This window comes from Streptomyces sp. NPDC060184 (assembly GCF_042728795.1).
GTDB lineage: Bacteria > Actinomycetota > Actinomycetes > Streptomycetales > Streptomycetaceae > Streptomyces.
In genome coordinates, this window is the sequence record NZ_JBHWYX010000005.1 from 1 (window position 1) to 57,409 (window position 57,409).

46 protein-coding genes (1 of these 46 cut by a window edge) are annotated in these 57,409 nt (G+C 72.2%); 15 read left to right on the plus strand and 31 right to left on the minus strand.

Annotation, left to right across the window (positions count from 1 at the left end):
• The first annotated feature begins 602 nt into the window (after positions 1–602).
• Positions 603–2,993 (plus strand): Helicase associated domain protein, encoded by a 2,391-nt coding sequence (locus ACFWEE_RS05120; protein WP_386886488.1) that lies wholly within the window; start codon positions 603–605, stop codon positions 2,991–2,993.
• Complete coding sequence (locus tag ACFWEE_RS05125) at positions 2,990–3,409, plus strand: hypothetical protein (RefSeq protein WP_386886489.1); 420 nt, start codon at positions 2,990–2,992, stop codon at positions 3,407–3,409. The genes ACFWEE_RS05120 and ACFWEE_RS05125 overlap by 4 nt, the downstream gene beginning before the upstream one ends.
• A 356-nt stretch (positions 3,410–3,765) precedes the next feature.
• On the opposite strand, the gene ACFWEE_RS05130 is transcribed toward ACFWEE_RS05125, so the two are convergent.
• Positions 3,766–4,638, minus strand: coding sequence for a hypothetical protein (locus tag ACFWEE_RS05130; protein ID WP_386886490.1), 873 nt, complete (start codon positions 4,636–4,638; stop codon positions 3,766–3,768).
• Between the two features lie 1,070 nt (positions 4,639–5,708).
• Between ACFWEE_RS05130 and ACFWEE_RS05135 the strand changes: the two genes are divergently transcribed.
• Complete coding sequence (locus ACFWEE_RS05135; protein WP_386886491.1) at positions 5,709–5,870, plus strand: hypothetical protein; 162 nt, start codon at positions 5,709–5,711, stop codon at positions 5,868–5,870.
• Between the two features lie 507 nt (positions 5,871–6,377).
• Here ACFWEE_RS05135 and ACFWEE_RS05140 read toward each other — a convergent pair.
• Entirely contained in the window at positions 6,378–6,734 is a 357-nt protein-coding gene (locus ACFWEE_RS05140; RefSeq protein ID WP_386886493.1) for a VOC family protein, read from the minus strand.
• A gap of 92 nt (positions 6,735–6,826) precedes the next feature.
• Entirely contained in the window at positions 6,827–7,885 is a 1,059-nt protein-coding gene (locus ACFWEE_RS05145) for an aldo/keto reductase (protein ID WP_386886495.1), read from the minus strand.
• A 67-nt stretch (positions 7,886–7,952) separates the two neighbouring features.
• Here ACFWEE_RS05145 and ACFWEE_RS05150 point away from each other — a divergent pair, with 67 nt between their 5' ends.
• A complete protein-coding gene (locus ACFWEE_RS05150; RefSeq protein WP_386886497.1) occupies positions 7,953–8,495 on the plus strand; it encodes a TetR/AcrR family transcriptional regulator in 543 nt (180 codons plus the stop codon).
• 161 nt (positions 8,496–8,656) lie between these two features.
• Here ACFWEE_RS05150 and ACFWEE_RS05155 read toward each other — a convergent pair whose 3' ends face one another.
• Entirely contained in the window at positions 8,657–8,857 is a 201-nt protein-coding gene (locus ACFWEE_RS05155; protein WP_386886498.1) for a hypothetical protein, read from the minus strand.
• Between the two features lie 100 nt (positions 8,858–8,957).
• A complete protein-coding gene (locus ACFWEE_RS05160; protein WP_386886500.1) occupies positions 8,958–9,416 on the minus strand; it encodes an NAD-dependent epimerase/dehydratase family protein in 459 nt (152 codons plus the stop codon).
• A gap of 467 nt (positions 9,417–9,883) precedes the next feature.
• Here ACFWEE_RS05160 and ACFWEE_RS05165 point away from each other — a divergent pair, with 467 nt between their 5' ends.
• The gene (locus tag ACFWEE_RS05165; protein ID WP_386886502.1) at positions 9,884–10,846 is read left to right on the plus strand and encodes a class I SAM-dependent methyltransferase; all 963 of its coding nucleotides are present in this window, start codon (positions 9,884–9,886) and stop codon (positions 10,844–10,846) included.
• Between the two features lie 633 nt (positions 10,847–11,479).
• Here the strand turns inward: ACFWEE_RS05165 and ACFWEE_RS05170 are convergent.
• Complete coding sequence (locus ACFWEE_RS05170; RefSeq protein ID WP_386886503.1) at positions 11,480–12,166, minus strand: class E sortase; 687 nt, start codon at positions 12,164–12,166, stop codon at positions 11,480–11,482.
• A 172-nt stretch (positions 12,167–12,338) separates the two neighbouring features.
• Between ACFWEE_RS05170 and ACFWEE_RS05175 the strand changes: the two genes are divergently transcribed.
• Together ACFWEE_RS05175 and ACFWEE_RS05180 are read left to right on the plus strand one after the other, a co-directional pair.
• Positions 12,339–12,566 (plus strand): hypothetical protein, encoded by a 228-nt coding sequence (locus ACFWEE_RS05175; protein ID WP_386886504.1) that lies wholly within the window; start codon positions 12,339–12,341, stop codon positions 12,564–12,566.
• Positions 12,567–12,610: 44 nt separating this feature from the next.
• A complete protein-coding gene (locus ACFWEE_RS05180) occupies positions 12,611–13,516 on the plus strand; it encodes an NAD-dependent protein deacetylase (protein ID WP_386886506.1) in 906 nt (301 codons plus the stop codon).
• Between the two features lie 45 nt (positions 13,517–13,561).
• On the opposite strand, the gene ACFWEE_RS05185 is transcribed toward ACFWEE_RS05180, so the two are convergent.
• From ACFWEE_RS05185 to ACFWEE_RS05255, 15 genes are all read right to left on the minus strand, one after another.
• Complete coding sequence (locus ACFWEE_RS05185) at positions 13,562–14,962, minus strand: alkaline phosphatase family protein (RefSeq protein WP_386886508.1); 1,401 nt, start codon at positions 14,960–14,962, stop codon at positions 13,562–13,564.
• Entirely contained in the window at positions 14,959–16,143 is a 1,185-nt protein-coding gene (gene eboE, locus ACFWEE_RS05190) for a metabolite traffic protein EboE (protein ID WP_386886510.1), read from the minus strand. The genes ACFWEE_RS05185 and eboE overlap by 4 nt, the downstream gene beginning before the upstream one ends.
• Before the next feature lie 3 nt (positions 16,144–16,146).
• Positions 16,147–16,995 carry a TatD family hydrolase gene (locus tag ACFWEE_RS05195; RefSeq protein WP_386886512.1) on the minus strand — a complete coding sequence of 283 codons (849 nt, stop codon included), beginning with the start codon at positions 16,993–16,995 and terminating at the stop codon, positions 16,147–16,149.
• Positions 16,995–17,717 (minus strand): EboA domain-containing protein, encoded by a 723-nt coding sequence (locus tag ACFWEE_RS05200; RefSeq protein ID WP_386886514.1) that lies wholly within the window; start codon positions 17,715–17,717, stop codon positions 16,995–16,997. The genes ACFWEE_RS05195 and ACFWEE_RS05200 overlap by 1 nt, the downstream gene beginning before the upstream one ends.
• Positions 17,714–18,781: a sugar phosphate isomerase/epimerase family protein gene (locus ACFWEE_RS05205; RefSeq protein WP_386886515.1), complete on the minus strand. Its 1,068-nt coding sequence runs from the start codon at positions 18,779–18,781 to the stop codon at positions 17,714–17,716. Before ACFWEE_RS05205 ends, ACFWEE_RS05200 begins: the two co-directional genes overlap by 4 nt.
• On the minus strand, positions 18,778–19,674 hold the full coding sequence (locus ACFWEE_RS05210) for an SCO3242 family prenyltransferase (protein WP_386886768.1): 897 nt from the start codon (positions 19,672–19,674) through the stop codon (positions 18,778–18,780). Before ACFWEE_RS05210 ends, ACFWEE_RS05205 begins: the two co-directional genes overlap by 4 nt.
• Before the next feature lie 176 nt (positions 19,675–19,850).
• Positions 19,851–21,041, minus strand: coding sequence for an inositol-3-phosphate synthase (locus tag ACFWEE_RS05215; protein ID WP_386886517.1), 1,191 nt, complete (start codon positions 21,039–21,041; stop codon positions 19,851–19,853).
• Between the two features lie 203 nt (positions 21,042–21,244).
• Positions 21,245–22,561, minus strand: coding sequence for a ThuA domain-containing protein (locus tag ACFWEE_RS05220; protein ID WP_386886518.1), 1,317 nt, complete (start codon positions 22,559–22,561; stop codon positions 21,245–21,247).
• A gap of 254 nt (positions 22,562–22,815) precedes the next feature.
• Complete coding sequence (locus ACFWEE_RS05225) at positions 22,816–23,823, minus strand: sugar phosphate isomerase/epimerase family protein (protein WP_386886519.1); 1,008 nt, start codon at positions 23,821–23,823, stop codon at positions 22,816–22,818.
• 10 nt (positions 23,824–23,833) lie between these two features.
• Positions 23,834–25,042, minus strand: coding sequence for a Gfo/Idh/MocA family protein (locus tag ACFWEE_RS05230; protein WP_386886520.1), 1,209 nt, complete (start codon positions 25,040–25,042; stop codon positions 23,834–23,836).
• Between the two features lie 124 nt (positions 25,043–25,166).
• A complete protein-coding gene (locus ACFWEE_RS05235; RefSeq protein ID WP_266713863.1) occupies positions 25,167–26,207 on the minus strand; it encodes a substrate-binding domain-containing protein in 1,041 nt (346 codons plus the stop codon).
• 17 nt (positions 26,208–26,224) lie between these two features.
• Positions 26,225–27,244 (minus strand): ABC transporter permease, encoded by a 1,020-nt coding sequence (locus ACFWEE_RS05240; RefSeq protein WP_386886522.1) that lies wholly within the window; start codon positions 27,242–27,244, stop codon positions 26,225–26,227.
• The gene (locus tag ACFWEE_RS05245) at positions 27,241–28,758 is read right to left on the minus strand and encodes a sugar ABC transporter ATP-binding protein (RefSeq protein WP_386886523.1); all 1,518 of its coding nucleotides are present in this window, start codon (positions 28,756–28,758) and stop codon (positions 27,241–27,243) included. The genes ACFWEE_RS05240 and ACFWEE_RS05245 overlap by 4 nt, the downstream gene beginning before the upstream one ends.
• 385 nt (positions 28,759–29,143) lie before the next feature.
• Complete coding sequence (locus tag ACFWEE_RS05250) at positions 29,144–30,325, minus strand: ROK family protein (protein ID WP_386886770.1); 1,182 nt, start codon at positions 30,323–30,325, stop codon at positions 29,144–29,146.
• A 524-nt stretch (positions 30,326–30,849) separates the two neighbouring features.
• Positions 30,850–32,007 carry an ROK family protein gene (locus tag ACFWEE_RS05255; protein ID WP_386886524.1) on the minus strand — a complete coding sequence of 386 codons (1,158 nt, stop codon included), beginning with the start codon at positions 32,005–32,007 and terminating at the stop codon, positions 30,850–30,852.
• Positions 32,008–32,380: 373 nt separating this feature from the next.
• Here ACFWEE_RS05255 and ACFWEE_RS05260 point away from each other — a divergent pair, with 373 nt between their 5' ends.
• Entirely contained in the window at positions 32,381–34,006 is a 1,626-nt protein-coding gene (locus ACFWEE_RS05260) for a CehA/McbA family metallohydrolase (RefSeq protein ID WP_386886526.1), read from the plus strand.
• 117 nt (positions 34,007–34,123) lie between these two features.
• Here ACFWEE_RS05260 and ACFWEE_RS05265 read toward each other — a convergent pair whose 3' ends face one another.
• The 6 genes from ACFWEE_RS05265 to ACFWEE_RS05290 form a co-directional block, all read right to left on the minus strand.
• Positions 34,124–37,153, minus strand: a complete 3,030-nt coding sequence (locus ACFWEE_RS05265) for an alpha-mannosidase (protein ID WP_386886528.1) — start codon at positions 37,151–37,153, stop codon at positions 34,124–34,126.
• Positions 37,154–37,272: 119 nt separating this feature from the next.
• Complete coding sequence (locus ACFWEE_RS05270) at positions 37,273–39,360, minus strand: endo-beta-N-acetylglucosaminidase (RefSeq protein WP_386886772.1); 2,088 nt, start codon at positions 39,358–39,360, stop codon at positions 37,273–37,275.
• Positions 39,361–39,602: 242 nt separating this feature from the next.
• A complete protein-coding gene (locus ACFWEE_RS05275; RefSeq protein WP_386886529.1) occupies positions 39,603–40,856 on the minus strand; it encodes a glycosyl hydrolase in 1,254 nt (417 codons plus the stop codon).
• Positions 40,857–40,933: 77 nt separating this feature from the next.
• Positions 40,934–41,794, minus strand: coding sequence for a carbohydrate ABC transporter permease (locus ACFWEE_RS05280; RefSeq protein WP_386886530.1), 861 nt, complete (start codon positions 41,792–41,794; stop codon positions 40,934–40,936).
• Positions 41,791–42,783 carry a carbohydrate ABC transporter permease gene (locus tag ACFWEE_RS05285; RefSeq protein ID WP_386886531.1) on the minus strand — a complete coding sequence of 331 codons (993 nt, stop codon included), beginning with the start codon at positions 42,781–42,783 and terminating at the stop codon, positions 41,791–41,793. The genes ACFWEE_RS05280 and ACFWEE_RS05285 overlap by 4 nt, the downstream gene beginning before the upstream one ends.
• Before the next feature lie 6 nt (positions 42,784–42,789).
• Positions 42,790–44,076: an ABC transporter substrate-binding protein gene (locus ACFWEE_RS05290; protein ID WP_386886533.1), complete on the minus strand. Its 1,287-nt coding sequence runs from the start codon at positions 44,074–44,076 to the stop codon at positions 42,790–42,792.
• Positions 44,077–44,470: 394 nt separating this feature from the next.
• On the opposite strand from ACFWEE_RS05290, the gene ACFWEE_RS05295 reads away from it, so the two are divergent.
• Positions 44,471–45,520, plus strand: coding sequence for a LacI family DNA-binding transcriptional regulator (locus ACFWEE_RS05295; protein ID WP_386886534.1), 1,050 nt, complete (start codon positions 44,471–44,473; stop codon positions 45,518–45,520).
• Between the two features lie 27 nt (positions 45,521–45,547).
• On the opposite strand, the gene ACFWEE_RS05300 is transcribed toward ACFWEE_RS05295, so the two are convergent.
• Positions 45,548–46,414 (minus strand): glycoside hydrolase family 25 protein, encoded by an 867-nt coding sequence (locus ACFWEE_RS05300; RefSeq protein ID WP_386886536.1) that lies wholly within the window; start codon positions 46,412–46,414, stop codon positions 45,548–45,550.
• A gap of 387 nt (positions 46,415–46,801) precedes the next feature.
• Between ACFWEE_RS05300 and ACFWEE_RS05305 the strand changes: the two genes are divergently transcribed.
• Positions 46,802–47,875 carry a peptidoglycan-binding protein gene (locus ACFWEE_RS05305; protein ID WP_386886538.1) on the plus strand — a complete coding sequence of 358 codons (1,074 nt, stop codon included), beginning with the start codon at positions 46,802–46,804 and terminating at the stop codon, positions 47,873–47,875.
• A gap of 27 nt (positions 47,876–47,902) precedes the next feature.
• Here the strand turns inward: ACFWEE_RS05305 and ACFWEE_RS05310 are convergent, their stop codons facing one another.
• Positions 47,903–49,531 carry a family 43 glycosylhydrolase gene (locus tag ACFWEE_RS05310; RefSeq protein ID WP_386886540.1) on the minus strand — a complete coding sequence of 543 codons (1,629 nt, stop codon included), beginning with the start codon at positions 49,529–49,531 and terminating at the stop codon, positions 47,903–47,905.
• A 271-nt stretch (positions 49,532–49,802) separates the two neighbouring features.
• Here ACFWEE_RS05310 and ACFWEE_RS05315 point away from each other — a divergent pair, with 271 nt between their 5' ends.
• Positions 49,803–51,068 (plus strand): amidohydrolase family protein, encoded by a 1,266-nt coding sequence (locus tag ACFWEE_RS05315; protein WP_386886541.1) that lies wholly within the window; start codon positions 49,803–49,805, stop codon positions 51,066–51,068.
• Positions 51,069–51,090: 22 nt separating this feature from the next.
• Here the strand turns inward: ACFWEE_RS05315 and ACFWEE_RS05320 are convergent, their stop codons facing one another.
• Positions 51,091–51,966, minus strand: coding sequence for an acyl-CoA thioester hydrolase/BAAT C-terminal domain-containing protein (locus tag ACFWEE_RS05320; RefSeq protein ID WP_386886542.1), 876 nt, complete (start codon positions 51,964–51,966; stop codon positions 51,091–51,093).
• Between the two features lie 184 nt (positions 51,967–52,150).
• Between ACFWEE_RS05320 and ACFWEE_RS05325 the strand changes: the two genes are divergently transcribed.
• Together ACFWEE_RS05325 and ACFWEE_RS05330 are read left to right on the plus strand one after the other, a co-directional pair.
• The gene (locus ACFWEE_RS05325; RefSeq protein WP_386886544.1) at positions 52,151–52,978 is read left to right on the plus strand and encodes a PP2C family protein-serine/threonine phosphatase; all 828 of its coding nucleotides are present in this window, start codon (positions 52,151–52,153) and stop codon (positions 52,976–52,978) included.
• Between the two features lie 59 nt (positions 52,979–53,037).
• Entirely contained in the window at positions 53,038–54,045 is a 1,008-nt protein-coding gene (locus ACFWEE_RS05330) for an MASE1 domain-containing protein (RefSeq protein ID WP_386886774.1), read from the plus strand.
• 22 nt (positions 54,046–54,067) lie between these two features.
• On the opposite strand, the gene ACFWEE_RS05335 is transcribed toward ACFWEE_RS05330, so the two are convergent.
• The gene (locus ACFWEE_RS05335; RefSeq protein ID WP_386886546.1) at positions 54,068–55,336 is read right to left on the minus strand and encodes a D-arabinono-1,4-lactone oxidase; all 1,269 of its coding nucleotides are present in this window, start codon (positions 55,334–55,336) and stop codon (positions 54,068–54,070) included.
• 453 nt (positions 55,337–55,789) lie between these two features.
• Here ACFWEE_RS05335 and ACFWEE_RS05340 point away from each other — a divergent pair, with 453 nt between their 5' ends.
• Together ACFWEE_RS05340 and ACFWEE_RS05345 are read left to right on the plus strand one after the other, a co-directional pair.
• Positions 55,790–55,990: an antitoxin gene (locus ACFWEE_RS05340; RefSeq protein WP_386886547.1), complete on the plus strand. Its 201-nt coding sequence runs from the start codon at positions 55,790–55,792 to the stop codon at positions 55,988–55,990.
• Positions 55,991–56,369: 379 nt separating this feature from the next.
• Positions 56,370–57,409 carry the 5' portion of an FUSC family protein gene (locus ACFWEE_RS05345; RefSeq protein ID WP_386886776.1) on the plus strand. It continues 781 nt past the right edge of the window, so 1,040 of the gene's 1,821 nt are visible here — the first part of the coding sequence; it begins with the start codon at positions 56,370–56,372; its stop codon lies beyond the right edge, outside the window.

The following is a 57,409-nucleotide window of genomic DNA, read 5'->3' on the forward strand; positions in this document are numbered from 1 at the left end:
GGCGGGATATGCAGCGGCAAGCCGCTGCATAGAGCGCGAATTGCGCAAGCGCAATTCGAATTCCCGCGCAAGCGCGGGAATGGAATTCCGTAAACGGAATTCTTGACGGAATACAATTCGCGCAAGTGCGAATTGACGGTGCCCGCTTGCGCGGGCACCTGAAGGGCGTCCGCTTACGCTCCCGCCCACCGGCTCCGCCGGGCTGGCTGCGGGGTGGGGCTGTCGGTGCATCAGGCTTGGCCTTGTGTAGGGTTTGGGTTTCTGGCCAGTACTCTCCCGGCGGGATGACGGTTAGTCGGCTCGGTCGGGCGCCGGCCTCTTTGCGGTGACGGGTTCCGCTGCGCTCCACCCAAACCCCTCCTTCGCGTGTGACCGTTCACCTTCACCAATGCTTTGCTGCCAGCGTACTCCATGAGCCGTGAGTGTGAGGTTGGATTCAGCCAAGTGTCAGCCTACGGGGCGAAGATGTAACAGGGGTGATGCATCGCAGGTTCTTGCTGTGTAGCATCTGGGTACAGACAGCATCTTCCCGGCCCCTCGCTTCGCGGCCGGACTTTCATTTCTGATTACGCGCCAATTTCGCGAATAGGAGAATCCAGGAAATGGCCGTGAAGCTACGTGACCACCAGGTTGAGGCGGTGGCCGCCATTGTGCGCGGCCTCGATATTCCGCCCGGTGGTATTCCCGTTAATGGTTTGCGAGGGCAGGTGCACGCCGCGTGCGGAACGGGAAAGACCATCATTGCGGCGGCTTCGGCAAAGCGCATTGTGCCAAACGGCCGCGTTCTCGTTCTGGTGCCGACCCTGGATCTCCTGACCCAGACCGTCCAGGCGTGGGGCGAGGTGGGGCACACCGGGCCGGCGGTCGCCGTGTGCAGCCTCACTGACGACCCGGACCTGTGGAACCTCAAGGTGCGCTCGACCACGAATCCCGTGCAGCTGGCGCTGTGGCACGGCGAGGGGCCCGTCACCATCTTCGGGACGTACGCCTCGCTGGGGGTGCTCGCGGAGGCATTTGAGGGCGTCTACGGGCAGCAGCTCGCCCCGCTGGACCTGGCCGTGGTCGACGAGGCCCACCGGACGTCCGGCTCGATGGGCAAGGCATGGGCCGACATCCACAGCCAGCACGTCATCCCGGCACACCGCCGCCTGTACCTGACGGCCACGCCGCGGATCTGGGAGGAGCGCTTGAACCGCGAGGTCGCGGAGGGGGCGCGGGACCCGCTGCCGCGCGAGATGGCGGCCTCCATGGACGACGAGCGCGTCTTCGGGCCGGTCCTCTACAAGCTCTCCTTGGCATCGGCCGTGTCCCGGAAGCTGCTGGCGCGGTATCAGATCATCGTCCTGGAGCTGAAGGACCCAGTCGTCACGCCCGAGCGGCTGACGGGCGAGGAGCGGCACAGTGAGAAGGTCCGCGGGCAGCGCCTGGGCGCCCTCCAGGCGGCGTTGCTGCACACCATGGCGCAGCATGATCTGCAGACGTGCATCACGTTCCATCACCGGACGATAGAGGCGGCGGCGTATGCGGAGGGTCTGGAGCGCGTCGCGGCGAAGCTGCACGCCGATCGGCCCGAGAAGTACCCGGCGACGGTGTGGGCGGACTGGCTGATGGGTGAGCATGCCCCGGAGCGCCGGCGTGATGTCCTGGGGCAGTTCGGGTCGACGACTCGGCGTGCGGTCCTCTCGAACTGCCGGGTCCTCGGGGAGGGCGTCGATATTCGAAGCGTGGACTCGGTGGCCCTGCTGGACCCGAAGGGTGCCCCGCACGACATCGTCCAGGCCATCGGCCGGGCGCTGCGTCAGAAGCCCGGAGAGGGCAAGCTCGCCTCTTTGATCGTGCCGGTATTTCTCCAGCCCGGTGAACAGCCGGAGGATATGTTCACGTCCGGATCGTACCGGCCCTTGGTGAAGGTATTGGAAGGTCTGCGCGCGCACGACGAAGAGGCCGTCGAACTTCTCGCTATTCCACAGGAACCGCAGAAGAACGTGGCGCAGCCGTCCGCTTTCATCGGTGCGAAGCCCGGGGATGGAGAAGAGGAAACTCGTCTGCTGCTGCGTTTCGCGGCTCCGCGTGACCCGGTGATGGTCGCGGACTGGGTTTCGTTCAACGTGATCGACACCGAGCGGCAGGACTGGGCGCGTGGCTGGGCGGCACTCAAGACGTACGTCGATCGGGAACAGCATGCCCGGGTCCCGTACGGACACCGGGAAGGGGCGACTCCCCTTGGCCAATGGGTCGCGGAGCAGCGACGGGCGTACGGCGCGGGGCAGATGACCGGGCAGCGCGCGGCACGGCTGGAGAAGCTCGGCATGGTCTGGTCCCTGACGGACGAGCGGTTCCGGGAGAACCTCGAGGCCGCCAAGGCGTACTACGAGCAGCACTGGACCCTCTGCGCTCCGCGGCCCGCCGTAGCCCTGGACCGGCCGGTAGGACAGTGGCTGAGCAATTTGCGCCGCCCGGGCGCCCTGGAGGGCCACCCGGAGTGGAAGGCGGCGCTGGAGACCGTGGACGAGCACTGGAACCCGTCGTGGCCGGCCGACTGGCAGCGCCACTACGCCGCACTCCGCGAACTCGTGCGCGACGAAGAGGACCACCACGTGCTGCCCGGCTTCACAGTCCACGGCATGGACATCGGGAAATGGCTGGCGAAACAGCGTCAGCACACCGTCTGGACGGGGCTGATGGACGAGCAGCGCGCGCTCTTGGAGGCGGTCGGCGTGGTACCGCTGCCCCCCGAACGGACGGAGCCTGCCAAGGCCCCAGGGAAGGCCGTGGGCGCCTTCGAGAAGGGCGTCGCGGCCCTCGCGCAGTACAAGGCCCGCACGGGCTCCTTGACCGTCCCCAGGGCCCACGAGGAACGGATCGTCATCGACGGCCAGGAGCATCTCGTGAAGCTCGGTGTGTTTCTCAGCAACAGCAAGAGCAGGCGGGCCAAGCTCACCGCCGACAGGCTTCGGGCGCTGGCCGGCCTCGGACTGGAGTGGGCGGCATGAGTACCGAGCAGTGCCATGTGGACGCGTTCGCGCGAGACGTCCTGGCGGCCGTCGAACGCTTCCCGTGGGCCGTGGCCGCGCCCGGCGAGCGTCACTGGCCAGACGGTGAGTTCCTGAACGTCGCGCTGTACGCGGTGCGTGCCGAGGAACGCCAGGGGTACGTCGAGCACCTGGAGGCGTTCATGGTGGAGCACCGGGGTCGTCTGGAGGAGCTGCTGCGGGCGTACGGGCCGGGTACTCGTCCGGCGTCGCACGGCCGGTACGCGCTGATCGGACAACCCGAGACGCCGGTCATCCTGGAGCGAATGGAAGCCGCGCCGTTCCTCCTGCGGGGCCAGTGGGGGAAGGAACTGGAGGCCGGTTTCCTGGACGACCTGGCGGATGCGTGGGGGCCGCGCATCCGCCTCTGCAGGTGAGCAGTCGGAAACGAGTGGGGCCCGGCAGGGTGATCTTGCCCGGCTCGGCCCCTTTGCTGTGTGGCAGCCGCGGCCGAACCGGCCTTCTCCTGACCGGCGCCGGACGGGTTCGTTCACGCTCCAGTCACGTCCGGGGGATGACAGAGCCACCGCGGGGCGCGCGCCGGGACGGTCGGTCACTCCTGCCGGCCGCCGGGCGGGAGAACAGGGATCACGGCGCGGCGACCGCCAGCTCGACGGCTTCCGCCCGCAGCACCCGGCAGCCCTGCCGCAGAGCCACCGGGTGTTGTCGTCCAGACCCCTCGACCAAATAGAGAGGGCCCCGGGGTGTGGGCTCAGCCTCTGGACGTCGGAGGTCAGGGCATCTCCCAGTCCGCCTGGTAGAAGCTGGGCTCGCTGATGCAGTTGTCACCGGTCCGGGCGGTGCCGATGGACAGCTGAACGTCGGAGGGGGCCGCGGCGCCGCTGGAGGAGAACGTCAACCAGGCATCCGAGGTGTCCTCGGCGTACTGGATGATCGCGGCGTCCAGGGCGGTCGGTTGGATGCCTGTAAGCGGGATCCCCCAGTGGTGGAGCTGAGGCCCGGTCCGCCCGTGGACGGTGACGCCGCCAAGCCGGGGCACCGGCCCTGCGTAGTGGGCACTGACCCCGACCCCCGGAAAATGATCCACCCTCAGGTCCCATACACCGGACTTCTTCCAGAACCAGAACGGGAACGCGCCTTCCCGGTGGGCAGGCTGCTCGCCCAAGACGGCAGCGACCTCGTACGGGCTCATCCCGAAGATGAGCGGCCCGACCTGCTGCATCGGCGTCCACTGCCACTGTGGCCGCTCCTCGTCGGGAACGACCGGCCACACGCCGGGACTGCGAGGCGGGATCCTGCTGTCGACGTCGCGCCAGTGAATGACCGGCTCTGACTCGTAGGGGTCGTCGGCGATACCCGGCCCACACAGCAGTGCCGACGTCACCAGCCCGTCCCTGCGGGTACCGTCCAGGCCGCAATCAGCCGCAGTCCCCATCGACACCCCCCACGCCGCAACCTCCGGGTCGCCGCTGAAATTCACCCGGACCTCCACACCCTGCTCGCAGGCAAGACCGTGGATATCACCCCGCACCTCGGATGGCACCCGGTCGACCAACTCAACGTCGTCGACCCGTACGAGCGGACCACGCAGGGCATCCACCGCGACCGCGGCCAGCAGCCCGTCATGGCCGTGGATGAACGTCATCCCCTCCCACTCGCCCCGGTACCGCGTCCAGAACCCGCCACTGCCCGACCCCCGCCTATCGCTCCGCTCCGGCAAGACAAGCGCGCCCTCCACCTCCGTCTGGCTCATCCCGAACCGGACCGGCCCTACACCCACCAACGGATCCAGCACCCACCGCGGACGTTCCTGCAGCTCCCTGCGCCCCCACTCCACCCTGACACCCTCCATACGGCCGCCGTCACGGACGCCTCCGCCCGTCGATCATGGAATGACCCTACGAACTTCCTCTGACATTCAAGTCACCACCAAACATGTGAGGGTCGCCCGCAGCCGCCCACTGACACCGGCGCCGCCGACTCCGCCCCTCTCGGAGGGACTGCCCGACGGCCGGCACTTCGCGCCGCGCACTGCCCAAGCGCCAACGAAGGCCTCTTCGCCCGCAACGCCGACGTCGCACTCCTCGACACGGGCGCCCAGTAGATTCGGCGGGCCGCCGGCGAACTCGGCGCCGCAGCCCGGTACCCGACCCGTTGATGACGTCGGGGCCCCCGCCTCGGCAGGCGCGGGACCGCCGAGGCCGCCTTCGCCGAGAACCTGGCCGCCGCGCAGGCGCACTACGAGCTCCACAGCACCCTGGCGGCCTCGCGGCACTGCGTCGCCCTCGACCGCGCGGTCGCAGTGGCTCACCAACATCCGCCGCCTCCGCGGACTGGGCAAGAACCCGGGCCGCGCCCGCCGACGGGCCGAAGCGCTCGCCGCGATCGACGAGCGCTGAAACCCCGCGTGGGCGCCCGACCGGCAGGCACTGCGGGAACTGCTGATGGACGAGATCGACCACTCCCTGTACTGCCCGGCGTCCGTCCACGGCATGGACGTGGACAAGTAGCTGGCGAAACAGCGTCAGCACACCGCCTGGACGGGGCTGATGGACGAGCAGCGCGAGCTCCTGGAGAAGGTCGGCGTCGCACCGCTCACCGCGGCGACGGCCCCGGTGGAGACGGACGTGCCCGCGGAGGCGTCCACGGCGCCCGTGAGCGCCTTCGAGCGGGGTGTTGCGGTCTGGCCGCAGTACCAGGGCCCGCACGGGCTCCTTGACCGTCCCCAGGGCCCACGAGGAACGGATCGTCATCGACGGCCAGGAGCATCTCGTGAAGCTCGGTGTGTTTCTCAGCAACAGCAAGAGCAGGCGGGCCAAGCTCACCGCCGACAGGCTTCGGGCGCTGGCCGGCCTCGGACTGGAATGGGCCGCATGAGCACCGAGCAGCAGCCGGGCGCCGACGGATACGGACAAGAACCGGCCCCCATTAACCAGCGTGTGTACCGAGGAGCCCGCAGTTCAGCGATGCCGTGTTCCGCGGCGATACTGACGACTTTGAGGGCGCACAATTCCGAAGCGGCTTGGTCGACTTCAGTGATGTAGCGAGTCCGGCACCGCGTGGGCTTCTGGCGGCTGTCAACCCTACCGAGTCTGCAGCGGTCACGCGGTCGTGTCGAGCAAGGACGGGACTTGGCCGGGCGCGTACGTACGGATCACGACGTCTGTGCGGGTGTTGGTCACTCCGGTCTTCCTTCGGTGGCCGTGGTGGCGCGGTCCTCCTCGGTCCAGGGCGCGACCGCGCGGAGGCGGCGGCGCTGGAGTGCGCCGGCGACGATGCGCAGGGATGCAGCAGCCGGTCAGAGCGTCACTTCGGGGAGGAACGCGAGGAGCCGTACCGCGGACCGAAGGCTGCCCCGGGGCTTCCGTTCCGCCGGCCGGGGTTTCAGGAACGCAGGCAGAAGGGGTGGCCGGCCGGGTCCCGCAGGACACGGGAGCGTTCCGGGGCGGGCTGAAGGCGTTCCTTCGTGGCGCCGAGGCGGACCGCCTCGTGCTCGGCGGTGTCGAGGTCCTCGACGGTCAGATCGAGGTGCATCTGCTGTGGGCATTCGCCAGAGGGCCAGGTCGGCTGCCGGTAGTCCGCCACGCGGACGGCACCGAGGTGGAGCGTTCCGGCCCTGACGGCGCAGAAGCCCGGTGTCTCGACTGCCACCTCTCCACCGAGCAGATGAGCCCAGAAGCGGGCCAGCGAGACGGGATCGGAGCATTCGAGGTTGATGGCGGCGAGGCGGGCGAGGGGCATGCGCACTCCGGGCGGAATGGGTGGGTGGACAAGGAGGCAGGCCCGGGCCGGGCAGGAGCAGGATCGGTCCGGCGGGCGGTGGGGCCGGTGTCTCAGCTGACCGGGACGAGCGGGTCGTCGAGGAGACTCCGGTCCCCGTCGACGCCGTGCGTCAGTGCGCCGGCCACGTCCTCGTACGGTGCGCCTAGCCTGATCGCGCTGACCTCGTCCAGCATCCGGTAGTGGTGCGGGGCGAGTTCGACGTTCAGCGCGTCGAGGTATCCCGCCAGGTGAGCCGGGGTACGAGGCCCCACGATGGGGATCATCGAGGTCCGGGCGCGTGCGGCGCGTTGGCGCAGCCAGGCCAGCGCGACCTGGACGGGGCCGGTGCCCAGTTCCTCGGCCACGGCGAGGACGGCGTCCAGCACGGCGGTTCGCCGCGCGCCGTCCTCGCCGGCCGTACCCTCGCCCGCGGCCCGTGCGCTGAGTCGCCCCCGCTCGCCGCGACGGTACTTCCCGGTCAGCAGGCCACCGGCCAGCGGGGAGTAGAGGATGACGCCGAGACCATGGGCCTGGGCCATCGGCAGATACTCTCGTTCCGCGGAGCGTTCGGCGAGGCTGTACTCGGTCTGGAGGCCGACCAGCGGCATGCGCCCGCCCAGTTCCGACCTGACGGCGGCGCCCGCCACCCGCCAGGCCGGGAAGTTCGACAGTCCGCCGTAGCGGATCTTGCCCGCCCGGACCAGGTCCTCGAAGCCGGCCAGGATCTCCGGCATCGGGGTCACACCGTCGGGGAAGTGCGGCATGAAAACGTCGACGTAGTCCGTCCCGAGCCGCCGCAGGCTCTCCTCCAGGGACCGGATCATGGTCTTGCGGCTGTTGCCCGTGGTGCCGGGGCGGACCTGGGCGCTCCTGCTTCCGCTGTACTTGGTGATCACGACGTAATCGTCGCGGTCCCGTCCCAGCAGACCGCCCAGAATGGTCTCGGCCTCGCCGTCCTGGTAGATGTTCGAGACGTCGACGGTGGTCCCGCCGGCGGCCACGAACGACTCGAAGATCGCCTTGGACCCCTCCGGCCCAGCCGCGGTCGGAGCCGAGCCGAAATTGGCCGTGCCCAGCACGTACTCCGAGACCCGCAAGCCGCTGTTTCGTCCAAAGGTCTGGTAGCGCACGACAGTCTCCTCAGGATGTGGGGTACGGTCGACGACGCTAACACATAAAACGAATGGTCATTCTCTTATGCCGAAGGTCAGCCAGGCCCACCTCGACGCCCGCCGTCAGCAGATCATCGATGCCTCCCGCGCCCGCTTCGCCGCTCACGGTTTCGCACGGACGTCCATGACCGACCTCGTCGAAGCCTCCGGGCTCTCCATCGGGGCGATTTACCGGTATTTCAAGGGCAAGGACGAGATCGTCGCCGCCATTTGTGAACAGGCCGGCCAGGCGTTCCCCGTGGAGTTGACCGCCGAGTCCGTCCACGGCTTCCTCCAGCACATCCGCACCTTGGCGCGCGAGGAGCACCACGCCCGGCTGGTCGCCCAGATCTACGCCGAGGCCGCCGTCACTCCGAGCCTCGCCGCCTTGGTCGACCGCCAGCTCCAGGAGACCCGCAAGGCCGTCGTCGCGCTCCTGCCCGATCATGAGCCCGCACACTCGGCCCGGATCGCCGAAGCATTCGTGGCCCTCTGCCACGGCTACACCCAGCAACTCGCCGTACGGGGCGACCTCGACCCCGCCCCCTTCGCCGCGGCTCTCCTCGCGATCGTGACCCCCGAGTCGTGACCGGACCCCCGCCGCCGAAGTCCCTGGCAGCTCCGCCACAGGGACTCCCTCCCCGCCGGGTCGCGGAGGCGGGCGCGGGGACCGAGCGGGCCGGTCGCTGACGCGGAGACGACACGTCCGGTCGCTGACGCGGGGTCAAGGCGGTCCGGGCTGTCGACTCGCTACGCCGCGCCGGCGCGATCACCGCGGGACAGGGCCGCCGTCTCCCGCAGTCCGGCATCGAGGCTGACGCCCGGCCGGTGGCCGAGGACGGCGCGGGCGGCACTGATGTCGTAGCTGCGGTCACGGCCCAGGAAGGCGACCAGCCAATTGGTGAGCGGTGGCGGAGTGCCCCTGCCGAGCAGGCGGGCACCGAGATCCATGACGGCCGCGACCGGCGCGGCGACCGCCAGCGGGACGCTTCGGGCAGCGGAGGCATCGACCCCTGGGTTGCCGGCACCGTGGTGAACAGGTCGCGGACCGTCATGGCGCCCCGTCGGTGACGTAGTAGGAAACCACGTGAAAACCCCGGGTGAGGGAGTGCGCGACAGCGTCGGCCAGATTGTCGACATGGACGAAGTCCGCGATGTGGCGGCCGTCGTCGATCCATACGAACCTCCCCCTGGCGGCGTCGGCGGCCGTCTCGGCGATGTCCATCCCCGCACCCCGGACGGGCGGTGGCCGCAGGATCACCAGAGTCGTCCCTTGCGACGCGGCACTGCGCAACGCATGCTCGATGGCCAGCTTGACCCGGCGACCACGGGGGCGCGCGGCGGACCGGTGGACACACCCGCAGCGCCGATGAGCACGGAACCCCGCAACGTCACCCCAGAACTCCGTACGGGCCGCAGCGTGGACCACAGCATCGACACCCCGCAGGCACTCCGCCCAAACCGGGGGCACGCCCGAATCGGCCCCACCCGGCAAAGTCCGCCAACTCATCCCGCACCGGTAAAGCTCCCGCGCCGAACACCCTTCCGCCCACTCGAAGTGGAGCGGGCCAGGGCGAGGACCGTGTGCCCCTCGGTGCGCAGCCGGCACATCAGGCTCGGCCGACGAAGCCGCTTCCACCGGTTACGGACCGCCGGGGCACCCTTCAAGAACGAACGTTCTAGCCTGGAGACTTGAAGGAGCCCTTACCATCTGTCAAGACCGAACGTTCTCACCCCTGTTGGATTCTTGCCGGAGACTCACGGAACGAGGGGGATGTTTCGGACGTAGTCGCGAGGATCGCGCAGCTGAGGAAACGTCAAGCGCGAGGGAACCGCGGGTCGGTAGCAGCCGTTATGGGCTCACGAGGAACGGGGCGACCTCGACGAGCGCACGGTGCGAACCCGCGCGCTCGGCCCAACCCCCTCAGGGATCCAGCCCCCAGAGATTCAAGCCCCTCAGCCAGGAAGGCTCAGCACATGTCCGCGTCACCTTCGCCCACGGTCCCCTCCTTGGACCTGAACGACGACCCGTCCACCACCCTTGAGTCCGCCACCTGGGCGCTGGCGGCGTTGATCGCCACCCTGAACGATGTCGCAACGAAGCCGCCGGCCGAGGTCCTGGCGGCCAACCCGCAGCGCACCGCCGTACTGGAAGCCGTCGGGCTGATACATCGGGACGGGGGCGTACCGGCGCTGCACCCGTCGTATCGGTACCCCGACGGCCCGACGAACCACAGCGCGGCGCAAGCACGCTTGAGTTCGCTCCGGCAGGCGGTGGAGGCAGCTGCGGGCGACCAGGGCAGAACCGGCGGCTGGGCGGACCAGGACGACGAAGTGCTGCGCAACCAGGGCCGCGCGTCGGCAGGCACCGGCCGCGCCATCGCCGGCAAGGTGATTCCGGCCCTGCCCGGTCTCGCGGAGAGGCTGGACGTACAGGGCAGCCGCGTCCTGGATGTCGGCACCGGCATCGCTGCTCTCGCTTTGGCCCTGGCAGAGGCGCTGCCCCGCGCCAAGATCGTCGGCGTCGACGTCATGGAACGCGTGCTGGCCATGGCGCGCGAGGAACTGGCCGACGCCGGCACCGAGGCCGTCGGCCGCGTCACCCTGCGCCACGCCGACGTCGCGGACCTGGAGGAGCCGGGCGCCTACGACATGATCTGGCTGCCCGCCCCCTTCCTTGCCGAGGCCGCCCTGACCCAGGCCCTGCCGCGGCTGATCGAGGCCCTGAAGCCGGGCGCCTGGATCATCGTGGGCACCAACCCGGCGGCCTCCGACCCCTTGCGCCAGGCCGTCGCGGGCTGGCACGCCGTACGCAACGGTGGAAACGCCTACGACGCCGACCGCATGACGAACGCTCTCCTCGCACACGGCCTGCAGGACGAACGGAAGTTCCCCACCGTGCCGGGCGGGCCCGTGCTGGTCGCGGCGCGCCGCCCCTGACAGAAGCCACTACGGAGGAGCGGCACGCGCGACAGCCGGCCCGGCCCCGGTCAAGACGGGCCGAGCCGACCCGGATGGTCGATGCACGGGGCCCGGGGGCCACCGTTCTCCCAGGAGCCGATGGCTCGCCGAGGAGGTGTGCCGGGCCTGTCCGCACTCCGGCGCCGTACGCGGCAACACTCCGGACGGAGCGAAGCCTCCGGACACCACCCGGCCCCGGTCTGCCGGAATCGGTTCCGGCACCCACACCGGCCATGCCGTCGGTGGCGGAGGCCGGGTCACCGGCTCCCGTCGTGGAAGGGGCGCGGCTCCGGGCGTCGCGGGGCTCGTACGTGGCGTTTCGGAGGGCTCGTGGTGGTCGCGGGCTCGTCCGCGCACCGGGGACAGCCGGGGTTGTGGCAGGGGCCCGGAACCCAGCGGGGTACGAAGATGCCTAGGGTCTTGCGCCGTGCGACCACGCTCTCGACGGGCCGCTCACATGCCGGGCATACGGTGTCGGCCTGCCGATCGCTCTGACGCTCGGTTCTGGCCATACCTTTACGGTAGCCGGGTGCTCGCCCCTGCGACACCTGTCGCCCGGGTGCCGAGCGCGGTGTCCCCGGCGGGGAACACCGGGCGCGTGTCGCTCCTGGTTCACGCCGGGCGAGCGGACACCAGTACGCCGATCCTGTCGATGCGGTGCTCCGGGTTGTCGTGGGCGTCGCGCCAGTGGTTTCCGGCCGCGTCGTCCTCCGGTGTGGCGCAGGTGGACAGGGTGATCATGGCCCGGGCCGGCTTCTCGCCGGGTTTGCCCGGCACCTCGGCCCGCTGTTCGGCGAGCGAGCGGGCGGAGCGGAACGAGGTCTCCCGGGTCCCGGTGATCCGGTACTCGTACACCGTGCCGTCCTCCGTCACGAGGACCCGGTCGCCCCGGTCGAGCGACGGGAGGTCGCGCAGCGGTCCTCCGGCGGACAGCCGGTGGGCCGTCACCAGGTAGTTCCCGGTCTCGCCCGGCCCGACGCCGCCCTCCTCGCCGTACGGGCTCGCGGCCACTCCCCTGTCCTGTATGCGGGTACCGGCCGTGTCGTCCGTCGTGCCCTCGTAAGGGACCACACGGAGGTCCGCGACGCCGATCGCCGGGATCGCGAGGGTGGCGACCTCGGTGCGCGGATCCGTCCGGTCGGCCGGTGCGTCAAAGGACGCGGCGAACGCGACCGCGGCGGAAACGCCCGGGGAGGGCGTGGTCGCGACCGCCGCGGGAGAGCAGACGGACAGTACGGCCGCGACGGCGACGACGGCGCGGGGAACTCGTCTCACGACAGCTCCACGGCAAGGGTGCATGGCAGGCCCCGGGGTGGCGGGAGGAGGGGGATGGCAGGGTGCCTCCGGGACGTTTCCGGGGCGCGTCCCGCACCCCCAGTAGACCACCGGTCGTCCGGCCCCGCCCTGCCGGGGAGGCGGGGCCGGCGCCGCGACGGCCGTACCGAGCCCGCCGGCCGGCTGCTTGGTTCTCATGATCCACGCCGATCCTGCCCGCACCCGCACCGTCGTCCCGGCGCAGCGGGGCGTCACCCGTAACGATCTCGTCCGCGTCGTTCTGTGGGCGGTCGCGGTCGCCGCCGCGGTGGTCAACACGGTGGCTTCGTACCGTGGTGCCTCCCTGGGCACCCATCTGGTGTGCGGGCTGATCACCGCGGCGGGGGTCGGCGTCCTGGTCGTGGACGGGCGGCGGCGCCGGTGACGGTGTCCGGGACCCGTCGGGCGGGGCCGCCGTAATCTGGTGGCATGCGCATGCGTCCCACTCTGACCTGGACCCCGCCCGAAGACCTGCCGCCCGGGACCACGGATCCCTCTCCCGTCGCCGAGGCGCTGGCCTCCGGCGGTGTGCTGGTGCTGAGCGGGGCGGGCATTTCCACGGAGTCGGGCATTCCCGACTACCGGGGGGACGGCGGGAGCCTGAGCCGGCACACCCCGATGACGTACCAGGAGTTCACCTCCGACGCCGCTGCCCGGCGGCGCTACTGGGCGCGCAGTCACCTCGGGTGGCGTACGTTCGGCCGGGCCCGCCCCAACGCGGGGCACCGGGCCGTGGCCGCGTTCGCGCGGCACGGCCTGGTCTCGGGTGTGATCACCCAGAACGTCGACGGTCTGCACCAGGCGGCCGGCAGCCGGGACGCGGTGGAGCTCCACGGGAGCCTGGACCGGGTCGTCTGTCTCACCTGTGGTGCCTTCAGCGCGCGCCGCGAGCTCGCCGTCCGGCTGGAGGAGGTCAACGAGGGCTTCGCGCCGGTGGCGGCAGGCCTCAATCCGGACGGTGACGCCGACCTCACCGACGAGCAGGTCGGGGATTTCCGGGTGGTGCCCTGCGCGGTCTGCGGCGGGGTCCTCAAGCCGGACGTGGTGTTCTTCGGCGAGGCGGTGCCCCCGGAGCGGGTGGCGCGCTGCCGCGCCATGGTCCGTGAGGCGGCGACGCTGCTGGTCCTCGGGTCCTCCCTGACGGTGATGTCGGGTCTGCGGTTCGTGCGCCAGGCTGCCGAGGAGCAAAAGCCGGTGCTGATCGTCAACCGGGACGCGACGCGGGGCGACACGCATGCCGTCACCCGCGTCGCGCTCCCGCTGGGGCCGGCGCTCACCACCGTGGCGGACCGGCTGGGGATCTCCGTCGCCGACGGGGCCGCCGGGGCTCCCTGACACCCGGGGCCGGGGAGCCGTGCGGCGCCGGTCCGGTGCGGGGGGTCACCGGGGCAGTCCGGCCAGGGCGAGCAGCAGGGATTTCACGTCGGTGGCCGCGACGCGGTCGCCGACCGCGTGGGGGGTGGAGCAGATGAGGAGCGGTCCGTCCTCGTCGCGTTCCGGGAGGCGGCCGTGGCTGCCGCGTACGGGTGAGGCGTCGAGGGGGACGACCGCCATGCGGTAGCGCATGCCGAGCTTCTTGCGGGCGAGCGCGGTGGCCGCCTTGACCTTGACGTAGGGGTCGAGCGGATCCACGAACAGCTCGACCGGGTCGTATCCGGGTTTGCGGTGGATCTCGACGAGGGGCGCGAAGTCGGGGGCGCGGGCGTCGTCGAGCCAGTAGTAGTACGTGAACCAGGCGTCCGGTTCGGCCAGGGCGACGAGTTCGCCGGAGCGGGGATGGTCCAGGTGGTGGGCTTTCTTCCCCTCGTCGTCGAGGAGCACGTCGATGCCCGGCAGGCCGGTGAGGGCGGCGCGGGTGGCCTCCAGGTCCTCGGGGCGGCGGACGTAGATGTGGGCGATCTGGTGGTCGGCGACCGCGAAGGCGCGGGAGGCCATCGGGTCCAGGTACTCCATGCCGTCCTGGGTGTGCACCTCCAGCAGTCCGGCGCGGCGCAGGGCGCGGTTGATGTGGACGGGGCGGTCGACGGAGGTGATGCCGTACTCGGACAGGACCACGACGGTGCGGTTCCCGGCGCGGGCGTCGTCCAGCAGCGGTGCGATCACGGCGTCCAGTTCGGCGGCGGCGCGGTGGGAGCGCGGGTCGTCGGGTCCGTAGCGCTGGAGGTCGTAGTCGAGGTGCGGGAGGTAGCACAGGGCGAGGTCGGGGGTGCGGGTGCGCAGGATGTGCCGGGTGGCGTCGGCGATCCACCGGCTGGAGACGAGGTCGGCGCCGGGGCCCCAGAAGTGGAACAGGGGGAACGTGCCGAATTCGGCGGTGAGTTCGTCGTGGAGCTCGGGGGGCCGGGTGTAGCAGTCGGGTTCCTTGCGGCCGTCCGCGTAGTACACGGGGCGGGGGGTGACGGTGATGTCGGTGTCGGCGCCCATCGCGTACCACCAGCAGATGTTGGCGACGGTGTAGCCGGGGTGGGTGCGGCGGGCCGCGTCCCACAGCTTGTCGCCCGCGACGAGGCCGTTGTGCTGGCGCCACAGGAGGATGTCGCCGAGTTCGCGGAAGTACCAGCCGTTGCCCACGATGCCGTGCCCGGCGGGTGTGGTGCCGGTGAGGAAGGTGGACTGGGCGGTGCAGGTGACGGCGGGCAGCACGGTGTCGAGGCCGGCCTTCGAGCCGGAGCGGGCGAGCGCCGCGAGGTGCGGCATGTGCTCCAGCAGGCGCGGGGTGAGGCCGACGACGTCCAGGACGAGCAGGGGGGTGGGGTTCGGGCCGGCGGGTTCGGCGTTCACGGCAGCTCCTTCAGGCCGAGGTCGCTCAGCAGGTCGCGGACGAGGTCGAGTTCGGCGGCGATGCCGTCGGCGAGCCGGACCCGGTCGCGGGGGCGCAGTTCGGGCGGCAGCGCCTGCCAGGTGTAGGTCTCGACCTCCAGGTGGCGGGTGAGCGGGTGGGGGCCGCCGACCAGGCGGGCGAGGGCCGACTTCATGACGGGGAGGGTGGAGGTGAGGGGCGCGGCGGGGGCGGCGTGCAGGGGGACGTGGAAGTGGACGCGCCAGGGGTCCGTGTCGGGCAGGGTGGTGCCGTTCAGCGCTTCGGCAAGGTCGTCGGTGCCGCGCGGGCCGGTGGCCGCCGCACCCGGGTGCGGCCGGCTGCGGGTCTGGTGGAGGAAGCGGGGCTCGTCGAACGCGGCGAGGGCCTGGCGGACCTCGGGGAGCCGGGGGCGGCCGGCGTCGAGGGCGGCCGAGAGCTGGGACTTGACGACGGTGACACCGGCCCGGGTGAGCGTGTCCAGGGCGGTGCCGGGGTCCTCGAAGGAGGTGGCGAGGTGGCAGGTGTCGACGCAGACGCCGATGCGGTCGTGGGCGATCTCGGTGAGCGGGGCGATGGCGTCCGCGGTGGTCTCCACGATGCAGCCGGGTTCGGGTTCCAGGCCGATCCGGATGGAGCGCCCGGTCACTTCTTCGAGGGCGTCGAGGCGTTCGGCGAGGGTGCGCAGGGCGGTGCGGGCGGCGTCCGCGCGCCGGTCGTCCCAGGGGGTGCGCCAGGCGAGCGGCAGGGTGGAGATGGACCCTTCGGTGATGTCGTCGGGCAGCAGCGCCGCGAGGACGCGGGCGAGCGCGTGGGTGTGGCGGAGCCGTTCGGGGTCGGTCCAGTCCGGCTGGTAGACCCGGTACTTGACCTCCTGGTCGCCGAATCCCTGGTACGGGAATCCGTTGAGGGTGACGACTTCGAGGCCGCGCCGGGCGAGTTCGAGGCGCAGCGCGCGCAGCGCGGCGGGGTCGGTCACGAGGGCGTCCGCGGCGTCCTTCGCGAGCCACAGGCCGATGCCGAGCCGGTCGAGGCCCAGGCGGCGGCGTACGGGTTCGCAGTGGTCGCGGAGCTGGGCGAGGACTCCGTCGAGCGTCTCGGCGGGGTGGACGTTGGTGCAGTACGCGAGGTGGACGACGGTGCCGTCGGGGTGCCGGAAGCGCATGGGTCACTCCCCTCCGCGCTGGAGGCTGTTGCCCTCGTGGGTGGGTCCGGTGGCGGACGCGTCCAGGTTCAGGCGCCCGCTGAGTCCGTAGAAGGCGACGGGGTTGCGCCACAGCACCCGGTCGACGTCGTCGTCGGTGAAGCCCTCGGCGAGCATGAGGTCGGCGACCTTGCGGACCTTCAGGGGGTCGCTGTGGCCCCAGTCGGCGGCTGAGTTGACCAGGACGCGTTCGAGGCCGTGGGTACGGAGGATCGCGACCATCCGCTTCTCGTCCATCTTGGTGTCGGGGTAGACGGAGAAGCCGAGCCAGCAGCCGCTGTCGGCGGCCAGGCCGACGGTGGTCTCGTTGAGGTGGTCGACGAGGACCCGTTCGGCCTGCAGCGCGGACTCGCGGACGAGGTCGAGCGTGCGGCGCAGTCCGGTGAGCTTGTCCCGGTGCGGGGTGTGCACCAGGGCGGGCAGCCCGTGGTCGGCGGCCAGCTGGAGCTGGGTGGCGAGAGCGGTGTCCTCGGCCGGGGTCATGGAGTCGTAGCCGATCTCGCCCACCGCGACGACCTGGTCCTTGACGAGGTAGCGGGGCAGTTCGTCGAGTACCGGGGCGCAGCGGGGGTCGTTGGCCTCTTTCGGGTTGAGGGCGAGGGTGCAGTGGTGGGCGATGCCGTACTGCGCGGCGCGGAAGGGTTCCCAGCCGAGCAAGGAGTCGAAGTAGTCCAGGAAGGAGGCGGGCGAGGTACGGGGCTGCCCGAGCCAGAAGGAGGGTTCGACGACGGCGCGTACGCCTGCGGCGCTCATGGCCCGGTAGTCGTCGGTGGTGCGGGAGGTCATGTGGATGTGGGGATCGAAAAGGCGCATCAGGATTCCTCTCCGTGGCGGTCGTCCGACGGCTCGGGCGGGGCCGAGGTCCCGGTCAGGGACAGCACCCGTCGGAGATCCTCGGGCACGGGGCGGCCGGCGGCGGTGCGCTCGGCGGCGAAGTCGCGGAGCATGCGGGCGAGTTCGGTGTCGCCGTGGGCGCGCCGGGCGAGGTCGGCCGCCGTGTCGACGGGGACGCCCGTGAACAGGCACTTGAGGAGGGCGTGCCGCCAGGCGTGGGCGCCCAGGTGACGGGCGGCGTAGGGACCGACCGCGGCTGCCAGCAGCCGGGTGTCGTTGGTGCGCAGCGCGTCCTCCACGAGGGGAAGCGCGTCCGGGCCCGGTACGAGGGCGGGCAGCGCGTGCAGGACGGCGCGGCGCTCGTCGGCGGTGCCCTGACGGTAGACACGGGTGAGGGTGTCGTGGCCGGCGCGGGCCGCGCGCAGCAGCAGGACACGGGTGGCGTCCGCGTGCGCGGGGCCGCAGCGGCGGCCGGCTTCGGCGAGGCGCGCCTCCCATGCGGGCGGGGAGCCGTGGTCGCGCGGGGACGCGGTGGCATCGGCGAGGGCACGGTCCAGCCAGGTACGGGCGGCGGGGTGGAGCCGGGCGCGCAGCAGCGCGAGCAGCGCGTCGGGGGAGGTGGCGGCGAGGGTGGTGCGGGCCGGCCCGGTGGTGTCCGGGGAGGGGGTGGCTGCTTCCGGGGAGGTGGTCCGGGGTGTCATGCGGTTCTCCCTTCTGGGGTGGCGGTGGGCGTGCCGGGCGGAGGGGATGCGCGGTCCGGGCGATGTGGGCCGTCGGGGCGATGTGCACTGTCCGGAGGGGGTGCACCGCCGGAAGGGGGTGCGCCGTCGGGGCGGGGTGCGTCGGCCGGTGGCTTCCGCCGGTCCGTGGCGGCGGTGGCGGCCCGGCGCAGGAACGGGAGGGACCGGGCGGCCTGCTCGGGCCCCGCGTGCGAGTGCCGGGGCAGTTCGACGACGGTCAGGCCCCGGTAGCCGGTGGCGGCGAGGGCCGCCAGGACCGGCGGGAAGTCGATGTCGCCGTCGCCGAAGGGCAGGTGCTCGTGCACGCCGCGCCGCATGTCGTCGATCTGGACGTGCCGCAGCCACGGGGCTGCGGCGCGGACGCAGTCGGCGGGAGGGAGGGGTTCGAGGCACTGGCAGTGACCGATGTCGAGGGTGAGGCCGAGGTGCCCCGGATCGCCGAGCGTGTGGCGCAGCCGGTGGAAGTCCGCGAGGGTGGCGAGGAGGTGGCCGGGCTCGGGTTCGACGGCGAGGGGGACCCCGGCGGTCGCGGCGGCGTCCACGACGGGGGCCATGGACTCGGTCAGCCGCTGCCAGGCGGTGTCCGGGTCCGTGCCGTCGGGGGCGATCCCGCTGAAGCAGTGCACGGCGTGGGCCCCGAGGTCCGCGCCGACCCTGACCGCGCGGACCAGCAGGTCGGTGCGGCGGGCCCGGTCGGCCGGGTCGGCGTCGAGAAGGGTGGGCCCGTGCTTGCGCCGGGGGTCGAGGACGTACCGGGCGCCCGTCTCCACGGTCACGCCCAGCCCGAGCGCCGCCAGCCGGCCGGCGACGCGCCGGGTGCGCGCGCCGAGGTCCGGGGCGAGCGGGTCGAGGTGCATGTGGTCGAGCGTGAGTCCGACTCCGTCGTAGCCGAGGTCGGCGAGGAGGCCGAGGGCGTCGTCGAGCCGGAGGTCGCTCAGGCCGTTGGTGCCGTATCCGAAGCGCAGCGGCGCACCGGTTCCCCCGGGAGTTCCGGAGGGCTCGGGGAGGTCGGCAGGGGGGCTCATGTGATGCTCACTTTCCGGGCGGTCCTGGCGGCGAGGGGGGCCAGTGCGGCGGTCAGCAGGGCGGTGGCCGGGGCGCCGGAGCGGGCGCAGAGCGCGGCCTGGAGCGGGATGGTGGCGCGGATGCCGCCGCCGACGGCGCGCTGGGTGAGGGCGGGTGACGGGTTGAGGGCCGCGTGGAGGTAGGGGCGGGCTGCCGTCATGGCGTAGCCGGTGGTGGTGCCGGTGCGCAGGAGATTCCCGACGGTCCTCGACGGGGCGGGTGCGCCGGACGTTCCGCGCGCGCCGGGCCGTGCGCCGAGCAGCAGGGTGAGGGCGCCGGCCGTGGCGAGCGCGGCCAGCGGTACGAGCGGGGTACCGCCGGTCGTCTCCCGCCGGGAGACCGCCGTGACGGCCAGGGTATGACCGGCGAGGAGCGCCGCGGACGGTGCCGCGTGCCGCACGGGGCGGGTACCGGGCCCGGTAGCCGCCGCACCGAGCAGCAGGTCGAGACCGCGTGCCGCCGCCATCGCCGCGGGGCCCGCCGGGGTCCGTTTGAGCCCCAGGTCGTACGCCCAGACCGCCGCCGCCAGCGGGATCGCGACGGCGAGTGCGGGGCGGCCCGCCCGTGCGGCCAGGGCGAGGCCCGCCGCGGTGCAGACGGAGGCCGCCGCGAGGGCAGCTCCCGGGCGCACCCGGCCGGAGGGAAGCGGGCGGTGGGGGCGCTCGGCGGCGTCCTCGTCCCGGTCGGCCCAGTCGTTGAGGGCCATGCCCGCCTCGTAGAGGCAGAGGGAGGATCCGATGGCCAGCAGGGTACGGGGGCCGGGCCGCCCGCCGGACGCCGATGCTCCGGCCAGTGCGTCCCCGGGAACGGTGAACAGGGCCGGGAGGCGCAGCAGTTCGGCCCAGGCCCGCAGGTCGGGGCCCCGGCCTGCGGGTGGGTCCGCCGGGGTGTTCGGGGGGTGCGTTGTCCGGGGCGCGTCCGCCGGGCGGGCGGGGAGGTTCGGTACGCGGGGTCCGGGCGTGGGGTCCGCGGCCGGGCTCCGGCCGCCCGGCCGACGCACCGCGGACCGGAGCGTCGCCACCAAGGCCCTCAGCACCCCGCCTCCCGCGCTGCGGGCTGCTCCGGGGCGGCGGCCCCGCCCGCCTCGGCACCGGCCCCGGCCGTCCCGTCGCGCAGCCGCCCGGCGAAGCGGAGCAGCGCCGCGTACTGCTCGCCCAGCGCCGCGGGGCTGTCGCCCACCGGGTCCTTGAAGTAGAACCCGAGTTCGCCCAACGGCCCCCGGAATCCGGCTTCCTGGGCGCGCAGGGCGAGTCGGGCGAGGTCGATGACGAGCGGGGCGGCCAGTGCCGAGTCGCAGCCCTGCCACAGGGTCTGCAGGATCATCCGGGTGCCGAGAAAGCCGTCGAACGCGACGTGGTCCCAGGCGGTCTTCCAGTCGCCGAGCGCGGGTACGTCGTCGATGTGCACCACGCCCTGCGGGGTGGTGCCGAGAGTGTCGGCGAGGACCCGTTCCTTGCCCGCGTTCTTCGCCGCGGCGGCGGCCGGGTCGGCGAGGGCGGCTCCGTCTCCGCCGCCGAGCAGGTTGGTGCCGGACCAGGCGCGGACCGCCAGGGCCCGCTGGGCGAACATGGGGCCGAGGACGGCCCGCAGCAGCGTCTGGCCGGTCTTCCCGTCCCGGCCCGCGTAGGGCAGGCCCGAGGCCGCCACCGCGTCGGCCAGTTCCGGGTGGTGCAGGCCCGTCGACGGGGTGAAGTTGACGTACGCGCACCCGGCGCGCAGGGCCGCCGCCGCGTACAGCGAACTGGGCGGCAGGCTCGTGCCGGTGGGGGCCGGCTCGGTGGTGGAGACGTTGACGACCACCGTGCGGTCCAGACCGTGTCTGCCCGCGAAGTCCTGGATGTCCCGGGCGAAGGCGGAGATCACCTCGTCGGGGCCGCGGGTGTCCCCGGCCACCGGGCCGCCCGGCCTGATCTCCGCGTCCGCCGCGGCGAGTTCGGCTGCCACGGCGGCCGGGAGGCCGTGCGGCAGCACTCCGGCCGCCGCCAGTTGCTCCGCGCGCTTGGGCAGCGGGCAGTCCAGTACGTCGTGTCCGCCGAACACCAGCGACGCCAGGGAGGGCAGGCCCGAGGCGGCGAACGGGGGCGTCTCGGTGACCATTCCGGTGGGCGGGTGCAGGCCGGCGGCCACGGCGGCGCAGCCGGCGACGGTGGTGGTGGCGACGGAGCCGCGGGCGCCGATCAGCCACACTCCCACCCGAGCTGCGGAATTAGACGCGGACATGACAGACATGGCAGCCTCCTTGCCGGGCGAATTCCCTGCGTGTCTTGCGTGTGCGGTACGAGTGCCGTGCGAGGGCCGTGCGGATGCGGGGCGCGGCGCCGGAGCGGACCGGACCGGCGCGCGGCCCGGGACGAGGCCGGCGGGCGGGGGTACGGCGCGCCCCGCCCGCCGCGCCCGTCGGGTGGAACGGGGCCGGACCCGCCTCAGGGGAGTTCTCTGATCCGGATGTCGCGGAACGACACCTGGTCACCGGCTCCGTGGTTCTGGATGCCGAGGTGTCCCTCGCGCAGGCTCCGGGACGGATCGGTGTTGGTGAAGTCGTTGATCCGTACGCCGTTGAGCCAGACACGCAGGCGTTCGCCCTCGACGCGGATCTCGTACGTGTTCCACTCCCCCGGCGGGTTCAGCGCGCGGTCGCGCTTCTTCCGGTCGGCGGACTTGAATCCGTAGACGGAGCCCGTGGTGCGGTCCGGTGTGTCGGTGGCGTCGATCTGGATCTCGTGGCCGTGGTCCACGGCGGACCACGGGTCGTCGGAGGGCGGGAAGCCCACGAACACACCCGAGTTGTCGTCGCCCTCCGTCTTCCAGTCGAGCTTCAGGGAGTACGACTCGAAGCTCCGGCCCGCGTACCAGAGCAGCCCCATCCCGCCGTCGGAGGTCAGCGTGCCGTCCTCGGACAGGGTGAAGGAGCCCGGCCCCGCCTGCTGCCAGCCGTCCAGGGACGCGCCGTCGAACAGCGGCCGGTAGCCGTTCTCCGGCCGGCAGTCGGCCTGGGCCTCGCCGATGGCCCAGCGGATCCCGCCCAGCAGGTGCTGCCGGAAGGCGGGTTCGGCGTACGACTCCTTGGAGTGACCGCCACCGGTGTAGAAGGCGCGACCGCCCCGGTACTCCTGGCACCAGGCGATCGGATGGTCGCCGTCCATGGTGCCGCCCTGGTACGAGGACTCGTCGAGCGAGGCGAGGACGTGGGCGTGTTCGCGCGGGTTGGAGCGGTAGTTGTACCACTCGTCCGTACGGTCCCACGTCCGCGCCAGACCCGCTGTCGCCGGGTGCGCGCGGTCCTCCACGCGTACCGTGGCCGGCTGGATCGCCGGGTGCGCCCGGAACCAGGCCCCGGCCAGGCCGCCGTAGAACTCCCAGTCGTACTCGGTGTCGGCGGCGGCGTGGACGCCCACGTACCCGCCGCCGCGGCGGATGTACCCCTCGAAGGCCCACTGCTGGCGGTCGTCGAGGACGTCTCCCGTCGTCGACAGGAACACCACCGCGTCGTAGCGCCGCAGATTCTTCGCGGTGAAGGCGGTGGAGTCCTCCGTGGCGTCGACGGCGAAGCCGCCCTGCGCCGCGAGTTCGCGCACGGCGGCGATTCCCTCGGGGATAGAGTCGTGGCGGAACCCGGCCGTCTTGGAGAAGACCAGGACGCGCTTGGTCCCGGCCGGGTGCGCGGCGGAGGGTCCGGCCACGCAGCCCAGGAGCAGGGCCGCTCCGGCAACGGCCGTCGTCAGTCTGCCGGTCGTACGCATCACAGCCCCCTCGGCCCTCGGAGGGGCGCCGCGCTCGTCGGTGGGTGATGGTGTGCGGGGGTGTGGGGGTGGTGGGTGGTGCGGTCGGTGCCGTGCACGAACGCCTCCGGAGTGGGGCTGGTTGGTCAGGGCGGGTGCGGTGCGCCGGGACGCGCCTTCGTCCCGGGGAGCGGAGCCGAGGATCGCGGTGGCGGACTCCGGGGCCTTTCACCACACGGCCCACGGCCGGGCGGCCGGGCCCCGGAGCCGCCGGGTCAGGAGGGCTGGGTGCCGAAGGCCGCGTCGAACGATGCCTTCGGCGGGTCGAAGTCGAACGCCTTGAGCCGGGCCAGGGCCTCGGGGGCGCCCTGGAGCCGGTCCATACCCGCGTCCTCCCACTCGACGGAGACCGGCCCCTGGTAGTCGATGGAGGCCAGCATCCGGAAGACGTCCTCCCACGGGACGTCGCCGTGGCCGGCGGAGACGAAGTCCCAGCCGCGGCGGGGGTCGCCCCAGGGCAGGTGGGAGCCGAGCCGTCCGTTGCGTCCGTCCAGGCGCTTGCGGGCTTCCTTGCAGTCGACGTGGTAGATCCGGTCGCGGAAGTCCCAGAGGAAGCCGACCGGATCGAGGTCCTGCCACACGAAGTGGGAGGGGTCGAAGTTGAGTCCGAAGGCGGGCCGGTGGCCGACGGCTTCCAGGGCGCGCCGGGTGGTCCAGTAGTCGTAGGCGATCTCGCTGGGGTGGACCTCGTGGGCGAAGCGGACGCCTTCGGCGTCGAAGACGTCCAGAATCGGGTTCCACCGGTCGGCGAAGTCCTGGTAGCCCCGCTCGATCATCGACTCGGGGGCGGGCGGGAACATGGCGACCAAGTGCCAGATCGCCGAACCGGTGAACCCGATCACGGTGTCGACGCCGAAGGCCGCCGCGGCGCGGGCGGTGTCGGCGATCTCGGCCGCGGCACGCCGCCGTACGCCCTCGGCCTCGCCGTCCCCCCAGATCCGGGCGGGCAGGATGGCCTGGTGGCGTTCGTCGATGATGGCGTCGCAGACGGCCTGTCCCACCAAGTGGTTCGATATGGCCCAGCACTTGAGCCCGTAACGGTCCAGGAGCTCGCGCCGCGAGTCCAGGTAGGCGGAATCGGCGAGCGCCTTGTCGACCTCGAAGTGGTCTCCCCAGCAGGCGAGTTCGAGGCCGTCGTAGCCGAAGTCGCGGGCCAGGCGGCAGACCTCCTCCAGCGGGAGGTCGGCCCACTGACCGGTGAAGAGCGTGAAACTGCGCGGCACGGGGCCTCCTCTAGAACACGATCGGGGTGTAGACGGAGTTCTTCTCTGCGCTCTCCTCCACCGCGGCGAGCACCCGCTGGACCTGCAGCCCGTCCTCGAAGGAGGGCTCGGGAGCACGCCGTTCGGCGACGGCGTGCACGAGATCGCGGGCCTGGTGGACGAAGGAGTGCTCGTAGCCCAGGCCGTGGCCCGGGGGCCACCAGGCCTCCACGTAGGGGTGGTCGGGCTCGGTGACGAGGATCCGGCGGAACCCGGCGTGCGTTCCGGGTTCGGTGCCGTCGTGGAAGGCGAGCTCGTTGAGGCGCTCCAGGTCGAAGGAGAGCGACCCGCGTTCTCCGTTGAGCTCGATGCGCAGCGCGTTCTTGCGGCCGGTCGCGTAGCGGGTGGCCTCGAACGACGCGAGGGCGCCGGAGGCGAACCGGCCGGTGAAGACGGCGGCGTCGTCGACGGTGACCTCCCCGGTACCGGCCACCGCCCCGGCGGCGAGGCCGCTGGTGGGCCCGGCGGGCAGCGGGCGCCGCCGTACGAAGGTCTCGGTGAGCGCCGAGACACCGGCCAGCCGTTCACCGGCCAGGTACTGGGCGAGGTCGACGATGTGCGCGCCCAGGTCGCCGAGCGCGCCGGAACCGGCGTGCTCCCTGCGCAGCCGCCAGGTGAGCGGGAAGGACGGGTCCACCAGCCAGTCCTGGAGATAGGACACCCGTACGTGCCGCAGCGCGCCGATCCTTCCCTCGGCCACCATCCGGCGGGCCAGGGCCGTGGCGGGCAACCGCCGGTAGTTGAAGCCGACCATCGTCAACTGCCCGCGCTCTGCTGCCTCTTCGGCGGCCACGGCCATCGCGGAGGCTTCCGCCACCGTATTGGCGAGAGGCTTCTCGCACAGCACGTGCTTGCCCGCGGCCAGCGCGGCCAGCGCGATCTCGGCGTGGCTGTCGCCGGGGGTGCAGATGTCGACGAGGTCGATGTCGTCCCGCGCCACCAGGGCGCGCCAGTCGGTCTCGGCGCTCGCCCAGCCGTGCCGGTCGGCCGCCGCCCGGACCGCGGCGTCGTCCCGGCCGCAGATGGCCGCCAGGACCGGTCTCAGGGGCAGGTCGAAGACGCGGCCCACGGTGCGCCAGCCCTGGGAGTGGGCGGCGCCCATGAAGGCGTATCCGACCATTCCGACGCGGAGCGGTGGCTTCGCCGCCTCCGGTCCTTCGATCTGCTCCGGGTGTCCCATGGTGGGTCCTCCTCATCCTCTTCGTAGATCCGTGGGGGTGCGGAGGCCGTGTCCGCGGCGCCCGTCCGGGACCGCGCCTCGTTTCCGGGCGCGCGGCGGGACGCCGGGGACACGGCCTGGCCCGTCAGCGGAAGCCGGTGGGCATGTACTGGTCGACGTTGTCCTTGTCGACGACGGCGGAGTAGAGCGTGATCGACGAGGGGATCTCGTACTCGGCGAGGCCGCCGACCCCCTTGGCCTGGCCGAGTGCGCGGGCCAGGTCGATGGCCGAGGCTGCCATCGTCGGCGGGTACAGCACGGTGGCCTTCAGGACCCCGCTGTCCTGCTTGATCACCTCGAAGGCGGAGAGCGCGCCGGCGCCACCGACCATCAGGAACTCGTCGCGTCCGGCCTGTTCGATGGCGCGCAGCGCGCCGACGCCCTGGTCGTCGTCGTGGTTCCACAGGGCGTCGATCTTCGACTGCGCCTGGAGGAGCTGGGCCATCTTGGCCTGGCCGGACTCGACGGTGAAGTCGGCGGCCTGGCGGGCGACCTTCTGGATGTCGGGGTAGTTCTTGAGGGCGTCGTCGAAGCCCTGGGTGCGCTGCTTGGTCAGCTCCAGGTTGTCCAGACCGGCGAGCTCGACGACGCGGGCGCCGGACTTGCCCTTGAGCTTCTCGCCGATGTAGTGACCGGCGTTGAAGCCCATGCCGTAGTTGTCGCCGCCGATCCAGCAGCGGTACGCCTGCGGGGTGTTGAAGATCCGGTCCAGGTTGATCACCGGGATGCCGGCGCGCATCGCCTTCAGCCCGACCTGGGTGAGGGCCTTGCCGTCCGCGGGGAGGATCACCAGGACGTCGACCTTCTTGTTGATGAGGGTCTCGATCTGGCCGATCTGCGCGGCGGTGTCGTTGGAGCCCTCGGTGATCTCCAGGGTGACGTCCGAGTACTTCTTGGCGCGACTCTTGGCGTTGTCGTTGATCGCGTTGAGCCAGCCGTGGTCGGCCTGGGGGCCGGCGAACCCGATGGTGACCGGCTTGCCGGGCTGGTCGTCGGCGGCCGGCCGCTCGGCGGCGGCGGGCTTCTCGTCCTTGCTCTCATTGCTCGTGCAACCGGTGAGCAGCGCTCCGGCGGAGATGGCGGCGCTCCCGAAGAGCAGCCCTCTGCGGCTGGTGAGGTGTGACATGACGGTGAACCCCTTCCTCAGGTCGTGCTCGCGGTGCGGCGCTGGACGAGCACCGCGGCGACGATGATCGCGCCCTTGGCAATCTGCTGGACGTCGCTCTGCAGGTTGTTCAGGGCGAAGATGTTGGTGATCGTGGTGAAGATCAGGACGCCGAGCACGGACCCGGTGATGGTGCCGCGTCCCCCGCTGAGCAGGGTTCCGCCGATGATCGCGGCGGCGATGGCGTCGAGTTCGTAGAGATTGCCGTTGGTGTTCTGTCCGGACCCGGAGAGGATGATCAGCATGAAGGCGGCGATGCCGCAGCACAGTCCGGACAGCAGGTAGAGGTAGAGCCGCTGGCGGCGTACGTCGATGCCGGCGAGCCGGGCCGCCTCGGCGTTGCCGCCGACGGCGATCGTACGGCGCCCGAAGGTGGTGCGGTTGAGCACCAGCCAGCCGACGACGGTCACGGCTGCGAACACCAGGACGAGGGGCGGGATGCCGAGTACGTACGAGTCGCGCTCGCCGAGGCCGAGGAGCCCGTCGACCGTGACGATCTGGGTCTTGCCGTCGGTGATCTGGAGCGCGAGCCCGCGGGCCGAGGCGAGCATGGCGAGGGTCGCGATGAACGGGACCATGCCGCCGAAGGAGATGAGCAGCCCGTTGACGAAACCGCAGGCCACGCCGACGAGCAGGGCGGTGAAGAGGATGCCCGCGAATCCGAACTCCTGGGTGGCCACCGTGGTCGCCCACACCGAGGCGAGGGCGACCACGGCGCCGACCGACAGGTCGATGCCTCCGGAGGTGATGACGAAGGTCATGCCGACCGTGACGACGCCGATCACCGATGCCTGGGTGAGGACGAGTTGGAGGTTCTGGGTGTCCAGGAACTCGTCCGGTTTGGTGATGCCGCCGACGACGGCGAGGGCGACCAGCACGCCGAGCAGCGAAAGGGTGCGGATGTCAGCGCGCGCCAGCAGGGAGCGCCAGACGGGGAGGGTGCCGGCCGGTTGCGCCTTGTCGGTGCTGTCGCGGGGCGGGGAGGCGTGCTGCGTCATGATGCCGGGCTTCCTTCCAGAACGATGTCGAGTACGCGGTGTTCGTCGAGTTCTCGGGCCGGCGCCTCGTGCACGACGCGGCCCTCGCGCAGCACCAGCACGCGGTCGGCGAGGCCCAGCACTTCGGGGACCTCGCTGGACACGAGCAGCACCGCGAGTCCTTCGTCGGCCAGCCGCCGCACCACCGCGTACAGCTCGGCGCGGGCTCCCACGTCGACGCCCCGGGTCGGTTCGTCGAGCAGCAGCACGCGGCAGCCGCGCAGCAGCCAGCGGGCGAGCACCGCCTTCTGCTGGTTCCCGCCGGAGAGGGTGCGGACGGGCACCGAGGGGTTGTCGGGGCGCAGGGACAGTTCACGGGTGGCCGCGCGGGCGGCTTCCCGTTCCCCGCGGCGGTCGAGCCAGCCGGCGCGGGAGAAGCGGGAGAGGGTGGAGAGGGAGACGTTGCGGGTGACCGACTCCAGCATCAGCAGCGCCTGCGCCTTGCGCTCCTCGGGGGCGAGGCCGATACCGGCCCGGACCGCAGCGCGCACGCTGCCCGGCCGGAGCGGGGTTCCGTCGACGAGCACCTGTCCGGTCGTCGGCCTGCGGGCGCCGTAGAGGGTCTCCAGGATCTCGGAGCGGCCGGAGCCGACGAGGCCGGCGAGCCCCACGATCTCGCCGGGGCGGACGGTGAGGTCAAGCGGCGCGAACTCGCCTGCGCGGGAGAGCCCGCGGAGCTCCAGGACCGCGGGCCCCTCGGGCGGGGACGCCGGCCGCCGGGGGAAGACGTACTCGACGTTCCGCCCGGTCATCAGGGCGACGATGTCGTGGGTCGGGGTGGACTCCGCGGGCAGTCCGCCCGCGACCGCCCGGCCGTCCTTGAGCACGGTCACCCGGTCTCCGATGCGGCGGATCTCCTCCAGGCGGTGCGAGATGTAGACCACCGCCACGCCTTCCGCGGTCAGCGCCCCGACGATCCGGAACAGGTTGTCGACCTCGTCCGGGTCGAGGGCGGCGGACGGCTCGTCCATGACGATGAGCCGGACGTCGTGGGAGAGCGCGCGGGCCATCGAGACGATCTGCTGCTGTGCGGCCGACAGTTCCCCGACGAGACGGGCGGGGTCGATCTCCGGGTGGCCCAGACGCCGCAGGAGTTCGGTGGACGAGGTGCGCGCGGCTCGGCTCCTGACCACGAACCCGGCGGTGGTCGGCTCGTGGCCGAGGTGGATGTTCTCCGCGACCGACAGGTGCTCCACCAGGTCGAGTTCCTGGTAGATGGTGGCGATGCCGAGACGCATGGCGGCGATGGGCGAGCGCAGGGTCACGGCCTCGCCGCGCCAGTGGATGGTGCCGGTGTCCGGCTGGTGGGCACCCGCGAGGACCTTGATCAGGGTGGACTTGCCGGCACCGTTCTGGCCGAGCAGGCAGTGCACTTCGCCGGCCTGGACCTCCAGGTCGACGCCGTCCAGGGCGCGGACACCGGGGAACGACTTGGTGATGCCGGACATGTGGAGCAGCGGTGGCTGGAGTGCCATGTGGGTTCCCCTCGGCAGACGTACGGCCTCGGTCAGGGCAGGAGCACCTGGTCGGTCGGGTCGGATTCGGGCGTGCTGGAGCGGTACGAGGACGCGCTGTGCGGATCGCGGCGGTACGGCGGCTCGCGGTGCGCGACTCGCCGAGCCGTGGAGTGCGGTGACTCGCCGTGCGGTGCGGGACGGTGACTCGCCGTGCGGTGCGGGACGGTGACTCGCTGTGCGGTGCGGGCGGTACGGAGCGGCAGTGGCTGTGGCCGTACGGAAGGTACGGAGCTGTGCGGACCTGCGGAGCCGTGCGGGCGGTGCGGAGCGGAGCCGTGCGGGCGGTGCGAGCGGGGTGGTGCGGTGCGCTGTACCGGGAGGGGAGCCGTTGGCGGGGAACGCCCTACGCGGGTGAGAAGAGGTGGTCGCTGATGAGCCGGGCGGCACCGATGACTCCGGCGTCGTGGCCCAGTTCCCCGAGGACGATCGGCAGGTTGCCGGTCGCCAGGGGCAGTGACTGGCGGTAGACCTGGCTGCGGATGGCCGCGAGCAGGGTGTGGCCGAGGCCGGTCACTCCGCCGCCGATCACCACCAGACCGGGGTTGAAGAAGGAGACGAGGCCGGCGATGACCTGCCCGACGTGGGTGCCGCCCGCGCGGATCAGGTCGAGGGCGATGGCGTCCCCCGCCGCCGCGGCGGCTGTGACGTCGACGCCCGTGAGGGTGCCCTTCGCCGCGAGCCGGGCCGCGAGGTCGGCGGACAGGCCCTGCTGGGCCGCTTCGGTCGCGTCGCGGGCGAGCGCCGCACCGCCGAAGTGCGCTTCCAGGCAGCCCCGGTTGCCGCAGGTGCACGGCCGGCCGCCGGGGACGGCCTGGATGTGCCCGATGTCTCCGGCACTGCCCGTCACTCCGCGGTGGACCTCACCGCCGGCGACGATGCCGCACCCGATGCCGGTTCCGATCTTGACGCAGAGGAAGTCGGTCACCGAGCGGGCCACGCCCGCGTGCCGCTCCCCCATGGCCATCAGGTTCACGTCGTTGTCGACCATGACCGGGCAGCCGAGTTCCTGGCCGAGCACCTCCCGCACGGGGAAACCGTCCCAGCCGGGCATGATCGGCGGTGCGACCGGAACGCCCTCGGGAAAGCTGACCGGTCCGGGTACTCCGACACCGGCGCCGTCGAAGCCTTCCGCGAGTCCCGATTTCCTCAGCTCCGCCGCCAGGTCCAGCACGTGCTCGAAGACCGCGACGGGGCCCTCGCGTACGTCCATGGTCCGGTTGAGGTGGCCGAGCACCTCCAGCTCGGCGTTGGTGACGGCGACGTCGACCGAGGTCGCGCCGATGTCGACGCCGAGGAAGCGGAGCCCCGGTGCGAGCCGGACGTTGTGGGACCGGCGTCCGCCGCGTGAGGCGGCGAGGCCGTCGGCGGCCACGAGCCCGGTCTCCAGCAGCCGGTCCACCTCCACGGCCAGTCTCGACCGCGAGAGGTCGACCTGTTCGCCGAGGCGCGCCCGGGACTGGGGACCGTGGTCGCGCAACAGCTTGAGCAGGTGGGCCTGGTGGGCGTTGGCCGGTCGCTCGGTCATGCGTCTCACGTGCCCCTCCTCACCACAACTCGACCTGGGTTCCCGGGACTTGCGGATCCGGCTTTCGGTGGAACGTAGCAGCCAATGGCACGGCCGTGAAGAAGTCGTGCGTCGATTCGCGCAGACTTTTTCCGCTCCGAGGACAAAGCCCCTGCTGGATGCCCTCGTTCGTCCGGAGTGCACCCTCGTCCACCGAAGCGGCCGGGAGGGCGGCACCCGTCGCGCACCCGCGCCGCACGCCCGGACCCTGGACGCCCGGACCCGCACGTCCAGACCCGGCCGGCGGAAACCGGTCACGACCAACGGCTCTCCCTCGGCACGTCGGCGGCAACCGACCGCACGCGCGCCGGCCGCACGCGCTCCGGCTGGCCCCGCACCGGACGCGCGATCGCCGTCGACGCCGGGCCCGGTACCGCCCGCGCACCGCTCACGGAGTCGCCGACGGGCCGACTCGGGGGACGGGACGCCCCACGCTCAGACGTCACCAGGCGCGCGGGAGCGCTCCCATGGGCTTCGGCCGCCTGTCACTTCCGCGCGAAAGCGGCGGCGAGCGCCGCCGCGCCGATCAGCTCCGCGTCCCTTCCCAGCTGGGCGGGGAGAACGTCGAGGGACGCGGCGATGGCGGGCTGGGCGCTGCGCTGCACCGTCGCCGCCACCCCCTCCAGAAGCGCGCCGCCGGCGGCGCCGAGCTCGCCACCGATGATGACCGCGGCCGGGTTGAGCAGGTTGCTCAGGACGGAGAGCACCTCGCCGAGGATGCGGCCCGCGTCGTTCAGGATCCGCCAGGTGGTCGGATCGTCCGGCCGGTCCCCGAAGGAGGCGCCGGAGCCCAGGCCGGGATGGGTGTGGGCGATCTGCGCCTTGACGGACTCGACCGAGACCACCGCTTCCAGGCAGCCGCGTCTGCCGCACCGGCACAGCTCCGTGTAGCCGGGCAGCGGCGTGTGGCCGATCTCCCCGGCTATGCCGAGTGCTCCCCGGTACGGCTCCCCGCCGAGCACCATCCCCGCGCCGATGCCGTGGGACGCCTTCACGTACAGGAAGTCGGAGTAGCCCTGGCCCGCACCGCACCTCAGTTCGCCGTAGGCCCCGAGCACGGCGTCGTTCTCGACGTGGACCCGCAGGCCCAGCCGGCGTTCGAGTTCCCTCCCGGGGTCGAGGCCGACCCAGCTGGAGAGGATGGTGGGCGACCGCACCAGCCCGGTGGCCGAGTCGAGCGGTCCTGGGATCCCCGCTACCACGGTCGAGAGATCGTCGACGGCATGCTCGCCTCGGAGTTCCGCGAGCAGGTCCGCCGCAGCGTCCATGGCCTCGGACGCGCGCAGGTCGACGTCCAGGTCGGCACGCCGCTGGGCCAGCATCCGGCCCGTGTCGTCGACGACGGCGACCTTGACGTGGGTGTGCCCGAAGTCGAGCGCCGCCGAACTGGCCCCGCCGGGAACGCATCTCAGCACGCCCGCCGGGCGTCCGCTGCCGCTCCCCGGCCCCTTCGCCTCCGGGTCCTCCTCCTTCACCCGCTCCTCGGCGATCAGCCGGGAGACCGCGTGATTGACGGTGCTCCGGGACAGACCGGTGGCTTCCACGAGTTGCGCACGCGTGAGCGCACCGCCGCCTTGAATGACCCGGAAGACTTCTTCCCTGGTTCTGTTGCGGGGTGAAAGGCGATCGGAGGCCAGATCCATGGGCCGATGATAGTGGCAAGCTGGCGTTTTACCTGTCGTTGGTGAAACGTCTCTTTCTGGTTCACGCAAACCCCGGAACACCCGCTGTTTTCAGTTATTGGTGGTCCGAATGGTGCCCTGGAACCTTTCTCTTTCGTCCGGCGCCCGGCTGGACCCGTCCGACGGGCACGCGCCGTCGGTGAGCTGGACTCCGTGCCCACGCGGGTCGGCGACCCGGCCCCCGACCGCGTGCTTCCGCCACCGTCGATACCTCGCGCCGTCACGCCGGGGCCACACCGTGTTCACGAAGATCATCAAGAGTCGGGACGCAAGCGGATTTCAGGGACTGTCCCGGGACAGTCCGCACCGGAACACACTTTGCTGAGGACGACCCATGTGCCTTGACGGACACTGCGAGCACCAGGCGGACATCCTCCGCCCCGACGCCGGACGGACCGGCGAACCCGGGGACGGTCCGGGGCGCCGCGGGCTGCTGGCGGCGGGTGTCGCCGGTGCGGCTGCCCTCACCCTCGCTCCGATGACGTTCGCCCCTCCGGCCCGGGCGGCGCAGCCTGCCCCCCAGGGCTCGGAGGCGACGCACGTCATCAGCGGTCATCTGGCCACCGGCGTGGCCGACTTCGTCTACCTCCCCGTCGAGGTCCCGTCCGGCGTGCGGAAGATCGCCGTGTCCTACGCGTACGACAAGCCCGCGGTCCCCTCCGGCACGCCCGGCAACTCCTGCGACATCGGCATCTTCGACGAGCGCGGCATCGGGCTGGGCGGGCGCGGCTTCCGGGGATGGTCCGGCGGTTCGCGCACCTCCTTCGAGATCAGCAACAGCGAGGCGACGCCCGGCTACCTGCCCGGCGAGGTCGGCCGTGGCACCTGGCACATCGTGCTCGGGCCGTACCAGGTCGCGCCGCAGGGGCTGAACTACCAGGTCCAGGTGACCCTGACCTACGGCGAGCCCGGCCCGGCCGCTCCCCGCAGCTTCCCGCCGCAGCGGGCCAGGGGCCGCGGCCGTGCCTGGTACCGGGGCGACTGCCACCTGCACACGGTCCACTCCGACGGCAAGCGCCTGCCCGCCGAGGTGGCGGCCGGTGCGCGGGACGCGGGGCTGGACTTCATGGTCTCCACCGACCACAACACCTCGTCCGCGCACGCGGTGTGGGGCGAGCACGCCGGTTCCGACCTGCTGATCATCACCGGTGAGGAGGTCACCACCCGCAACGGCCACTGGCTCGCCCTCGGCCTTCCCCCCGGCGAGTGGATCGACTGGCGCTACCGCAACCGCGACGACGCCTTCCCCCGCTTCGCCCGCCAGGTGCGCCGCGGCGGCGGCCTCGTGGTGCCCGCCCACATGTACTGCGCGTACGTGGCGAGCCAGTGGAAGTTCGGCTTCGACGAGGCGGACGCCACCGAGGTGTGGACCGGCCCGTGGACGTACGACGACGAGCACGCCGTCAGCACCTGGGACCAGAAGATCGGCGAGGCGGTGCGCTCGGGCGGTCGCCCGCTGCCGGCCATGGGCAACAGCGACGCCCACAGCAGCCCGCAGGTCATCGGCCTGCCGCACAACGTGGTGCTCGCCGACGACCTGCGGACCGACGCGGTCATGGACGCAATCCGCGCCGGACGCAGCTGGATCGCCGAGTCCGCCGCGGTGGAGCTGGCCTTCACCGTGAGCGGCGACGCGCGGCAGGCCGGGATCGGCGAGACCCTCAAGGCGCCCGCCGACGCGCCGGTGGACGTCCGCCTCGACGTGAAGGGCGTACCGAACGGCACGGTCCGCTTCATCACCGACGAGGGCCAGATGCACCAGGAGTCGCTGAGCGCCGAGGGCGCCGGCACGGTGGTGTGGCGTACGACCACGTCGCTCGCCGCGTACGTGCGCGCCGAGGTCCGCCACCCGATGGCGAACGGTTCGGCGGGGCAGGGCAACACCATGGGCGAGGCCCTGATGTTCGGCCCGATGGCCGCACTCACCAACCCGGTCTTCCTGAAGACGTCGGGGCGCTGACGGCAGGCGCACGCGCGTGAGGACCGCCCACTCAAGACGACGGGGCGCTGACGGCAGAACGCGAGGAGTCCGCGGGCGTGGGGACCGGGTCGGCACCACCGGTCCCCACGCCGTGCCTCAGCGGCGGGCGAGCCGCAGGGTGACCAGCTCGAACGGGCGCAGGGTGAGAGCCGCGCCCGCGTCGGTGAGCTCCGGCGCCGTGGCCTCGTCCAGCGTCCGCTCCAGCAGGTCGGTCACCGTGATGCCAGTGGCCTCGAAGCCGAAGCCGAGGCGGACCCTGGCCCGGCCGCCGGTGGACTCGTAGAGCCGTACGACCAGGTCACCACTGGCGTCGGCGGCCAGCTTGACCGCGCTGACGACGACGGCCGGGTTGTCGACCGTGACCAGGGGGGCGACCTCGCTCCCGCCGGTCACCCGGCGCTCGGGGAGGTTGATGCGGAAGCCCTCACGGACCGCGTCGCCGATCGTGGCGCCCGGGGCGAGCGCGTGCCGGAAGCGGTGCACGCCCTGGTCGGTCTCCGGGTCGGGGAAGCGGGGGGCGCGCAGCAGGGACACCCGCACGGTGGTGGTGGTACCCGCGTCCGAGGTGCGCACGGTGCGGGTGACGTCGTGCCCGTACGTCGAGTCGTTGACGAGCGCCACGCCCCAGCCCGGCTCCTCCAGGTGGACGAAGCGGTGGTTGCACGCCTCGAACTTGGCCGCCTCCCAGCTGGTGTTGGTGTGGGTGGCCCGGTAGAAGTGCCCGAACTGCGTCTCGGAGGCGTAGCGGTCGGCGTGCACGTCCAGCGGGAACGCGGCCTTGAGGAATTTCTCCGTCTCGTGCCAGTCGACTTCGGTGTCGATGTCGAGGCGCTTGGCCCCCGGGGCGAGGGTCAGCAGCTGGGTCACCCGGGAGCTGCCGAAGCTCCGGACGATCCGGACGCCGACCGCGGCCGTGTCCTCGACCGGGGTGAGTTCGTCGAGGTTGGTGAGGTCGGTGACGGTGTTCCGGTAGAAGGCGTCGACGTCCCAGGCGTCCCACATGTTCGGGAAGTCGGGGTGGATCTGGAGCAGGTTGGCCGCGTGCCCGGGTGCGACGCTCTCGCGCTCGGCGGCGAGGTCGTACGCCGACACGACGAGGCCGCGGGCGTCGATCTCCACGCGGAGCAGCCCGTTGTCGAGCACGAACCCGCCGTCCTCGCGCGGGGTGAGCCGTCCCCGCTCTCCGGGGGTCGCGGTGGCGGCGGCTCCGGCCGGTACTCCGTCGCGGGTGTGCGGGGCGGAGTTGAAGAGCAGTTCGCGTCCGGCGGACGGGTTCCCCGCCAGGGCGCGCTGCGCCGCGTCGATGATGCCGTTCAGTTCGCCCGCGACGGCCGCGTAGGTCCTCTCGGCCTCGCGGTGCACCCAGGCGATCGACGACCCGGGCAGGATGTCGTGGAACTGGTGGAGCAGGACCGTCTTCCAGATCCGGTCCAACTGCTCGTAGGGGTAGGCGAAATCCTCCCGCACGGCGGCGGTGGCGGCCCACAGCTCCGCCTCGCGCAGGAGGTGTTCGCTGCGGCGGTTGCCCTGCTTGGTCTTCGCCTGGCTGGTGAGCGTGGCCCGGTGGAGCTCCAGGTACAGCTCCCCCACCCAGACGGGTGCGTCCGGGTATTCGGCCTCGGCCTTGGCGAAGAAGTCGGCGGGCTTCTCCCATGCGACGGTCGCGGACCCTTCCAGGCTGCGCAGCCGGCCGGCCTTCGCGATCATCTCGCGGGTCGTGCCGCCGCCGCCGTCGCCCCAGCCGGTCGGGGCGAGCGAGTGGCGGGCGACTCCCTTGTCCTTGAAGTTGTCCGCCGCGTGGGCGATCTCGCTGCCCTTCATGGAGCAGTTGTAGGTGTCGACCGGCGGGAAGTGGGTGAAGATCCGGGTGCCGTCGATGCCTTCCCAACGGAAGGTGTGGTGCGGGAACTTGTTGGTCTGGCTCCAGGAGATCTTCTGCGTGAGCAGCCACTTGGAGCCCGCGGCCTTGATGATCTGCGGCAGACCGGCGGCGAAGCCGAAGGTGTCGGGGAGCCACGCCTCGTCGTTCTCGATGCCGAACTCGTCGAGGAAGAAGCGCTTGCCGTGCACGAACTGACGGGCCATCGCCTCGGAACCGGGCATGTTGGTGTCCGACTCGACCCACATGCCGCCGGACGGCACGAACCGGCCCTCCGCGACGGCCTTCTTGACCTTGTCGTAGACCTCGGGGCGGTGTTCCTTGATCCAGGCGAACTGCTGGGCCTGGGACATCGCGAAGACGAAGTCGGGTTCGTCCTCCAGCAGGGCCGTCATGTTGGACGTCGTGCGGGCGACCTTGCGGACGGTCTCGCGCAGCGGCCACAGCCAGGCGGAGTCGATGTGGGCGTGGCCCACGGCGCTGATGCGGTGGGCGGACGGCTCGGCGGGCGTGGCGAGCACACCGGCCAGCTCCGCGCGGGCGGCCTCGGCGGTGGCGTTGACGTCCTGGAGGTCGACCGCGTCGAGCGCCCGGCCGATCGCGCGCAGGATGTCCCAGCGGCGGGCGCCCTCGACGGGCAGCTCCGCCATCAGCTCGCCCAGCACTTCGAGGTCCTGGACGAGGTTCCACACGTTCTCGTCGAAGACGGCGAGGTCCATCCGGGCGAGGGTGTACTGCGGTTCGTCGCCCGCGGTCTCCTTGTCGCCGAGCCGGGTCGGCAGGAAGGGGTGGTAGTCCAGGATGACGGGGTTGGAGGCGGCCTCGACGTGCAGCAGGACCTCTTCGCCGCCCTCGGCGGGCGCTGCGACCCGCACCCACTGGTTGCGCGGGTTGAGCCCCTTCACGGGGGTGCCGTCGGGGCGGTAAACGAGTCCTTCGCACTGGAAGCCCGGCATGTTCTCGTCGAAGCCGAGGTCGAGCAGCGCTTCGACGGTCCGGCCCGCCCAGTGGGCGGGGACCGTCCCCGAGACGCGGAACCAGCAGGTGCTCCAGGGGGCGCCCCACCGGTCGCCGACCGCGATGGGCTCCACGGGTCCCGCCAGGCCTTCGGCGACCGGCACGGGCTCGCCGGGCGCGTTCCAGACGGCGACGTCCAGCGGTACGGACTCCGGGTATACGGCGGGTCGGATGCGTTCGTCCAGGACCCGCTTCAGACGGGCTTCGACCAGGCTGCGGTCGTCGTGCATGGGGTGACTCCGTTGTGATGAGGGTGGGGTGGGGTGGGGTGGGGGTCTTGCCGACGGTTCGCCGGGGCTGCTTGCGGCGGTTCGACGGGCTGCTTGCCCGGGGTGGTTGCCGGGGTCTCCTACCAGCGGTGTGCCACGACCGCGGCACCGGACGGCGTGTAGAGCTCGTCCACGGCCGTGACCACGAGGCGGGCGGAGTTCTCGCCGGGTTCCCTGCGGATTCCGGGCAGGAAGAAGGCGGTCTGGCAGGTCCCGCCGAGGAAACGGCGGGTTTTGTCCGGGAGTTCCCGGTGGATCTCGTAGTGGCGTACCGGGCCCGGCGCGCGGTGCCAGCGCAGCCGCAGTGCGGTGCCGTCGGCGGTGGCGGCCGTGTCGGTGACGCGCAGGGCGGTCGGCGGGTGCGGGGTGGCGGCGCCGTCGCGCACGGCCAGCGCGCCGAGCCGCCACCGGACCGCGCCGGTTCCGGAGCGCGTGCCGCTCCCAGACCCAGTCCCAGTCCCGGCGCCGGGACTGGCTCCGGCTCCGGCTCCGGCTCCGGTGAGGCGGATGCCCAGGGCGTGGACGGTGCCGCGCAGCCGGCCGAGGCGCAGCGTCGCGGTGGTCCAGCCCGCCGCCCCGGGGCGCAGCTCTCCGGCGGGCAGGTGGGTGTATGCGGGCGGTGCGCCCGGCCGGTCCGGTTCGCGCAGGGCGACGGCGAGTTCCACGGTGACCGGGCCGGAGTCCGGGTCGAGGCGGTGGGTGAGTTCGACGACGGTGTGCGGGGTGAGGGGCAGCCGGGTCTCGAACAGGTCCACGGTGGCCGGATCCTCGATGGCGCCGTCGACCAGGAGGCTGCTGCCGCCGCGCCAGGCGTCGGCGAAGTCGAAGGCGACGGACGGGGCGGCACCCTCGGTACGGACGACCCAGCGGCGGCCGGGCAGACGGTCCTGGAGCCCGAGGTGGTTCCACGGCGTGTCCGAGACCGGCCGGCCGTTCTCGTACCACCGCAGGCCGTGGCCGGTGTTGAAGGTGGTGGCGAACGGAAGCCGGTCGACGGTCGAGCGGTCGGCGACCACCACCGCCGGTGCCCGCCACGCGGACGGGGGGCCGGGCCGGGACGGGTCCAGCGAGTCGCCGGTCCAGAACCGCTGGTCCGTCACGTGGAACTGGCCGGGGGTCCGGTCCGCCGGAAGGCTGTTCAGTGTCCACTCCGGCCGGTAGAAGCCGTAACTGACGGTGTGCGGGCGGTCGGTGGGCACGATCGCGTCCCAGTCGACCTCCCGGTTCCAGCCGGTGGACTCGACGTCCACCCCGGCCCACAGGTCGTAGCGGCTCCGCCCGACGCTCTCGGCCCGTTCCCCGGAGGCGGCGAGGGTGTCCGGGGTCCACCGGAAGTCGACGAACATCGAGTCGGCCTCCCGGAACAGGGCGGTGTTCTCGTCGTTCAGCGCGCCCTGCCAGCCGACCTGGCCGTCCGCGGTCATGGCGTCGTACCAGGTGGTACGGAGCCCGGCGGCCTCGCCGCGTGCGCGCAGTTCGGTGACGAAGGCGAGCATGTCCGCGCCGAGCGCGGCGTCCCCGCCCTCGGTCTCGGCGTTGAGGAACCAGCCGTCGAAGCCGTGGGCGGTGGCGACCTCGACCAGCTTCGCGGCCAGCGGGAAGTGTCCGGCCGCGTCGCGCCGCACCAGGTCCCGGGTCCAGCGCAGGTCGCCGCCGTGGTGGACCGGGGGGAGGAAGACGGTGCCGAGCACCGGTACGCCGTTGCGGTGGGCGGCGTCCACGACGGGGGCGTTGGGCGCGAGGATCAGCCCCTCACCGGCCGAGCCGCCCCAGAAGACGAGTTCGTCGATGTACGCCCACTGGGTCAGCGCGTAGTGGTCCGCGGTGGCGGAGCCCTGGGACGGGTTGCCCGCGGTGTGGTCGAAGGCGACCAGGGACGTGATCCGGGCCTGGCCGGTCCGTGCGGTGGTGTTGGCGGGGACCGGGGTGAAGCGTCCGGCGAGCGGGACGGTCGCGGTGTTGAACGGCAGGTCCCGGTCGTCCTCGGGGCGCCAGCTCTTGAGGCTGCGCCAGGTGATGCCGTCGCCCGGCGTGCCGGCGGGCAGCGAGTCCGGGAACCAGTACGAGGCGTAGGGCTGGAGTCCACCAGCACCGGCACCGGCACGTGCACCGGCATCGGCCTCCGCGGCCGGGGCGGCCGATGCCGTCGGAGCGAAGGCGGGTGCCATGAGCGCCGCCACGGTGCCCGCTCCCGCGAGGACCACGGTACGGCGGGAGGGGACGGCGGGACGCCACCGGGACTGGAACCGAGCTTGACGCTGAGGCTGGGACTGGGACTGGGACTGGGACTGGGACTGGGACTGGGACTGGGGCTGGGGCTGGGGCTGGGGCTGGGGCTGAGTCATGGTCTGCTCCGTATCGTGCCGTGCTGCGATTCCGGTGCTGTGCGGGTGCGCGGTGTCCGTCGGGGTCACCGGACCTGGTCGGGGGCGACGACCTCGGTGATGCCGCGCGCGGCCAGGTGGTCGCGGTCCCCGGCGTGGCGGGCGAGGACCGCGGTGGGGCGGGCCCCGTCCGCGGTGAGCCGGGCGAACGCCTCGAAGACCGCTCCGCCGGGCGCGCAGACCGAGCGGTTGGGCGCGGTCTCCTCGTCGCCCGCGTCGACGACGAGGGCGGTGGTCCGGGGGGCGGGGCGGTGGGCCGCGGCGCGCTGCTCCCGGACGATCCGGGCGATGGCGTGTCCGGCCGGTTTGACCTGCCGGTCGTTGGTCAGCAGCCCGAGGCCGTACTCCAGTTCGGGGAAGTCGGCCAGCGACCGGGAGACGTCGTGGGAGCACCACCAGGTGACGCCCCAGACGTCCTCGCAGTCCAGTGCGTTGGCGACGGTCGCTTCGGTGAACGCGGCGGCGTGCTCGGCGGGGATCAGGGGTGCGGGTGCGCCCACCTCCTGGAGCCAGACCGGCCGGTGCGGGTCCCGGGCCCAGGCCTTGGAGAGCTCGATCATGTAGGCGGCGTGGTGTTCGGTGGCGGTGCCGGTCCGGCCGTGTCGTTGGGCGGTCCCGTTGAAGACCCAGGAGTGGACCGCGGTGACGGCCCCGACGCGCGCGGCGTGCGCGGGGGTGAACGCGTGATCGTCGAGGTACCAGGCGGCGTCGTACTCGGCGTGCAGGTGGAGCTTTCCGGGCGCCCCCTCCTCGCACGCGTCGAGCAGGGTCCGCAGCCAGTCGCCCGCCTGCGCGGGAGTGAGGGGGTCGGGGTCGGGGTGCGGGTTCCCGGAGAACTGGTTGATCTCGTTGCCGAGGGTCATGCCGATGAAGTTCGGCCGGCCGGCGAGGGCCTGGGCCAGGGTCCGCAGGTACGCGACCTGGCCGGCCACCACGTCGGGGTCGGTGAAGATGTTGCGGCGGTGCCAGGTCTGTGTCCACGCGGGCAGGAAGTCGAAGCTCGACAGGTGGCCCTGGAGGCCGTCCACGTTGACGTCGAGGCCGCGCTCGGCGGCGGCGTCGGCGAGCTGGACGAGTTGTTCGACGGCGCGCGGGCGGATCAGGGTGCGGTTGGGCTGGAAGAGCGGCCAGAGCGGGAAGACCCGGATGTGGTCGAGGCCGAGTCCGGCGACGGAGTCCAGGTCGGCACGGACGGCGTCGAGGTCGAAGTCCAGCCAGTGGTGGAACCAGCCCTGACTGGGGGTGTAGTTGACGCCGAAGCGGGGCGGGGCGGAGAGCATGAGAGGTTTTGGTCCTGGTTCTGTGGTGCGGGCGACGGGCGGTCGGGGGCGTCCGGCGGATCGGGGCCGGACAGCCCTCAGCCCTTGACGGCGCCTTCGCCGACTCCCCGGAAGAAGAAGCGCTGCAGGCAGGCGAAGAGCGCGATCAGCGGGGCCACGGCGATGACCGTGCCCGCGGCGACGAGCCGCTCGTCGTTGGCGAAGGTGCCGTGCAGGTAGTTCAGCCCGATGGTCAGGGTGAACTGGTCCGGGTCGCTGAGCACGATGAGGGGCCAGAGGAAGTCGTCCCAGGAGCCCATGAAGGCGAAGATCGCGACGACGGCGAGCGTGCCCTTGACGGAGGGCAGCGCGATCCGGAGGAACCGCTGCCACACGTTGGCACCGTCGACGAACGCGGCTTCCTCCACCTCTTGGGGAAGGTTGAGGAAGGCGTTGCGCAGCAGGAGGACGTTCATCGCGCCGATGGATCCCGGGAGCAGCACGCCGAGCAGGGTGTTGTTGAGGCCGAGGTCCCGCATGGTGGTGAACTGGGCGATGATGATGCCCTCCACCGGGACCAGCATCGCGAGGATGAAGGCCAGGGTGGCGGCCCGGCGTCCCCGGTAGCGCAGCCGTGCCAGCGCGTAGCCCGCCAGCGCGGAGCCCACGCAGTTGGTGACCACGTTGGCGCCGGCCACCTTCAGGGAGTTCAGCGCGTACTCCCAGACCGGGATGGTGTCGGCGACCCGGGTGTAGTTGTCCAGGGTCGGATGGCTGGGGAAGAACTTCGGCGGGGAGCTGAAGATGTCCTCGGTCGGTCCCTTGAGCGAGGTGGAGAGCTGCCAGAGGAACGGTCCGACGGTCAGGACCAGGACCACGAGCAGCAGTACGTACCGCAGGACGAGCCGCCGGAGCGGGATGCGGCGGCCCTCGGCGTCGGTGGTCTTGAAGATGCTCACGCGTCCTCCTTGCGGTCGGCGCGGAGCACCAGCAGCATCAGCCCCACGGTCACCACGAAAATGACGACCGAGATGGCGGAGGCGTAGCCGACGCGCCCGCTCAGTCCGGTGCCGACCCGTTGGACGAGCATCACGAGGGTGGTGTCCTCACCGGCCGGGCCGCCGGCGGGGCCGGCCATCAGATAGACCTCGGAGAAGACCTTGAAGGCCGAGACCGAGGCCAGCGCGGCCACCAGCACCATGGTGGAGCGGATGGCGGGGACGGTGACGGTGAAGAACCGGCGGACGGCTCCGGCACCGTCCACGGACGCCGCCTCGTGCAGTTCCCGGGGCACGTTGGCCAGGGCGGCCAGGTAAATGATCATGTAGTAGCCGAGGCCCTTCCAGACCGTGACCGTCATCGCGCTCACCAGGAGCAGCCACTGGTCGCTGAGGAAGCCGATCTTGCCGATGCCCACGGTCTCCAGCAGGGAGTTGATCAGACCGCGGTCGTCGAGCAGCCATACCCAGATCAGTCCGACGACCACGATGGACGCCACGACCGGGGTGTAGAAGGCGGAGCGGAAGAAGCCGATGCCGGGGATGTGCCGCTGGACGAGCATCGCCAGCAGCAGCGGGAGGACGACGAGCGCGGGCACGACGCCGAGTACGTACAGCGTGCTGTTGCGCAGGCCCGTCCAGAACATCTCGTCGTGCAGCAGTTCCCGGAAGTTCGCCAGTCCGACGAACGTGCCGGGGACGAGCGTCCGCCGGTCGGTGAAGGCGTTGACCAGAGTGCTGAAGAACGGGTAGAGGCTGAACACCCCGACGACGAGAAGGCCGGGCGCCGCGAACAGCCAGGGACTGAACGGCAGATGGCGGCTGATCCGGGGCGGACGGCCGGAGCGGGCGGCGGACGCGCGCCCCGCGGGGCCGGTCCCGGGCTCCGGGAGCGGGGCGGCCGGTGCGGGGGTGCGGGCGGGAGCCGAGCGGACGGCTTGCGGTTTCATCGGGGCTCAGCTCTGCTGCAGGAGCCGGTCACACGCCTTGACAGCGTTGTCAAGAGCTTCCTTCGGGCCCTGCTTCCCCTGGAGCGCCTTGGCTATCTGGTTGCGGAGCTCGGTCTTCATCTGGTCGCTGAAGAGCACCGGGGTGTAATTGACCGCGGTCTTCAGCGACTTGGCCGCGGCGACCCGGACGCGGGTCTCGTCGGTTCCGTCCTCCTTCGTGAAGTAGGGATCGTCGAGCGAGCCCACCGTGCTCGGGAAGATGGCGACCTTCTTCGCGAACTCCATCTGCCGGGTCGCGTCGGTCACGTAGTGGGCGAAGGCCACGGCCGCGGGCTTGCGCTTCGTCTGCGCGTTCACCATGAGCCCCATGACGTACATGTTGGCCTTGCCGGTGTTGCTGACCTGGTCGGTGATCCCGATGTTCTTGTAGAGCCCGGGTGCCTGCTTCTTGAAGGTGGCGAGGTCGAGGGCGCTCCCGGGGTTCATCGCCACGGACTCGGTGAGGAACTTGTGGCCCGAGGACTCGGGGGTCGCGGTGAGGGCCTGCGGGTCGAGCGCCTTGGCGTCGTACAACTCCTTGTACTTGGTGAGGAGTTCGATGCCCTTGGCGTCGTTGAAGGCGAAGCCGGTGCCGTCCTTGTTCATCAGCGCGCCGCCGTACCGGCCGAAGTCCTCGATGGTGGGTACGTTCGCCAGCGCCGCGACCTTGCCCTTGCTCGCCGCCGCCAGCTGGAGCCCGTCGGCGAAGACCTCGTCGTAGGTGGCCGGAGGCTTGGAGGGATCGAGTCCGGCCTTCTTCAGCAGCCCCTTGTTGTAGAACATCGGTCCGGTGTTGAGGTACCAGGGGAAGGCGAACGTGCCGTCGAGTCCCGGGACCTGATGGCTCGCCCAGGCACCCGGCAGGTACTCCTTCTCGTACTTCGCCGCCGCCTGGTCCAGGTCCAGCGCGAGGCCCGCCTTGGCCAGCGGGGCCACCAGGTCGGGCGAGACGTTCACGACGTCCGGCAGGGTGCCGCCGGCCGCGTCTGCGCTGATCTTGTCCGCGTACCCCTCCCCCGGGCGGTCCACCCACGTGACCTCGGTGCCCGGGTACTCCTTCTCGAAGCCGGCGATCACGCCGTCGAAGTAGTCCTTGAAGTTCGCCTGCAGGTTCCAGGTCTGGAAGGTGATCTTCCCTTCGACCTTGCCCGACGCGTCGGACGACCCGGCGTCGGAGCCCTGACCGCAGGCGCTCAGCGGGAGGACGGTGGCGAGGACGACGGCGGCGGTGACTGCTCTGCGGGAGATGCGCACGGTGAACGGCTCCTTTGCTCGGACCAGGCATGCGGAGGCGACGGAGTCGCGGACTCGGCTGCCGCCTTCGCTCGACTGAGCCTGCTGGGCACCCCGGGGGAAAGTCAATACATTCATCGAACATTTCCCTATGTTTACAACATCACTGCAGGTCAGCAGGGTGCAAAACGGCGGATGCACTCGATAACTAATGCGCTTTATGACCTCTCGACTCAAGCGCATTAGGTCGTCGTTGACATCTCTCGACCCGACGCCCGGCAAGGCTTACACTCCCCACGGGTCCGGCAAACGCGCCGACCTCACGGGAACGCGAAAGAGGCACCGGGTGACACCAGAGGGGCCGTCGGCCGAGGACAGGTCGCCGACCAGACGCACACCGGCACGCCGGCCGACCATGAAGGACATCGCCCAGCGCGCGAACGTCTCCGAGAGCGCGGTGTCGTTCGCCCTCAACGGGCGGCCGGGCGTCTCGGAGGCGACACGCGACCGCGTCCGGCGGGTGGCCGAACAACTGGGCTGGCGGCCCAGTACGGCGGCGCGGGCCCTGTCCGGCGAGGGCTCGGCCACCGTGGGGCTGGTGGTGGCGCGCCCGGCGGCCGGCCTGGGCGTGGACTCCTTCTTCCTGCAACTGATCTCCGGGATCCAGGAAGTCCTGGCCGAGCGCCAACTCGGACTGCTCTTCCAGGTCGTCGAGGACATGACGGCCGAGTGCGCGGTCTACCGGCGCTGGTGGGCGGAGCACCGGGTGGACGGCGTGCTCGTGGTCGATCCGCGGACCGACGATCCCCGCGCGGACCTGCTCGACGAACTGGGACTGCACGCCGTCGTCATCGGCTCGCTGCCCGGCGGGGACACGGGCCCGCACCCGCGCCTGTCGCAGATCCGCGCCGACGACGCCGGTGCCATGGCTGCGGTCGTCGGCCGCCTGCACGAACTGGGGCACCGGCGCATCGTGCACATCGCCGGTCTGCCCACCCTCGCACATACCGACCGGCGCATCCGGTCACTCCGGATCGAGGCCGACCGGCGCGGGCTCGCCGAGGCCCACTCGGTGACCACCGACTACTCCGACATCGAAGGGGCGGCGGCCACCCGCCGGGTGCTGGAGCGGCCGGCCCCGCCGACCGCCCTGGTCTACGACAACGACGTGATGGCCGCAGCGGGAGCCGCGGTCGCCACGGGTCTCGGTCTGGGCATCCCTGACGACCTGTCCGTCGTGTCGTGGGAGGACTCCGCGCTCTGCCGTCTGACCACTCCGTGGCTCACCGCGCTGTCCCGGGATCCGGTCGCCTTCGGCCGGCTGGCGGCGCGGGAACTGACGGCGCTGCTCGACGGCGGCCCGGCCCGCACCGTGCGGGTGCCGCTCCCCCTGCTGATCGAGCGCGGCAGTACGGCACCGGCACACCGGGGGGCGGGAGTCACCCGCCGGCCGCCCGCCGGGTGACGTGCCGGTGCGGTTCCGCCCGCTCCGTCAGCTGGGCAGGTGGGCGAGCCGGCGGAGTTCGGCGCGTGTGCCCCGGAAGACGTCGAGGTCGGTCCTGGACGTCTTGGGCGTGCCGGTCACGACGCCCTCCTCGCTGTGCTGCCAGAACGTCCACTCCGCGCCGGCCCCGGGGACGCTTTTCGGCTCCGCTTGGCCGCTGCGGTAGCGGGGCTGCCAGAGCAGGTGGCCGCGGAAGGGCGAACCGTCCTTCCGCATGCAGGTGTTGACGAAGGAAGGGGTGGTGTAGACGATCGGCCGCACCCCCAGTTCGTCGTCGACGACCCTGAGGAAGTCGCGCAGTTGGCCGGCGCTGAAGTTCGCCGGGCAGGCCGTGCCGTCGCGCAGCTCCAGGTCGATCGCCGGGGGCAGTTCGCCGGCCGCTCTTCCGGTGTATCCGGCGCTCTTCATCGCCTTCACGAGGTTCCGCGCCTGCTCGGCGCCCGGTGTCCTGCCGTAGAGGTGGTAGGCGCCGCGGATCAGCCCTGCCTCCTTCGCTCCCTGCATGTCACGGGCGAACCAGCGGTCCTGCTCGGTGGCTCCCTCGGTGGCCTTGGCGAACATGAAGGCGTGACCGGCCGCGCGCACCCGGGCCCAGTCGATCGCCTGGTCACCGGGGTGGTTGTGGTGGCTGGTGTCGATGCCGGAGACCCGGTAGCTGCCGGACGGGGCGGCGTCCGCGCGCGGCGCGGCCGGACCGGCGAGCAGCGCCGCGGCGCTCGCCGCCGCCACGACGGCCCCGAGGGCGCGCCCGCACAAAGCCTTTCGGCTCCTGGCGGGAGCGACGGGCGGAACGGGAGCGAGGGAGGCGGCGAACGGGAGGGGAGCGGAGGCGTCCGGGGTACGGCGGAGGAACATGCCGAGGTCCTTCTTTCACTGGGTGGATGAGCGTGCGCCGAGCGGTGGAGAGCGTGGTGGTGCCGAGGTCGTGGGGGCGGGCCCTCCGTCACTCGGTCAGGTGAATCCGGGTACGGGCGCACTCGGCCGGCACGACCGGAGTCGGCCCGGGTGTGCCCGGCTCCGCCGCCGGATCGTGCGACGGCCCGGCGGCCGGTCACGCCGCTGTCGGCGCGATCAGCATGCCGGACGGCCCACCCGACTCGCTACGCTCTGGCCCCATGCAGGCCGATGCGTCCATGTATGCCACCATGCACGCGCCTGACCTGCCGTTATGCCGCTATGCCGTGGAGCAGTCGACGCGAAAGCGGGACGCCACGGCCGTCGTCGGGACACCGGGAGGTCACCATGGCGCGCGCACAGGAGAGTGGGGCCCCGGAGGCACCACGAGGTGCCCCGCCGGGCACACCGCCGGGAGCGGCGCTGGCCGAGCTGCTCCGCAGCTGGTGGGAGCGGGCCGGAGGCGCCGACCCGAGTACGCGGCCGACTCAGCAGGCGCTCGCCTCCCGGCTGGGCATCGACCAGACCACGCTCTCGCGGTATCTGAACCGGAATCATCCCTCCACCGCTCCCCTCCGGATCGTGGAGGCGCTGCACGTCCACTTGCGCGCTCCCGCAGCGGAACTGGACCGGGCAAGGGCGTGGTGGCGGGCCGCGTCGGAGGAGCAGGTCCGTCCCGCCTCCGTCGGCGGGGCGTCACCGCCCGAGCCCGCGAGCACCGGCGTGGTCCCGCACCCCGCCCCGGGACCACCGGCGCCCGGTCCGCACGCCTGCGGCGCTCCGGGGTGGCTCCACTCCTGGTGGGCGCTGCCCGTGACGCTGGCGCTGCTGGTCACCTCCTTCCTCGCCGGAGCGCTCCTGCAAGGTGGGTGGGCGCCGCAGGGATCGGCGGCGGCGAGCGCCGCCGGAGCACCCGGCGTGGTCCTCTCCGACGACGCGGACCCTCACTGGCCGCTGGTCAAGAAGAAGAAGCACGAGGACCAGTTCACCCTGGGCCGCGCGGTGCAGCACCTGCTCGTGGAGCGCCACTACGACCTGGAGGTGGACGGCATCATCGGTGACAGGACGCAGGCCGCCGTCATGGACTTCCAGCGCGGCAGACAGCTCCCGACCGACGGCAAGGTGGGTGACGACACCTGGCCGTGGCTGGTGGTGGACGTCAAGCCCGGGGCCGAGGGGGAAGCGGTCCTGGCTGTCCAGGAGTTGCTGAACCGCACGGGCCGGAGCGCCACGGAGGTGTCGGGGATCTTCACGCCCACCACGGCCCGCGCCGTGCGGCTCTTCCAGGAGTACTACCGTCTGCCCGCGACCGGGTGGGTGGACCAGGAGACCTGGCGGTTCCTGCTGGTCCACCAGCAGCCTGCCTCCGACACACCCGCGTTCCAGAAGGCGCAGACCCGCTCCCCCGCCGCCTCCGGGTGAGCTGACGGCCGCGGGGTCCGCGGGCGCTCACCCCTCGGCTGTGAACGTCGCCCGGTCGTAGTCGGCGTGGTGGCCTCGTCCGGTGAGGTCCCAGACCCACAGGCCGACGAAGGCGCCCGTGAAGCCCATGGCCCTGACCTGTCCTTCGTGGACGTCCTCGGCGTGCTCGTCGGAGAGCACGGTCGCGTCGGCCGGCTCGCCGACGGGGCGCCGGCCCGAGCCGGTGTCGTAGTGGAAGCGCAGTTCGCCGCCGTCCAGCTCGCACCCGAGCCGCAGCCTCGCGATGCCGTCGAGGGGGATGCCGCCCGCCTCGTCGACGGTCAGCACACCCCGGTCGCTGCCCGCCCTGCGCAGCACGGGCCGGCCCTCGTCGTCTGCGGTGACGTACAGGTAGTACCAGTTGCGGGTGTTGTAGTACGCGGTGATCCCGGCGAGGTGCTGGAAGGCCTCGGGGCGGTACTCCATGGTGGCTTCGAAGGAGCAGCGGGGCGCGGTAACCCGCTGGGCCACCAGGCTCGGCCCGACGAGGCTGTGCGGGGCGCGGCCTCCCCGGATCCTCAGGTGGGAGGGGCGGTCGGTGAGCGACAGCCACTCCGGTGCCGCGGGACGCCGGAGCGTGGACCACTGGGCTCCCAGGGCGGTCCGGTCGAACTCGTCGGCGAGGTGGGCGCCGGGGGCCGGGGCGTTCTCCGGGAGGGCCTCGTGCCGTACGGAGGCGGGGGCGGCCACTTCCAGGGCGGGTTCGCCCGTCGGGACGCGGGGCCAGTCGTCGGGAGTCCAGGTCACGGGCGCCAGGGCCGTCTCCCGGCCCAGGACGCAGGGCCCGTGCCGGCCGAGCGGGCGGGCGACGAGGTAGGCCAGGTAGGTCTCACCGGCGGGCGTCGTCACCAGGCTGCCGTGACCGGCCTTCTGCAGGGGCAGGTCCGGGCGGTGGCGTGCGGTGATGAGCGGGCCGCCCGGATCACGTTCGTACGGGCCGGTCAGGGTACGGGAGCGGGAGACGGTCACCTGGTGGTCGTAGCCGGTGCCCCCGTCGGCCGTCAGCAGGTAGTACCAGTCGCCGACGCGGTAGAGGTTGGGGCCCTCGATCCAGCTGTCGCCGGGGGGAAGGCCGATGAGGACGGGGTCGCCGCTCAGGGCGCGGGCCGCGCGGTCGTAGCGGGTCGCCTCCAGCCCGGCGGATCCACCGTGCCCGGGCCGCCAGTCGTGGACGAGGTTGATCAGCCAGCTGTCGGGGCCGTCGTGGAAGAGGGACGCGTCGAAGCCGCGCGCGTGCAGCGGGACGGGCTCGGACCAGGGGCCGTGGATCGAGGGAGCGGTGACGAGCTGGTTGGGAGCGTCGGAGAAGCCGCCGGTGTACGCCGATACGTTGCTGTAGACGAGGTGGAACAGCCCGTCGGCGTGGCTCAGGCTGGGAGCCCATACGCCGCCGGAGTCCGGACATCCGGTCAGGTCGAGCGCCGGCGGGCCGGCGAGCGCCCCGCCCAGGGGCTCCCAGTGGACCAGGTCCCGGGAATGGTGCAGGCGGACGCCCGGACACCATTCGAACGTCGAGGTCGCCAGGTAGTAGTCGTCGCCGACCCGCACGATCGAGGGATCGGGGTGGGAACCGGGCAGCACGGGGTTCCGTACGACCCGCGCAGATCCGTCTCGCACGCGCTTTCGGCCTTCCACTGGGTCCCCGGGTGCCGGGCTCCTGACGATCAAGGGGGAACGTAGCGTCGAACACGCGTATCGACAACCGTCGGCCTCGGCCGGGCGGTCCCGCGCCGGAGGCCGGGTCACCCGGCACGGGTCTCTCCTCCGGGAGGTTTCACCGCGGAAGACACACGGTAGGCAGAGGTTTCGGCCCGGTTCTCCGGGCACTCGCCCCGTCGCGGCAGGCGTCCTCCGCCTTCCGCGCCCTCCGCCCGCAGAGAGGAACCCCATGGGCTCCGTACCGGTCCTGATCCGTGACGTCCGCGTTTTCGACGGGCTGAACGACGAGCTCTCCGAACCCCGGTCGGTGCTCGTCGAAGACCGCAGGATCGCCGCGATCGGTGGCGGCACGCCGCCGCCGGAGGCGCTGGTCGTCGAGGGCGGCGGACGGGTGCTCATGCCCGGACTGACCGACGCGCACGTGCACCTCTTCGCCGCCGGGAACACCGAGGTGGGACTGGCCATGGGCAGCACCGGCTCGGGCTACTACCAGGCGCTGGCCGAGGCGGGCCGGATGCTCATGCGGGGTTTCACCTCCGTGCGGGACATGGGCGGGGACGTCACCGCGCTGCGGCAGGTGCTGGACGCGGGTGCCTTTCCCGGCCCGCGGATCTATCCCAGTCAGGCGGCGCTCTCGCAGACCTCGGGGCACGGCGACTTCTCCTGCGCGTACGACGACGCCACGACGTTCGGCGGCGCGCCGTCGCGGGCGGAGGGGATCGGCTTCATGAGGGTGGCGGACGGCCGGGACCAGGTGCTCGCGGCCGTCCGCGAGCAGCTGAAGCGGGGCGCCACGCAGATCAAGGTGATGGCCGGTGGCGGAGTGACCTCGGCGCACGACCCGCTGGACGTGGTGCAGTACACGGTGGACGAGTTGCGCGCGGCGGTCGAGGCCGCCGCCGACTGGGGTACGTACGTCAGCGCGCACGTCTTCAGCGACGAGGGGATCCGCCGTGCGGTCGCCGCCGGGATCAAGTCCGTCGAGCACGGTCACCTCGCGTCGGAGGAGACCATCCGGCTGCTGGCCGACGAGGGTGTCTGGCTCAGTACCCAGCCGTTCGTGGAGGGCGACCACTCCTTCTCCTCGCCGGAGTCCACGGCGAAGAACAAGCAGGTGTGCGACGGGGTGGCCCGGACCTACGCGTGGGCGCGGGACGCCGGAGCGCAGATCGCGTTCGGTACGGACCTGCTGCTGGATCCGTCCAAGGCCGGCCTCCAGAGCGAGATGCTCACCCGGCTGTCGAGCACCTTCGGTTTCACGCCCGTCGAAGCGCTGAAGATGGTCACCTCGGGCAACGCCCGTCTCTTCCGGCTCTCCGGGGAACGCGACCCGTACAAGGCGGCCCGCATCGGCGAGATCACGGTCGGCGCCTGGGCCGATCTGCTGATCGTGGAGGGTGACCCCACCCGCGATCTGGGCGTGCTCGGGGCGCCCGAGGAGAATCTGGCCGTCATCGTCAAGGACGGCCGGGTCCACCGGAACCGGCTGGCCTGAGAGACGGCGCCCGGCCGCGCGGTCAGCCGCCGGGCCGGGCGGCGGGGGTTCCCCGGAGCGCGGAGACGATCAGCGGCCAGGCCTCCGCACCGAGCAGCGCGTCCGCCTCCGGAGTGCCGCCGTGGAGATGTTCCGGGGACGGCGGCAAGGCGCTTTCGCCGGGGAACCGGGGGCGGTGACCTGCGTCGGCACGGCTGATCAGGGTGACGTTCGCGCCCGCCGCCCGCCGCCGGGCGGCCAGCCGCTCGGCTGCCGGGGCGGAGGGCCACATCGCGTCGTCGCCGCCGGCGACGAGGAGCATGTCCGCACGGGCGTGTTCCACGGGGATCGCCGCTTCGGGGAGCAGGTGACCGAAGGTGCGGCGGCTGCGTTCGTACCAGCCGGTGAGAGCGACCGGCTCGCCGGCGGGAGTCCCGGGTCTCCAGGACTCGTCCATGGGGAGGAAGGGCAGCGGCTCGCCCCGCCAGGTCCACGAGGAGCGGTACGGGTGGCTCCTGCCGTCGTGGCCCGGTCCCACGTTGCACCAGACGGAGTCGGTCGGCGACAGCGCGACCACCAGGTCCACCCGCGGGTCGCGCACAGCGGTGAGCAGGGCGGCTTCGGCCCCTTTGGAGACCCCGAGTATCCCGATCCGCGACGCGCCGGTGGACCGCAGCACTCCGACGGCGGCGACGAAGGTCTCCAGGGGTATCCCGCAGATGCCGGGCGGCTGACCGGGCCCGCCGAACCAGCGCATCGCCAGTGCGGTCAGCCCCTGTCCGACGAGCAGCCGTGCCCGTTCCCGCTCCACCCGCCCACTCGATCCGGCCAGCACCAGAACGGCACAGTCGCTTCCCCCGGGGGGAGACGCGAGGACTCCCTCCCACGGAGTGTCGAGTTCCCGCTCCTGCACGTCCATGACTGCCTCTCCCGCACGGGTCCCACCGCCGACGTACCTCGCGGTCCGGACTGGATCGTACGGTGCCGGGGCCGGGGCCGGGCGGCGGACAACGGACGCGGCTCCGGCCGTCCGTACGCCGCCGGGTAGCCGGACCGGCGCGCGCAAAATACGCTGCAGGAACCGATGCGCACTGGAGCAGCCGATGACTCGCCGGAGGAATCCCGCCCCAGCGAGCGCCGCGGATCTCCTCGGCACCCTGCAGCAGCTCACCGCCCGCGCGCGGCGGGAGGTGGAGCTCCACCAGGCCCGGGTCGAACTCGCCGAGGCGCTCCAGCGCACCATGCTCCCCGGCGCGCTGCCCTCGGTGCCCGGTCTGCAGACCGCCGCCCGCTACCAGCCGACCCACCTCGGACTGGACATCGGCGGCGACTGGTACGACGGGTTCGCGCTGCCGGACGGCGCGCTCGGCTTCGCGATCGGCGACGTCCAGGGACATGACGTCGAGGCCGCCGCGGTCATGGGTCAGATCAGGCTCGCGATGCGGGCGATCGCGGGCAGCACGTCGGACCCGGGCGAGGTCATGCGCCGCACCAACGATCTGATGATGTCGGTCACGGCGCCCCTCTTCGCCACGTGCACCTTTCTGCGGGTCGATCCGGCCACCCACGAACTCCACTCCGCCCGCGCGGGCCACGTGGCGAGCGTATGGGCGACCGTCGACGGACGGTCGGGGATCGTGGAGAGCCCGGGCGGACTGCCGCTGGGCATCCAGAGCGGGGAGGTGTACCCGGTCACCCGGCGCTCGCTCGACGTACCCGGGGCGATCGTCCTGCTGACCGACGGTCTCGTGGAGGGCCCCTCCCTCGATCTCGACGAGGGTCTCGAAGGGATACGCCGGCTGGTGAGCGCCCATGTGACCGCCTCCGCCGAGGAGCTGGCCCAGACGGTGCTCGGCGCGGCGGACATGACGGGCCACGAGGACGACGTGGCCTTTCTCGTCCTCCGCCACGGCGGTGTACCGGCCGGCTGACGCACACCGCGCGCGTGTCACCGCCCCCGTCGTGTGCGGGCCGGTGTCTGATGACCTCTGTGATCCGCAGCGAGAAGGCCAGACGCCGGGCCGTGGCCGCCGCCCGGCTCCTGGGCGTCGCCGCCCTGTACTACCTGTCCGGCCGTCTGGGGCTGCTGCGCCGGGTGGAGGCGTACCAGTCGGTGGTGACGCCGCTGTGGCCTCCCACCGGAGTGGCGCTGGCCGCCCTTCTGTACTTCGGTGTACGGATCTGGCCCGGCATCGCGCTCGGCGCCCTGTTCGCCACCGTCTCCATCAGCGGCTCGTTCTCGCCCCTGGGCCTCGGCATCCTGGCCGGCAATACGCTCGGACCGATCTGCGCCTACATGGCCCTGCGGTCGGTGGGCTTCCGGGAGGAGCTGGACCGGCTGCGGGACGGCGTCGCGCTGGTGTTCCTGGGTGCCTTCGCGGGGATGCTGGTCAGCTCCGTACTGGGGTGCGTCACGCTGGTCCTGACCGACAAGCTGCCGCTGGAGAGGTTCTGGCCGGTCTGGGCGTGCTGGTGGGCCGGGGACGTGATGGGCGTGCTCGTCGTGACGCCGATCCTCCTCGTCCTGCGCCGGGCGCGGATGCCCAGGGCCACGGACCGCTGGCTGGAGGCCATCGGCCTGTTCGTCGTGATGGCGGGTGCCTCGCTGCTGGCGACGACGAGCACGCTCGCCATGCTGTATCTGGTGTTCCCCGTCCTGATCTGGGCGGCGCTCCGCTTCCAGCTGCCCGGCAGTGCCCCCTGCGCCCTGCTGGTCTCCGTGCTCGCGGTGATCTCGGCGACGCACCAGGCCGGGCCGTTCCGGGGGCACGAGGTACTGGAGGTGATGCTCAACCTCGCCCTGCTCAACGGCTCGGTGACGCTCACCTCGCTGCTGCTGTCGGCGGTCGTCTCGGAGCAGCTGAACATCCGCCGCGAGATGGAGCACGCCTGTGTGGAGCTGGCGGAGCTGGTCGAGGAGCTGACGCCCCGATCGGACCGCCGCGCCCGGAGGCCCGCCTCCGGCGAGCGCGCGGCGATCCGGCCGGGGCTCGGCTGAGACGGGCGGCCGGGCGGGGCGGTCAGTCGCCTGACCGGGGGAAGTAGCGGCGCAGGAAGGCGTTGCGGAAGACTCCCTCGGGGTCGTGACGGGCGGCGAGCTCCTCGAAGCGGGCCCAGTCGGGGTACAGACCGCGCAGGTCGCCGGCGTCCATGGGGAAGACCTTGCCCCAATGGGGCCGCGCGCCGAAGGGTGCCAGCGCCTCCTCGACGGCGTGCAGCACCGGGGTGACGGCCGCGGTGTCCGGCTTCCAGGTGAAGTGGAAGGCCACGGAGTCGCGGCCCCCGGCGGGGCTCAGCCAGAGGTCGTCGGCGGCGATCGTCCGGATCTCGGAAATCAGCAGCTGGGGCGCGACGCGGTCCCGGATACGGTCGAGCGCCTCGAAGGCCGCAGGCGCGTCGCCCCGCGCCACGAAGTACTCCGACTGCAGTTCGTCGCCGCTGCTCGGGGTGAATTCGAGACGGAAGTGGGGCAGCCGCTCGTACCAGGGGCCGCGTATCCCCTGCTGCGGGGTGCAATTTCCGGCCGGCATGCCGGGGACCGGGTGGCGGGGGCCGTCGGCGAGCACCGCGCCGCGCCACTCGGCGGGGGCCTCGTAGGTGTCGTCGCCTTCGACGGCGCGTTTCACCCACACCTGGTCGACGGGCCGGTCGCGCCAGCTCGTGAAGAGGCTGACGCTGTAGCCCTCGGCCATGATCTCGTCGAATCCGTGCACCGCCCGGTCGCGGGGCAGATCCTCGTAGACCCACTGCCGGACGTCGAAGGTGGGGAGGAGGTCGAGGGTGAGCCGGGTGACGACCCCGAGCGCGCCGAGCGACACCACCGTGCCGGGGAAGTCGGGGTGGCCGCGCTCCACCGTGTCGAGGGAGCCGTCCGCGCGGACGAGTTCGACGGCGCGGACCGCTCCGGCCAGCGAGCGGTTGCCGATGCCGGAACCGTGGGTCCCGGTGGCGCAGGCTCCGGCGACCGAGATGTGCGGCAGAGAGCCGAGGTTGTGGAGCGCGAAGCCGCTCTTGTGCAGGGTTGCGGTCAGCTCCCCGAACCGCAGCCCGGCGCTCACCGTGGCGGTCCGGGCGGCGGAGTCGATGTCGACCACCCGGGGCAGCCCGGCGACGGAGACCAGGTCGCCCCGCGTGTCGGCGATCTCGTTGAAGGAGTGCCTGGTGCCCAGGGCACGGAGCCCGGTGGAGGATCCCACGATGTCGCGCAGCTCTTCCACGGACGTGGGGGTCAGCAGGCGCCGGGCGCCGAAGGTGATGTTCTTGGCCCAGTTCCGCTCCGGCGCGTTCACGCGGCACTCCCTCGCCGCGCGGCCCGGCGGGTCGTACGAGGGATGGGGCACGGGGCAGCCGGCGGGCACGCGGCGGTTCCCTGCTCGGGACACGAGCGCGGGCGAGAGTGATCGATCATGCGTACGGAGCTTAGTCGCGCGGGTCCGGGCGGCGGGTGCCGGTGGGGGCGTCCGGCACCTTCGCGGTGTCGTCAGTAGGGAAGCGGCCGGCCGGACGGTGTGCGCAGATCGAGCGGGGGCGGCCCCGAGGGCTGCGGCGGACGGCGGACGATCCTGATGCGGCCCATTGCCACCACCTCCTGTTGGTCAACCGGTATCTGCCCAGGGGGGCAGGGTTCACACTTCCGCGCCCGCGCGGGCTTCGCATCCCGGCGTACGGCCGGGGATGCGGAGCGGACGGGGTGCGGCGAACCTTGAGGGGACCCGGGGGGACGACGACCGGAAGGACACGTCATGTCGGCGATGGACAAGATCAAGAAGATGCTCAAGGGACACGAGGACCAGACGGGCAAGGCGGTCGACAAGGCCGGTGACATGATCGACAAGAAGACCGGAAACAAGTACCGGAGCCAGGTCGACTCCGCTCAGGACGGTCTCAAGCGGCAGTTCGGCGCGGAGGGTGAGCGGGGCGAGGGCAATCCGCCGCGTCGGTAGGCCGTGCGGCAGGGGCTCGGGAAGGCCCCTGATCCGCCGGACACCGCCCTTGCAGGCCCCGCCCGAGAGGACCGCGCCCGGGACGAACCCGGCCGGGAAGACCCGGCAGAGACGGTCCTGGGCGGTGCCGGCCGGCTGCCCGCCGGACGCGCCGCCGCCCGTTTCCGCTGAGGAGGCCCTGGGCCTTCATCTGCCGGAAACGGGCGGGTAGCACGGTCTCCATGTCTCTCCCCTAGGCTTGGTGCACGAAGCCAAGGCCGAGGACGTCCACCGGCGCACCATGTCACCGCTGGACGGGAGCCCCGTGTTCCGCACCTCCTTGCCCGCCTTTCCCTTCGCCCTCTCCTCACGTCCGCTGCCCCGCTGGCTCGGACACGTCATGAAGACGCAGCGTGCCCCGGTGCCCTGGGGCGCCGTGCTGCGGGGCGGCCCGGCGGTGCTGCCGCTGCTGTTGTCGGTCCTGGCCGACCGCCCTTCGCTGGGGGTGCCCGCCGCACTGGGAGCCATGCTCGCCGGGATCAACGACCGTCCGGGCAGCCGCCGCGGCGCGGTACTGCGGCTCGGGCTCCCCGCGCTCATCGGCTCCTTCGGTCTGTTCCTCGGCACCTGCCTCGGCGAGCTCGCCGGCGGCGGGCGTTCCCTGGTGCTCCTGCCGCTCGCGCTGGGCGTGCTGGGGCTCGTGGCGGGCGCGCTCAGCTCGACGGGACCGGTGGCCTCCTCCTGCGGGACCCAGCTCCTGGTGGCGGCCGTGATCGGCGCCGGGATGCCGCTGCCCGAGCCCGGCTGGCAGCGGGCGGGCCTCTTCCTCGTCGGCGCGGTGTGGCTGCTCGTACTGCGGCTGGTGCTCCCCTCCCCGGTACGTTCACGGGCGGGAGCGGGCGCTCCGTACCTGCTCGACGGGGAGCGCGAGGCCGTGGCGGCGGTGTACACGGCCGTCGCCGACCTGCTGCGGGCCGCGGGGAGCGACCGGGCGCCGGACCGGCGCGCGGCGCTGAGCGCCGCGCTCGACCACGCGCAGGACACGCTGTCGGGACCGAGGCTGCGGCGGCACGCGAGTTCGTCCGCCGAGCGCAGACTGCACGCCCAGTACGCCGCCGCGTTCCCCCTGGCCGAGGCGGCGACCGCGCTGGCCTGGGCCGGGGAACCGCTGCCCGCCCGCATCGCCGAGGGACCGGACCGGCTGGCACGGGCCGTCCTCACGGGCACCCCCTGCGGTGCGCTTCCCGCGCCGGCCCGGTCCGGTTCCGGACTGCGCGCACTCGACGAGGCGCTGCTGCGCGCCGCCGCCGATTTCGACAACCGCGAGGGCCGCGGGCCGCGGACCGGCGGGGTGTCCGACCGTACGTCCCTGCTGCGGCGGGCCTTCGGCCCGGCCGGGCGGGCGTACGGCATCCGGGTCGCCCTGTGCTGCGGGACGAG

Coding starts and splice junctions, on each gene's coding strand:
- ACFWEE_RS05320 (WP_386886542.1), bottom strand. CDS start 51,966: ATGGACGTGCAGGAGCGGGAACTCGACACTCCGTGGGAGGGAGTCCTC.
- ACFWEE_RS05315 (WP_386886541.1), top strand. CDS start 49,803: ATGGGCTCCGTACCGGTCCTGATCCGTGACGTCCGCGTTTTCGACGGG.
- ACFWEE_RS05155 (WP_386886498.1), bottom strand. CDS start 8,857: ATGGATCTCGGTGCCCGCCTGCTCGGCAGGGGCACTCCGCCACCGCTC.
- ACFWEE_RS05130 (WP_386886490.1), bottom strand. CDS start 4,638: ATGACGTTCATCCACGGCCATGACGGGCTGCTGGCCGCGGTCGCGGTG.
- ACFWEE_RS05250 (WP_386886770.1), bottom strand. CDS start 30,325: ATGACCGAGCGACCGGCCAACGCCCACCAGGCCCACCTGCTCAAGCTG.
- ACFWEE_RS05270 (WP_386886772.1), bottom strand. CDS start 39,360: ATGGCACCCGCCTTCGCTCCGACGGCATCGGCCGCCCCGGCCGCGGAG.
- ACFWEE_RS05200 (WP_386886514.1), bottom strand. CDS start 17,717: ATGACACCCCGGACCACCTCCCCGGAAGCAGCCACCCCCTCCCCGGAC.
- ACFWEE_RS05285 (WP_386886531.1), bottom strand. CDS start 42,783: ATGAAACCGCAAGCCGTCCGCTCGGCTCCCGCCCGCACCCCCGCACCG.
- eboE (WP_386886510.1), bottom strand. CDS start 16,143: ATGCGCTTCCGGCACCCCGACGGCACCGTCGTCCACCTCGCGTACTGC.
- ACFWEE_RS05195 (WP_386886512.1), bottom strand. CDS start 16,995: ATGCGCCTTTTCGATCCCCACATCCACATGACCTCCCGCACCACCGAC.
- ACFWEE_RS05235 (WP_266713863.1), bottom strand. CDS start 26,207: ATGTCACACCTCACCAGCCGCAGAGGGCTGCTCTTCGGGAGCGCCGCC.
- ACFWEE_RS05255 (WP_386886524.1), bottom strand. CDS start 32,007: ATGGATCTGGCCTCCGATCGCCTTTCACCCCGCAACAGAACCAGGGAA.
- ACFWEE_RS05340 (WP_386886547.1), top strand. CDS start 55,790: ATGTCGGCGATGGACAAGATCAAGAAGATGCTCAAGGGACACGAGGAC.
- ACFWEE_RS05175 (WP_386886504.1), top strand. CDS start 12,339: ATGATCCACGCCGATCCTGCCCGCACCCGCACCGTCGTCCCGGCGCAG.
- ACFWEE_RS05275 (WP_386886529.1), bottom strand. CDS start 40,856: ATGCTCTCCGCCCCGCCCCGCTTCGGCGTCAACTACACCCCCAGTCAG.
- ACFWEE_RS05300 (WP_386886536.1), bottom strand. CDS start 46,414: ATGTTCCTCCGCCGTACCCCGGACGCCTCCGCTCCCCTCCCGTTCGCC.
- ACFWEE_RS05160 (WP_386886500.1), bottom strand. CDS start 9,416: ATGAGTTGGCGGACTTTGCCGGGTGGGGCCGATTCGGGCGTGCCCCCG.
- ACFWEE_RS05205 (WP_386886515.1), bottom strand. CDS start 18,781: ATGAGCCCCCCTGCCGACCTCCCCGAGCCCTCCGGAACTCCCGGGGGA.
- ACFWEE_RS05245 (WP_386886523.1), bottom strand. CDS start 28,758: ATGGCACTCCAGCCACCGCTGCTCCACATGTCCGGCATCACCAAGTCG.
- ACFWEE_RS05220 (WP_386886518.1), bottom strand. CDS start 22,561: ATGCGTACGACCGGCAGACTGACGACGGCCGTTGCCGGAGCGGCCCTG.
- ACFWEE_RS05170 (WP_386886503.1), bottom strand. CDS start 12,166: ATGCACCCTTGCCGTGGAGCTGTCGTGAGACGAGTTCCCCGCGCCGTC.
- ACFWEE_RS05215 (WP_386886517.1), bottom strand. CDS start 21,041: ATGTCCGCGTCTAATTCCGCAGCTCGGGTGGGAGTGTGGCTGATCGGC.
- ACFWEE_RS05265 (WP_386886528.1), bottom strand. CDS start 37,153: ATGCACGACGACCGCAGCCTGGTCGAAGCCCGTCTGAAGCGGGTCCTG.
- ACFWEE_RS05325 (WP_386886544.1), top strand. CDS start 52,151: ATGACTCGCCGGAGGAATCCCGCCCCAGCGAGCGCCGCGGATCTCCTC.
- ACFWEE_RS05125 (WP_386886489.1), top strand. CDS start 2,990: ATGAGTACCGAGCAGTGCCATGTGGACGCGTTCGCGCGAGACGTCCTG.
- ACFWEE_RS05230 (WP_386886520.1), bottom strand. CDS start 25,042: ATGGGACACCCGGAGCAGATCGAAGGACCGGAGGCGGCGAAGCCACCG.
- ACFWEE_RS05140 (WP_386886493.1), bottom strand. CDS start 6,734: ATGCCCCTCGCCCGCCTCGCCGCCATCAACCTCGAATGCTCCGATCCC.
- ACFWEE_RS05180 (WP_386886506.1), top strand. CDS start 12,611: ATGCGCATGCGTCCCACTCTGACCTGGACCCCGCCCGAAGACCTGCCG.
- ACFWEE_RS05120 (WP_386886488.1), top strand. CDS start 603: ATGGCCGTGAAGCTACGTGACCACCAGGTTGAGGCGGTGGCCGCCATT.
- ACFWEE_RS05305 (WP_386886538.1), top strand. CDS start 46,802: ATGGCGCGCGCACAGGAGAGTGGGGCCCCGGAGGCACCACGAGGTGCC.
- ACFWEE_RS05165 (WP_386886502.1), top strand. CDS start 9,884: ATGTCCGCGTCACCTTCGCCCACGGTCCCCTCCTTGGACCTGAACGAC.
- ACFWEE_RS05295 (WP_386886534.1), top strand. CDS start 44,471: ATGAAGGACATCGCCCAGCGCGCGAACGTCTCCGAGAGCGCGGTGTCG.
- ACFWEE_RS05240 (WP_386886522.1), bottom strand. CDS start 27,244: ATGACGCAGCACGCCTCCCCGCCCCGCGACAGCACCGACAAGGCGCAA.
- ACFWEE_RS05260 (WP_386886526.1), top strand. CDS start 32,381: ATGTGCCTTGACGGACACTGCGAGCACCAGGCGGACATCCTCCGCCCC.
- ACFWEE_RS05150 (WP_386886497.1), top strand. CDS start 7,953: ATGCCGAAGGTCAGCCAGGCCCACCTCGACGCCCGCCGTCAGCAGATC.